At 44.3% G+C, this 57,671-nt stretch carries 47 protein-coding genes, 1 tRNA gene and 2 rRNA genes (1 of these 50 running past the window's edge); 25 read left to right on the plus strand and 25 right to left on the minus strand.

Annotated features, from left to right (window positions below):
• Positions 1 to 54: 54 nt before the first annotated feature.
• The 7 genes from THMIRH_RS01265 (at position 55) to fabB (ending at position 6,761) form a co-directional block, all read left to right on the plus strand.
• Positions 55 to 2,915: ribosomal RNA gene (locus tag THMIRH_RS01265) — 23S ribosomal RNA — on the plus strand.
• Positions 2,916 to 3,118: 203 nt separating this feature from the next.
• Positions 3,119 to 3,233: ribosomal RNA gene (rrf, locus tag THMIRH_RS01270) — 5S ribosomal RNA — on the plus strand.
• A 61-nt stretch (positions 3,234 to 3,294) separates the two neighbouring features.
• The gene (locus tag THMIRH_RS01275) at positions 3,295 to 4,005 is read left to right on the plus strand and encodes a biotin--[acetyl-CoA-carboxylase] ligase (RefSeq protein ID WP_173289991.1); all 711 of its coding nucleotides are present in this window, start codon (positions 3,295 to 3,297) and stop codon (positions 4,003 to 4,005) included.
• Between the two features lie 9 nt (positions 4,006 to 4,014).
• Positions 4,015 to 4,764: a type III pantothenate kinase gene (locus THMIRH_RS01280; RefSeq protein WP_173289993.1), complete on the plus strand. Its 750-nt coding sequence runs from the start codon at positions 4,015 to 4,017 to the stop codon at positions 4,762 to 4,764.
• 48 nt (positions 4,765 to 4,812) lie between these two features.
• Positions 4,813 to 4,888: transfer RNA gene (locus tag THMIRH_RS01285), tRNA-Thr, on the plus strand.
• A 134-nt stretch (positions 4,889 to 5,022) separates the two neighbouring features.
• Positions 5,023 to 5,538, plus strand: a complete 516-nt coding sequence (gene fabA, locus THMIRH_RS01290) for a 3-hydroxyacyl-[acyl-carrier-protein] dehydratase FabA (RefSeq protein WP_173289995.1) — start codon at positions 5,023 to 5,025, stop codon at positions 5,536 to 5,538.
• A gap of 2 nt (positions 5,539 to 5,540) precedes the next feature.
• Positions 5,541 to 6,761 carry a beta-ketoacyl-ACP synthase I gene (gene fabB, locus THMIRH_RS01295; protein WP_173289997.1) on the plus strand — a complete coding sequence of 407 codons (1,221 nt, stop codon included), beginning with the start codon at positions 5,541 to 5,543 and terminating at the stop codon, positions 6,759 to 6,761.
• Between the two features lie 130 nt (positions 6,762 to 6,891).
• Here fabB and THMIRH_RS01300 read toward each other — a convergent pair whose 3' ends face one another.
• From THMIRH_RS01300 to ftsY, 3 genes are read right to left on the minus strand one after another with little or no spacing between them, the layout of a single operon-like run.
• The gene (locus THMIRH_RS01300; RefSeq protein ID WP_173289999.1) at positions 6,892 to 7,518 is read right to left on the minus strand and encodes a transglycosylase SLT domain-containing protein; all 627 of its coding nucleotides are present in this window, start codon (positions 7,516 to 7,518) and stop codon (positions 6,892 to 6,894) included.
• Positions 7,515 to 8,390, minus strand: a complete 876-nt coding sequence (locus tag THMIRH_RS01305; RefSeq protein ID WP_173290001.1) for a DUF2914 domain-containing protein — start codon at positions 8,388 to 8,390, stop codon at positions 7,515 to 7,517. Before THMIRH_RS01305 ends, THMIRH_RS01300 begins: the two co-directional genes overlap by 4 nt.
• Positions 8,391 to 8,402: 12 nt before the next feature.
• The gene (gene ftsY / locus THMIRH_RS01310) at positions 8,403 to 9,542 is read right to left on the minus strand and encodes a signal recognition particle-docking protein FtsY (protein ID WP_173290002.1); all 1,140 of its coding nucleotides are present in this window, start codon (positions 9,540 to 9,542) and stop codon (positions 8,403 to 8,405) included.
• A gap of 132 nt (positions 9,543 to 9,674) precedes the next feature.
• Here ftsY and THMIRH_RS01315 point away from each other — a divergent pair, with 132 nt between their 5' ends.
• A complete protein-coding gene (locus THMIRH_RS01315; protein WP_173290004.1) occupies positions 9,675 to 11,036 on the plus strand; it encodes a M16 family metallopeptidase in 1,362 nt (453 codons plus the stop codon).
• Positions 11,036 to 12,367, plus strand: coding sequence for a M16 family metallopeptidase (locus THMIRH_RS01320; protein WP_173290006.1), 1,332 nt, complete (start codon positions 11,036 to 11,038; stop codon positions 12,365 to 12,367). The genes THMIRH_RS01315 and THMIRH_RS01320 overlap by 1 nt, the downstream gene beginning before the upstream one ends.
• A gap of 125 nt (positions 12,368 to 12,492) precedes the next feature.
• Here the strand turns inward: THMIRH_RS01320 and THMIRH_RS01325 are convergent, their stop codons facing one another.
• The 3 genes from THMIRH_RS01325 to THMIRH_RS01335 form a co-directional block, all read right to left on the minus strand.
• Positions 12,493 to 14,496, minus strand: coding sequence for a methyl-accepting chemotaxis protein (locus THMIRH_RS01325; RefSeq protein WP_173290008.1), 2,004 nt, complete (start codon positions 14,494 to 14,496; stop codon positions 12,493 to 12,495).
• On the minus strand, positions 14,493 to 15,131 hold the full coding sequence (locus THMIRH_RS01330) for an SCO family protein (RefSeq protein ID WP_173290010.1): 639 nt from the start codon (positions 15,129 to 15,131) through the stop codon (positions 14,493 to 14,495). The genes THMIRH_RS01325 and THMIRH_RS01330 overlap by 4 nt, the downstream gene beginning before the upstream one ends.
• A 111-nt stretch (positions 15,132 to 15,242) precedes the next feature.
• Positions 15,243 to 15,569: a carboxymuconolactone decarboxylase family protein gene (locus THMIRH_RS01335; protein WP_243831464.1), complete on the minus strand. Its 327-nt coding sequence runs from the start codon at positions 15,567 to 15,569 to the stop codon at positions 15,243 to 15,245.
• Between the two features lie 202 nt (positions 15,570 to 15,771).
• On the opposite strand from THMIRH_RS01335, the gene THMIRH_RS01340 reads away from it, so the two are divergent.
• Both THMIRH_RS01340 and rsmD read left to right on the plus strand, forming a co-directional pair.
• Positions 15,772 to 16,296: a chemotaxis protein CheW gene (locus tag THMIRH_RS01340; RefSeq protein WP_173290012.1), complete on the plus strand. Its 525-nt coding sequence runs from the start codon at positions 15,772 to 15,774 to the stop codon at positions 16,294 to 16,296.
• 12 nt (positions 16,297 to 16,308) lie between these two features.
• Positions 16,309 to 16,938: a 16S rRNA (guanine(966)-N(2))-methyltransferase RsmD gene (rsmD, locus tag THMIRH_RS01345; protein WP_173290014.1), complete on the plus strand. Its 630-nt coding sequence runs from the start codon at positions 16,309 to 16,311 to the stop codon at positions 16,936 to 16,938.
• A 6-nt stretch (positions 16,939 to 16,944) separates the two neighbouring features.
• Here the strand turns inward: rsmD and THMIRH_RS01350 are convergent, their stop codons facing one another.
• Both THMIRH_RS01350 and THMIRH_RS01355 read right to left on the minus strand, forming a co-directional pair.
• A complete protein-coding gene (locus THMIRH_RS01350) occupies positions 16,945 to 19,194 on the minus strand; it encodes an EAL domain-containing protein (protein WP_173290016.1) in 2,250 nt (749 codons plus the stop codon).
• Positions 19,191 to 22,214 (minus strand): CheR family methyltransferase, encoded by a 3,024-nt coding sequence (locus tag THMIRH_RS01355; protein WP_173290018.1) that lies wholly within the window; start codon positions 22,212 to 22,214, stop codon positions 19,191 to 19,193. The genes THMIRH_RS01350 and THMIRH_RS01355 overlap by 4 nt, the downstream gene beginning before the upstream one ends.
• A 345-nt stretch (positions 22,215 to 22,559) precedes the next feature.
• Between THMIRH_RS01355 and coaD the strand changes: the two genes are divergently transcribed.
• A complete protein-coding gene (coaD, locus tag THMIRH_RS01360; protein WP_173290020.1) occupies positions 22,560 to 23,045 on the plus strand; it encodes a pantetheine-phosphate adenylyltransferase in 486 nt (161 codons plus the stop codon).
• 20 nt (positions 23,046 to 23,065) lie between these two features.
• Here coaD and THMIRH_RS01365 read toward each other — a convergent pair whose 3' ends face one another.
• Together THMIRH_RS01365 and THMIRH_RS01370 are read right to left on the minus strand one after the other, a co-directional pair.
• Positions 23,066 to 23,512 (minus strand): hypothetical protein, encoded by a 447-nt coding sequence (locus tag THMIRH_RS01365; protein ID WP_173290022.1) that lies wholly within the window; start codon positions 23,510 to 23,512, stop codon positions 23,066 to 23,068.
• Positions 23,513 to 23,561: 49 nt separating this feature from the next.
• Positions 23,562 to 24,521: an HPP family protein gene (locus THMIRH_RS01370; protein WP_173290024.1), complete on the minus strand. Its 960-nt coding sequence runs from the start codon at positions 24,519 to 24,521 to the stop codon at positions 23,562 to 23,564.
• Positions 24,522 to 24,633: 112 nt separating this feature from the next.
• On the opposite strand from THMIRH_RS01370, the gene THMIRH_RS01375 reads away from it, so the two are divergent.
• The 4 genes from THMIRH_RS01375 (at position 24,634) to modC (ending at position 28,131) form a co-directional block, all read left to right on the plus strand.
• A complete protein-coding gene (locus THMIRH_RS01375; RefSeq protein WP_173290026.1) occupies positions 24,634 to 25,446 on the plus strand; it encodes a TOBE domain-containing protein in 813 nt (270 codons plus the stop codon).
• A 129-nt stretch (positions 25,447 to 25,575) separates the two neighbouring features.
• On the plus strand, positions 25,576 to 26,352 hold the full coding sequence (gene modA / locus THMIRH_RS01380; protein WP_173290028.1) for a molybdate ABC transporter substrate-binding protein: 777 nt from the start codon (positions 25,576 to 25,578) through the stop codon (positions 26,350 to 26,352).
• 28 nt (positions 26,353 to 26,380) lie between these two features.
• Positions 26,381 to 27,061, plus strand: a complete 681-nt coding sequence (gene modB, locus THMIRH_RS01385; RefSeq protein WP_173290030.1) for a molybdate ABC transporter permease subunit — start codon at positions 26,381 to 26,383, stop codon at positions 27,059 to 27,061.
• A complete protein-coding gene (modC, locus tag THMIRH_RS01390) occupies positions 27,058 to 28,131 on the plus strand; it encodes a molybdenum ABC transporter ATP-binding protein (RefSeq protein ID WP_173290032.1) in 1,074 nt (357 codons plus the stop codon). Before modB ends, modC begins: the two co-directional genes overlap by 4 nt.
• An 88-nt stretch (positions 28,132 to 28,219) precedes the next feature.
• Here the strand turns inward: modC and THMIRH_RS01395 are convergent, their stop codons facing one another.
• Entirely contained in the window at positions 28,220 to 28,753 is a 534-nt protein-coding gene (locus tag THMIRH_RS01395; protein ID WP_173290034.1) for a hypothetical protein, read from the minus strand.
• 133 nt (positions 28,754 to 28,886) lie between these two features.
• On the opposite strand from THMIRH_RS01395, the gene THMIRH_RS01400 reads away from it, so the two are divergent.
• Positions 28,887 to 29,627, plus strand: coding sequence for a carbonic anhydrase (locus THMIRH_RS01400; RefSeq protein WP_173290036.1), 741 nt, complete (start codon positions 28,887 to 28,889; stop codon positions 29,625 to 29,627).
• A 65-nt stretch (positions 29,628 to 29,692) separates the two neighbouring features.
• Here the strand turns inward: THMIRH_RS01400 and THMIRH_RS01405 are convergent, their stop codons facing one another.
• Positions 29,693 to 32,395, minus strand: a complete 2,703-nt coding sequence (locus THMIRH_RS01405; protein WP_173290038.1) for a cation-translocating P-type ATPase — start codon at positions 32,393 to 32,395, stop codon at positions 29,693 to 29,695.
• Between the two features lie 67 nt (positions 32,396 to 32,462).
• Positions 32,463 to 33,314: a bifunctional DNA-formamidopyrimidine glycosylase/DNA-(apurinic or apyrimidinic site) lyase gene (gene mutM, locus THMIRH_RS01410; protein WP_173290040.1), complete on the minus strand. Its 852-nt coding sequence runs from the start codon at positions 33,312 to 33,314 to the stop codon at positions 32,463 to 32,465.
• Between the two features lie 208 nt (positions 33,315 to 33,522).
• On the opposite strand from mutM, the gene THMIRH_RS01415 reads away from it, so the two are divergent.
• Together THMIRH_RS01415 and THMIRH_RS01420 are read left to right on the plus strand one after the other, a co-directional pair.
• Complete coding sequence (locus tag THMIRH_RS01415; RefSeq protein WP_173290041.1) at positions 33,523 to 33,729, plus strand: hypothetical protein; 207 nt, start codon at positions 33,523 to 33,525, stop codon at positions 33,727 to 33,729.
• 152 nt (positions 33,730 to 33,881) lie between these two features.
• A complete protein-coding gene (locus THMIRH_RS01420) occupies positions 33,882 to 36,614 on the plus strand; it encodes a diguanylate cyclase (RefSeq protein ID WP_243831465.1) in 2,733 nt (910 codons plus the stop codon).
• 168 nt (positions 36,615 to 36,782) lie between these two features.
• On the opposite strand, the gene rpmG is transcribed toward THMIRH_RS01420, so the two are convergent.
• From rpmG to radC, 4 genes are all read right to left on the minus strand, one after another.
• Positions 36,783 to 36,938 (minus strand): 50S ribosomal protein L33, encoded by a 156-nt coding sequence (gene rpmG / locus THMIRH_RS01425; protein WP_173290043.1) that lies wholly within the window; start codon positions 36,936 to 36,938, stop codon positions 36,783 to 36,785.
• A gap of 10 nt (positions 36,939 to 36,948) precedes the next feature.
• Entirely contained in the window at positions 36,949 to 37,185 is a 237-nt protein-coding gene (gene rpmB, locus THMIRH_RS01430) for a 50S ribosomal protein L28 (protein WP_173290045.1), read from the minus strand.
• Between the two features lie 158 nt (positions 37,186 to 37,343).
• Positions 37,344 to 38,066 (minus strand): lipoprotein intramolecular transacylase Lit, encoded by a 723-nt coding sequence (locus tag THMIRH_RS01435; protein ID WP_173290047.1) that lies wholly within the window; start codon positions 38,064 to 38,066, stop codon positions 37,344 to 37,346.
• Complete coding sequence (gene radC, locus THMIRH_RS01440) at positions 38,063 to 38,743, minus strand: RadC family protein (RefSeq protein ID WP_173290049.1); 681 nt, start codon at positions 38,741 to 38,743, stop codon at positions 38,063 to 38,065. Before radC ends, THMIRH_RS01435 begins: the two co-directional genes overlap by 4 nt.
• Positions 38,744 to 38,875: 132 nt before the next feature.
• On the opposite strand from radC, the gene THMIRH_RS01445 reads away from it, so the two are divergent.
• From THMIRH_RS01445 to THMIRH_RS01460, 4 genes are all read left to right on the plus strand, one after another.
• Positions 38,876 to 41,707 carry a hypothetical protein gene (locus THMIRH_RS01445; protein WP_173290051.1) on the plus strand — a complete coding sequence of 944 codons (2,832 nt, stop codon included), beginning with the start codon at positions 38,876 to 38,878 and terminating at the stop codon, positions 41,705 to 41,707.
• A 67-nt stretch (positions 41,708 to 41,774) separates the two neighbouring features.
• Positions 41,775 to 42,176, plus strand: a complete 402-nt coding sequence (locus THMIRH_RS01450; protein WP_173290053.1) for an acyl-CoA thioesterase — start codon at positions 41,775 to 41,777, stop codon at positions 42,174 to 42,176.
• Positions 42,173 to 43,414: a bifunctional phosphopantothenoylcysteine decarboxylase/phosphopantothenate--cysteine ligase CoaBC gene (coaBC, locus tag THMIRH_RS01455; protein ID WP_173290055.1), complete on the plus strand. Its 1,242-nt coding sequence runs from the start codon at positions 42,173 to 42,175 to the stop codon at positions 43,412 to 43,414. Before THMIRH_RS01450 ends, coaBC begins: the two co-directional genes overlap by 4 nt.
• A gap of 177 nt (positions 43,415 to 43,591) precedes the next feature.
• Positions 43,592 to 44,803 (plus strand): EAL and HDOD domain-containing protein, encoded by a 1,212-nt coding sequence (locus THMIRH_RS01460; RefSeq protein ID WP_173290057.1) that lies wholly within the window; start codon positions 43,592 to 43,594, stop codon positions 44,801 to 44,803.
• Between the two features lie 35 nt (positions 44,804 to 44,838).
• Here the strand turns inward: THMIRH_RS01460 and THMIRH_RS01465 are convergent, their stop codons facing one another.
• Positions 44,839 to 46,305 (minus strand): RimK family protein, encoded by a 1,467-nt coding sequence (locus THMIRH_RS01465; RefSeq protein WP_173290059.1) that lies wholly within the window; start codon positions 46,303 to 46,305, stop codon positions 44,839 to 44,841.
• Positions 46,306 to 46,477: 172 nt separating this feature from the next.
• Between THMIRH_RS01465 and THMIRH_RS01470 the strand changes: the two genes are divergently transcribed.
• Positions 46,478 to 47,590, plus strand: coding sequence for a DUF2817 domain-containing protein (locus tag THMIRH_RS01470; RefSeq protein WP_173290061.1), 1,113 nt, complete (start codon positions 46,478 to 46,480; stop codon positions 47,588 to 47,590).
• On the plus strand, positions 47,583 to 48,683 hold the full coding sequence (gene rimI, locus THMIRH_RS01475; RefSeq protein WP_173290063.1) for a ribosomal protein S18-alanine N-acetyltransferase: 1,101 nt from the start codon (positions 47,583 to 47,585) through the stop codon (positions 48,681 to 48,683). The genes THMIRH_RS01470 and rimI overlap by 8 nt, the downstream gene beginning before the upstream one ends.
• Before the next feature lie 739 nt (positions 48,684 to 49,422).
• Here the strand turns inward: rimI and mnmH are convergent.
• The 7 genes from mnmH to THMIRH_RS01510 all read right to left on the minus strand — a co-directional run.
• Positions 49,423 to 50,547: a tRNA 2-selenouridine(34) synthase MnmH gene (gene mnmH / locus THMIRH_RS01480; protein ID WP_173290066.1), complete on the minus strand. Its 1,125-nt coding sequence runs from the start codon at positions 50,545 to 50,547 to the stop codon at positions 49,423 to 49,425.
• Complete coding sequence (gene selD, locus THMIRH_RS01485) at positions 50,544 to 51,593, minus strand: selenide, water dikinase SelD (RefSeq protein WP_173290068.1); 1,050 nt, start codon at positions 51,591 to 51,593, stop codon at positions 50,544 to 50,546. The genes mnmH and selD overlap by 4 nt, the downstream gene beginning before the upstream one ends.
• Positions 51,590 to 51,787 carry a DUF2986 domain-containing protein gene (locus THMIRH_RS01490; protein ID WP_173290070.1) on the minus strand — a complete coding sequence of 66 codons (198 nt, stop codon included), beginning with the start codon at positions 51,785 to 51,787 and terminating at the stop codon, positions 51,590 to 51,592. The genes selD and THMIRH_RS01490 overlap by 4 nt, the downstream gene beginning before the upstream one ends.
• Positions 51,788 to 51,953: 166 nt before the next feature.
• Positions 51,954 to 54,596, minus strand: a complete 2,643-nt coding sequence (locus THMIRH_RS01495) for a methyl-accepting chemotaxis protein (RefSeq protein WP_173290072.1) — start codon at positions 54,594 to 54,596, stop codon at positions 51,954 to 51,956.
• A complete protein-coding gene (locus THMIRH_RS01500; RefSeq protein WP_173290074.1) occupies positions 54,559 to 54,849 on the minus strand; it encodes a hypothetical protein in 291 nt (96 codons plus the stop codon). Before THMIRH_RS01500 ends, THMIRH_RS01495 begins: the two co-directional genes overlap by 38 nt.
• 177 nt (positions 54,850 to 55,026) lie before the next feature.
• Complete coding sequence (locus THMIRH_RS01505) at positions 55,027 to 57,309, minus strand: EAL domain-containing protein (protein ID WP_173290076.1); 2,283 nt, start codon at positions 57,307 to 57,309, stop codon at positions 55,027 to 55,029.
• 251 nt (positions 57,310 to 57,560) lie between these two features.
• A protein-coding gene (locus THMIRH_RS01510) for a GGDEF domain-containing protein (RefSeq protein ID WP_173290078.1) crosses the window boundary here: on the minus strand, positions 57,561 to 57,671 show its final stretch. Its footprint extends 2,016 nt past the window's final position; 111 of the gene's 2,127 nt are visible here — the last part of the coding sequence; the start codon falls outside the window, past its right edge; the stop codon is at positions 57,561 to 57,563.

The raw sequence follows: 57,671 nt of genomic DNA on the forward strand, positions 1-57,671 counted from the left end.
TTATAGATTGGGTAACCAATCAACAAAAGGCATAAAGTTATTTTTGAGTTGTATAGTTAAGTGACTAAGCGTACACGGTGGATGCCTAGGCGGTAGAAGGCGACGAAGGACGTAGTAACTTGCGATAAGCCACGGGGAGCTAGTAAACGAGCTTTGATCCGTGGATTTCCGAATGGGAAAACCCATCCTTAATGGATATCCTGCTTGCAGGAAGCTAACCCGGAGAACTGAAACATCTAAGTACCCGGAGGAAAAGAAATCAACCGAGATTCCCCAAGTAGCGGCGAGCGAACGGGGACCAGCCCTAAAGCGGTTATTAAGGTAGCAGAATAGTCTGGAAAGACTAACGGTACAAGGTGATAGTCCTGTATGCGAAACCTTATTAGCTGTTATACGAGTAGGACGGGACACGTGAAATCCTGTTCGAAGATGGGGGGACCACCCTCCAAGGCTAAATACTCTCTACCGACCGATAGTGAACCAGTACCGTGAGGGAAAGGCGAAAAGAACCCCTGAAGGGGAGTGAAATAGAACCTGAAACCGTGTACGTACAAGCAGTGGGAGCCCACTTGTTGGGTGACCGCGTACCTTTTGTATAATGGGTCAGCGACTTACGTTATGTAGCAAGGTTAACCGAATAGGGGAGCCGTAGGGAAACCGAGTCTTAAATGGGCGACTAGTTGCATGGCGTAGACCCGAAACCGGGCGATCTATCCATGGCCAGGTTGAAGGTGCCGTAACAGGTACTGGAGGACCGAACCCACAAATGTTGAAAAATTTGGGGATGAGTTGTGGATCGGAGTGAAAGGCTAATCAAGCTCGGAGATAGCTGGTTCTCCTCGAAAACTATTTAGGTAGTGCCTCATGTATCACTCTTGGGGGTAGAGCACTGTTATGGTCTAGCGGGCCGTCAAGGCTTAGCAGCCCATTGCAAACTCCGAATACCAAGAAGTGCAATCATGGGAGACAGACTGCGGGTGCTAACGTCCGTAGTCAAGAGGGCAACAACCCAGACCACCAATTAAGGTCCCTAAACTATACTAAGTGGGAAAGGATGTGGGAAGGCTTAGACAGTCAGGAGGTTGGCTTAGAAGCAGCCACCCTTTAAAGAAAGCGTAATAGCTCACTGATCGAGTCGGCCTGCGCCGAAGATTTAACGGGGCTAAGTATAGTACCGAAATTGTGGATGCCGTAAGGCATGGTAGAGGAGCGTCGTGTAAGTCTGTGAAGGTGTGTTGGAAAGCATGCTGGAGATATCACGAGTGCGAATGCTGACATAAGTAGCGATAAAGGGTGTGAAAAGCACCCTCGCCGAAAGACCAAGGTTTCCTACGCAACGTTAATCGACGTAGGGTTAGTCGACCCCTAAGACGAGGCTGAGAAGCGTAGTCGATGGGAAGCAGGTTAATATTCCTGCACTTTTTATTACTGCGATGGAGGGACGGAGAAGGCTAGGTCATCTTACAGTTGGTTTTGTAAGTTTAAGGTCGTAGGCAGAACCCTTAGGCAAATCCGGGGGTTTAATGCTGAGAACTGATGACGAGTCCGTATGGACGAAGTGATTGATGCCATGCTTCCAAGAAAAGCTTCTAAGCTTCAGGTAATAAAGAATCGTACCCCAAACCAACACAGGTGGTCAGGATGAGAATTCCAAGGCGCTTGAGAGAACTCGGGTGAAGGAACTAGGCAAAATAACACCGTAACTTCGGGAGAAGGTGTGCCCCTGCCGGTGATGAGACTTGCTCTCTAAGCTAGTGGGGGTTGCAGAGACCAGGTGGCTGCAACTGTTTACTAAAAACACAGCACTCTGCAAAATCGAAAGATGACGTATAGGGTGTGACGCCTGCCCGGTGCCGGAAGGTTAATTGATGGGGTTAGCTAACGCGAAGCTCTTGATCGAAGCCCCGGTAAACGGCGGCCGTAACTATAACGGTCCTAAGGTAGCGAAATTCCTTGTCGGGTAAGTTCCGACCTGCACGAATGGCGTAATGATGGCCACACTGTCTCCACCCGAGACTCAGCGAAATTGAACTCGCAGTTAAGATGCTGCGTACCCGCGGCTAGACGGAAAGACCCCGTGAACCTTTACTACAGCTTTGCACTGGACTTTGATACTATCTGTGTAGGATAGGTGGGAGGCTTTGAAGCAGGGACGCCAGTCCTTGTGGAGCCAATCTTGAAATACCACCCTGATATTATTGAGGTTCTAACCTAGGCCAGTGAATCCTGGTCAGGGACAGTGTATGGTGGGTAGTTTGACTGGGGCGGTCTCCTCCTAAAGAGTAACGGAGGAGCGCGAAGGTACCCTCAGCACGGTCGGACATCGTGCAATGAGCGCAAGAGTAAAAGGGTGCTTGACTGCGAGACTGACACGTCGAGCAGGTGCGAAAGCAGGTTCTAGTGATCCGGTGGTTCTGTGTGGAAGGGCCATCGCTCAACGGATAAAAGGTACTCCGGGGATAACAGGCTGATACCGCCCAAGAGTTCATATCGACGGCGGTGTTTGGCACCTCGATGTCGGCTCATCACATCCTGGGGCTGAAGTCGGTCCCAAGGGTATGGCTGTTCGCCATTTAAAGTGGTACGCGAGCTGGGTTTAGAACGTCGTGAGACAGTTCGGTCCCTATCTGCCGTGGGCGTTGGAAAATTGAGAGGGGCTGCTCCTAGTACGAGAGGACCGGAGTGGACGAACCGCTGGTGTTCGGGTTGTCATGCCAATGGCATTGCCCGGTAGCTACGTTCGGAAAGGATAACCGCTGAAAGCATCTAAGCGGGAAACCTGCCTCAAGATAAGTTTTCCCTAGACTTTAAGTCTTCTAAAGGGCCGTTTGAGACTAAGACGTTGATAGGCAAGGTGTGGAAGCGCAGTAATGTGTGAAGCTAACTTGTACTAATTACCCGTGAGGCTTAACTATACAACTCAAAAGTGACTTTGAATGTTGAATTAAAACATTTGAGATGACATGTTGAGCTTGAGAAAATGCTTAGACATTTGAAATTGTTACTAATAAATTTAAACTCTTTACGAGATTTATTCTAAATTCAGTTGTTACTGAGTCAGGGTGTTGATTAAGAATAAAATCATATACAACACTTCAGTAAGAACATAACCCTATTGCTTGGGGACCATAGCAAGTTGGAACCACCTGATCCCATCCCGAACTCAGAAGTGAAACGACTTAGCGCCGATGGTAGTGTGGCAGGTGCCATGTGAGAGTAGGTCATCTCCAAGCTTCATTCCTAAAACCCGCTTATCTTTGATGGCGGGTTTTTTTTTGCCTAGATATTTTTCATATGATTACCTTTAAACTTCAGTCTGTTGATTCTACCAGTCTATTTCTTAAATCTTATTTGTCTTTGAATGCCGCATCAGAGGCTGTGTTATGTGCTTCTGAGTCTCAAACTGCGGGTTATGGACAAAATGGTCGTAACTGGCATTCCAATCATCGCTCATTAACATTTACCTTAGCCTTGCCTATAGATTCAAATTTTGTAACGCCTATGATTAGCGTTGTGACAGCCTGTTTAATCAGGGAAGTTTTCTTGTCTTTTACCAATCAACAACTTTTTGTAAAATGGCCAAATGATATTTATGATGAGAAGGGAAAGATATCAGGTTGTTTGATCGAATTAGTGAAATCTCTAAACAAACAGTATTTCTTAAATATAGGCATTGGTATAAATTTATCGCAACCCGAAAGTTCTTCAGATAGCAGTTATTCAGCTTCATATCTAGATGTGGAATCCAAGGATAATTTGTTAGATGCATTAGTTGCAAAATTGTCCTTATTGCCGAGTATAACGCTTGATGAATACCGATTAAAACTGTTAGAGCTGCCAACATTTGATTATTTTTCAATCGGACAAAGCGTTATTGTGTATGATTGCGATTCCCAGTGGCCGGGAGAATATTTAGGCTTGAACCCTGATGGTTTTCCAATCGTTTTAATCAACGGCGCACAGCAGATATTTAACAGTGGTCGAACATCGATTCGTCCAACTTAGAGAGTTTATATGTCTTTATTAATTGAGTTAGGCAATACCCGTGTAAAGGCGAGTATCTTGTCTAAGAAATCCTATGAATATTTAGGATCATTCCCGATTGAATGGCTTGAAGAAGAGTCTTTGACCGAGCTATTTTCTTTGCAGGGTCATAAGTTTACTCGGGTGTTTATTTCTTCGGTAGGGCATTCAAGAATTGAATTTTTGTTAAACAGCAAAGTAAAGTCCGAATTTGAAATTTTTCCGCATATGATTACCACTCAGCCAGAGTGTTGTGGTGTGTTAAATGGTTACCAAGATTTCAAAAAATTGGGTGTTGATCGTTGGTTGGCTATTTTGGGTGCCTGTGCATCGAGTACTATGCCCACATTTATTGTTGATGCAGGGACTGCTCTTACCATCGATGTTGTGATTGATAAAAAACATTTAGGTGGATTAATAACACCGGGCCTAAGGTTACAACATGAAAGTTTAGCCGCGGGTGGCGAAAATCTTTCTATGACGCTTTTGGGTGTTAATGATTCGAATGAAGGCTTATTAGGAAATAGCACGGCTGCTGCAATACACGGTGGTTGCTTGTATATGACCAGTGCTTATATCAACAATTTGTTAGCGGATCTAGAAGCTGAAACCGGTCGACTTTTTGAGTGTGTAGGTACTGGTGGGGACTTTTTAACGCTTGCACCGCTATTGGATAAGCCCTTTAATTACATAGAAGACTTAACCTTAATTGGGATGTCAGAAATAATTAATAAAGTTTAAAAAAAAGTTTGACTATAAAAAAATTCACTCTATAATACGCACCAATTCGCCGAAATAGCACAACTGGTAGTGCAACTGATTTGTAATCAGTAGGTTGGGGGTTCGAGTCCCTCTTTCGGCACCATATTTTAAGAACCCGCTCATGCGGGTTTTTTTTTATTTAATTTTTTTATAAGCGTTCGAAAAGACCAGACTCAAGTACCAACTTTAATTTAGGGATGCTATAATTCAAAATGTTATTTTTTATATGGAATCATAATGGAACAACAATCTAGTTATACCAAAGAAGAGCTATTATCGAGTGGTCGTGGAGAACTTTTTGGCCCAGGTAATGCCCAGCTACCTTTACCGCCAATGCTCATGATGGATCGTATTACCCACATTTCTGAAGAAGGCGGCGAATATGGTAAAGGCCAAATTCGAGCGGAATTTGATATAACCCCGGATTTATGGTTCTTTGAATGTCATTTTAATGAAGATCCCGTGATGCCAGGATGTTTAGGCGTTGACGCTATGTGGCAACTGATTGGTTTCTTCTTAGGCTGGACGGGTGGTCCAGGTCGTGGACGTGCCTTGGGCTGCGGTGAAGTTAAGTTTTATGGTCAAGTGTTACCTACGGCTAAGAAAGTTGAATATGTCATTGATATGAAGCGTGTCATCAAGCGCAAACTTTACATGGGTTTAGGTGATGCGAAGATGTTTGTTGATGGTCGTGAAATTTACAGTGCAACCGATTTAAAGGTTGGTTTATTTACTAATACGGATAGCTTTTAATTATGAAAAGAGTCGTTATTACCGGTGTGGGTATTGTTTCAAGTATCGGCAACAATAAACAAGAAGTGACAGATTCACTGCGTCAGGGTAAATCAGGTATTGTATTTGCACCTGAATATGCTGAAAACGGATTGCGTTCACAGGTACACGGTGCCGTTAAAAATTTAGATTTTGCAGAACTGATAGACCGCAAACAATTGCGTTTTATGGGCGATGCCGCAGCTTATAGTTATATTGCGATGCAACAAGCGGTTGCAGATTCTGGTTTAACTGAAGATCAGGTTTCTAACCCAAGAACAGGTTTGATTGCAGGTTCAGGCGGTGGTTCAAACTCTAACTCAACTTCAGCCGTTGATATTGCCAAAGAAAAGGGTGTTAAGCGTGTTGGGCCTTACATGGTGACTCGCACCATGGGTTCAACCGTTTCTGCTTGTTTAGCTACCCCTTTTAAGATTAAAGGTATTAACTATTCCATCAGCTCAGCCTGTTCAACTTCGGCACATTGTATTGGTACTGCAGTAGAGCAAATCCAACTGGGTAAACAAGATGTGGTTTTTGCAGGTGGTGGTGAAGAACTACATTGGACAATGTCTGTATTATTTGACGCAATGGGTGCTTTATCCACTAAATACAATGACACTCCTGAAAAAGCTTCTAGAGCCTATGATGCTGACCGTGATGGGTTTGTTATCGCTGGTGGTGGCGGTATGGTGGTGGTTGAAGAGCTTGAGCATGCATTAGCGCGTGGCGCAAAGATTTACGCTGAAATCACCGGTTACGGTGCTAACTCTGACGGCTATGATATGGTTGCACCCTCTGGTGAAGGTGCGGTGCGTTGTATGCAAATGGCACTAAGCACTGTCAAAGGTGAAGTCGACTACATTAATCCACACGGTACGTCTACGCCTGTAGGTGATACCAAAGAAGCCGCAGCCATCCGTGAAGTGTTTGGAGATAAAATCCCCAAAATTAGCTCTACGAAATCCATGTCAGGTCACTCTTTGGGTGCCGCAGGTGTTCATGAGTTTATCTACAGTCTTTGTATGTTAGAAAACGATTTCATTGCGCCATCAATCAATATTGATAACCTTGATCCCTTGTGTGAAGGTATGCCAATTGTTACGCAACTCATCGAGAACGCAGGTTTAAACCGTATCATGAGTAATAGTTTTGGATTTGGTGGAACAAACGCTTCTGTTGTGTTTGAACGTTACAAACCCTGATCTGTAAATTTCTATCAAGACATTAAGAAGGCCCGTTAAGGGCCTTATTTATGGCTAAAAATCATCAAAAATGACCAGGCCTGGTTAAATTTGCTTTGTTTTTGGGCTTTTTCAGCTTTAAAAAGGCAGTTTAGCGTCGACAGCTTTTGGCTTGAGATTTATAGTCGTTAGCGAGTTGGGTCACTTTTTTAGCAACTTTTAACAGCCAAGGCTTCTTTTGATAGGTTTTGCGTTCAAATCCACCATTACCTTCATGGTAGGCGAGATATAAGTTTCTGGTGTCTGTTTTTGGGACTTTATTACGTTGATTGGTATTTTGGTTATACCATCCAATAAAATCTAAGCTGTCTTTAATGCTGGTGCGCTTTGCACGAGGATTATTGGTGGCTTCTTGATATTCTTTCCAAGTCAGTTCTTGCGCCTGAGCGTAACCATAAGCTGTTGATGAATCGGCACCGCGATAACTTGGGCGGGCATGTTTCACAAATTTGGATTCTTGGTGCACGATAGCCATTAAGACATAGTCGGGTGTGCCCCATTTCTTTTCCGAAGCTTTTGCCGCGGTTAACCACTGGCGGTCATATTGGTAAATTTTACAAATATTGTTATGGGTGCTAGGCGGCGGGTTTTTGGCAGAAATTTCACCCGTGTTGCGCCCATAATCTGGCTGATAAATGGTTCTGCTATTATTAATGCTACAGTTACTTAATAAAACTGCAGCCACTAAAATGGCAGCCAGTCTAACCTTTTGAATCATTGAACATACCTAAAAGTTTGTCTATGAATGGGTTGCTGTTGCGCATTTAAAACTTCTAAAGTCCATTCTCCCTGCCAAGCACTGCTCATGCGTTTGCTTGACCAGGTTCTATACACATCGGCTTTTATAGTCAGTGGAATCGTTGCCATAATTTGATTTTGATAGCGCCAACGGTGATAAATTGTTTCACCTTTGGCACCCTCTATTTGCGTAAAGTAATAGAGTTTACGAACACTTTTGGGGATGATTTCATCGTTAAAGTTATCGATGGCTTTTTTGTCTTTAATGTTGGATGTCAGCTGAGCCACACGCAAATGTATATTAGATTGAACCAAAACCTCCTCAAGAGGTTTGGGTTCTGCCGCTTGTTTTTGCTCGGCTTTGTTAAGAATCAAATCTTGGCGAGCGTTGTCGTTTAGCAGAGAAAGCTCAGTGGTTGCCAAGTCTTGAGCATTTGTTTGCAAAGCAGGATTTGTCGATTCTGTTGTTGCAGTGGCTTCATTTATAGACCTTTTGGGTGCGGAAATCTCAGGCGTGGCCATCTCAGTTTTGGTCACTTGCAAAGTATCAGGTTGTTTGGCTTGCTTGGCTTGTTCGATTTCATCAATCATTAAACTGGCTGTGCCAATGCCTGCCAAAATCATCATTAAATACCAAGCCGCTCTGCGGCGCCATGGAGATTCTTGTTCTTCTTCTGCCAAAGCAATGTCTTCTTGAAACTGATTCCAACCTTGTTGAAAATACTCGCGCATTTCACTGTCATATCGAATAGCACTGGGCATCGCGCTCAGTGATTTACCTTCTTGGGCTAAACGATAGCCTTTTTTAAAGGCATATTGATGATTGGCGTTTTGAGTTTCTGGCAGTTTCATAACATCTCGGGTTTATGCAGATTGATCAAACAAAGCTTCGGCAAAATCGTTGGCATTAAAAGGTCTGAGGTCATCAATCGCTTCTCCCACCCCAATAAACCTAACAGGAATGCCCAACTGTTGAGCTAAAGCAAAAATGACACCACCTTTTGCAGTTCCATCAAGTTTGGTCAAGGTAAGTCCGGTTAGGTGCATGGCTTCGTGGAATTGTTTAGCTTGATTGATGGCGTTTTGTCCCGTGCCAGCATCCAACACCAACATCACTTCATGCGGTGCGCTGGCGTCAACTTTTTGAATCACGCGTTTTACCTTGCGTAACTCTTCCATTAAATTACTTTGGGTATGCAAGCGTCCTGCGGTATCTGCAATCAGCACATCAATTTTCTTAGCTTTGGCGGACTGTATGGCATCAAAAATAACTGCGGCAGAATCTGCCCCTGTTTTTTGAGCAATCACGGGTACTTTATTGCGTTCGCCCCAAGTTTGAAGCTGTTCAACGGCAGCGGCACGAAAGGTATCTCCCGCCGCCAGCATGACCGACTTGCCTTCGTTTTGAAACTTTTTGGCCAGCTTGCCAATGGTGGTGGTTTTGCCCACGCCATTAACACCAACCATGAGAATCACAAATGGCCCATCAGTCGGTGGCTCAATTTTTAACGGCGATTGCACAGGCTCTAACAATTGTTTAAGTTGATTTTTGAGTGAGTGAATCAGGGCTTCTGGGTCTTTGAGTTCTTTACGAGAAAGCTGTTGGGTTAGGTTGCCAATGATTTTATCTGTCGCATCTAAGCCAACATCGGCGGTGAGCAAAATCATTTCTAATTCGTCTAAAAAATCACGATCAATCTCTTTGCGCCCTAACAGCAATGCCGAAATGCTTTCAGTAAACCCTTGGCGGGTTTTCCAAAGGCTATTTTTTAAACGCGTAAACAGGCTTATTTTGACCGGTTCTGGTTCGCTAGTGACTTTTTGGGGCACTTCTGGTGTTGCGGGTGTTGGGTCTGCCGCAGCTGCGACTTGGGGCGCTGGCTCGGGGGCTTGAGGTGTTTCAATGACTTCAGCCATCGCTTCTGCGGGCAAAAGTTCTTCTGATTTTTCAGAAGCTTCTGGGGTATTGGGTGTTTTTTTATTACGACGAAACAGGTTAAACATTCGTAGACCTTGTGGTTTGGGTAATGCAGTACTCAGAGTTTCAAGTTTTCGTTCATACTTGAAAATGCTATGGATTTATGTAATCAGTTATTATAAAACAAAATCAATCAATTGTCGTATAAGGGAGTCCTAATGATGCATAAGCTGGGTGTAATTATCATCAGTTGGTGTTTATGGTTGCCGGCTCAGGCCAAGGTTGCAGAATATCAACTTGAAAATGGAATGCAGATCGTCGTGCTCGAAAATCATCGTGCGCCGGTTGTGGCGCATCAGGTGTGGTATCGAGTGGGTTCAAATTACGAACCAGGTGGCTTAACGGGAATTTCACATATGCTAGAACACATGATGTTCAAAGACACCACTACCCTTAAAACAGGCGAGTTTTCCAAACGCGTTTCTCAAATGGGCGGCGAGCAAAATGCCTTTACCTCGTCAGATGTGACCGCTTATTATCAAATTATAGGCAAACAACATTTAGAAGCGGTCATGGCATTGGAAGCCGATCGTATGCGCAATATGATTGTCAAAGACGATGAGTTTTTCAAAGAGCGCGATGTGGTCGCTGAAGAACGCCGCTGGCGCACCGACGATAAACCTGGATCTATTTTGTATGAACAATTTATGGCAGCCGCGTTTGTCAACAGTCCGCAGCATTCGCCAACCGTGGGTTGGATGACCGATATTCAGCATTATCAACCACAAGATGTGCGTGATTGGTATCAAAAATGGTATGCGCCAAACAATGCCATCTTAGTGGTGGTTGGCGATGTTGAGCCTAAACAAGTTTTGGCACTGGCTCAAAAATATTATGGGCCGCTTAAACCTGAAACCATTCAACCCCCCAAGCCACAAATTGAAATTCCCCAGGTCGGCGAGCGCCGCATTACGATTAAAGGCGCTACCAAAGAGCCCAGTATGATTATGGGGTTTCATGTACCGTCTCTGCTCACGGCAGAGCAACCTGAAGAAGTCTATGCCTTGTCAGTATTATCGAGTGTTTTGGACGGCGATGACAGCGCGCGCTTAACTCAGTTGATTCGTGGTTCGCAAGTCGCTACCAGTGTGGGTGCAGGATATGATGAAACCAGTCGTTTAAGCACGTTGTTTTTATTTAATGGTTCACCGGCCACTGGCCACACCTTAAAGGATTTAGAGGCCTCCATTTGGCAAGCCATTCAAAAGCTGCAAGATGAACCCATTAGTGCCTCCGAGTTAGAAAGGGTATTAGCGCAGTCAGAAGCTCAATATGTGTTTCATCAAGACTCGCTCGAGTCGCAAGCCATGGTGCTAGGATCTTTGGTGACAAAAGGGTTGCCCGCAGATACCTTTGAACATTGGATTGAGAATTTACGCAAAGTTACGCCTACACAGGTGCAAGCCGTTGCTAAAAAATATTTCTCGCCCGATGTGGTGACCGTAGGAGAGTTATTGCCAAATGGTCAAGAAGCCAAAGCCGGCGCCAATCAAATTACCATGGGTGGGAGCGTACACTGATGAATTCTTTTAAAATATTATTTTCAGCGATTGTTAAACAGTCTGTCTTGGGCGTTGGATTGATGGCGCTCAGTGTGTCAGTTTGGGCGGATGTCAATATTCAAAGTTGGCAGACCTCAAATGGGGCGAAAGTTATGTTTGTGGCTTCGCCAGAATTACCTATGCTCGATATTCAAGTGTCGTTTGACGCAGGTTCAGCGCGAGATGGCGCTCAATTTGGCTTGGCCAATATGACCATGGGTTTGCTAGGAACCGCCACCACTAAGCACACCGAAGATGAAATATCCGCGGCATTTAATGATTTGGGGGCACAGATTGGCGGCTCGGCAAATCGTGATATGGCACAACTCTCGCTCAAAACTCTCACGCGTCCAAGCATTATGCAGCCTGCCTTAGCGATGTTTCAGGAAGTGTTACATCAGCCGGTGTTTAGTGAAGAGATTTTAACGCGCGAAAAAAGTCGCCTCACGCAAGCGCTTAAACAAAAAACCACCAAACCGCAGACCATAGCGTCTGAGGCCATGATGGAAAATCTCTACGGCAACCATCCTTATGCGCACCCAACGGAAGGCACTTTAGAAACCATTGCGCCGATAACGACACAGGATTTACAGGCGTTTTATCAGCGCTATTTTGTGGCTAAAAATACCGTGATTGCAATGGTGGGAAATGTCACGCCACAACAAGCCAAAGACATTGCCGAAAGTTTATCAAAAGGACTCAAAGCGGGCGAAAAACCAGCGCCTTTGCCTAAACCAAGTTCGTTTAAAGCGATGGATATCAATATCAAGTTTGATTCTAGTCAAACCTATTATTCGTTATCGCATCTCGGTGTTGAGCGTGGCAATCCTGATTATTATGCCTTGTTTTTAGGCAATCATCTGTTGGGCGGCAGTGGCTTTGGTTCGTTGTTGATGGAAAATGTCCGTGAGAAAAGGGGCTTGGTTTACAGCGTTTACAGCTATCTAGCGCCAATGAAAGTGGCAGGGCCTTTTTTGATTGGTTTATCTACCAAAAATGCCAGTGCTTATGAAGCGGATGCGGTGGTTAAAGAAACGCTAAAAGGCTTTTTAAAAGACTTTGATGAAAGTCATTTGCAAGCCATTAAAGATAACTTAATCGGTGGCTTCCCCTTGCGTGTGGACAGTAATGGAAAGTTGATTGGTTATTTATCGATGATTGGTTTTTACAATCTGCCATTAGACTATTTAGAAGACTTCCCTAAACAAATGGCGGCGCTAACCAAAGCACAGGTCTTGACGGCATGGCAAAAACTATTAGAGGATCAGCAAATGCTTAGGGTAATGGTTGGTAACCCAACCCCTAAATAAAGCGTTTTACAGCGTTTATAAACGCTAAAAACAACCAGGCCTGGTTGTTTTTGGCTTAAAAAATCCAAAAATAAAGCCCGCAATTGCGGGCTTTGTTTTGAGTTCAGTCAACTGAAAAACTGAAATTACTTTTTGTGACCTAAGGCTAACTTGGGTGAGCTCATGCGACGATTGCTACCGCCTTGAGTTTCAAAGTTGCTTAAGCTTTGTGCAAGCTGGTTAATCTGGGCGAGCATACGTTCGGCTGAACCAGAGGCTTGTTCTGAAATGCCGGCATTGTTTTGCGTTGATTGATCCATTTTGCTGATTTGTTGGTTGATATTGTCAATATCACGCGCTTGGGTCAAACTCATATTGGCAATTTCAGAAATCAGGCTGCTGACATTGTTAATGCCCGCATTGATATCGTTCAATGCGCTGCCTGATTTTTCGACCAACTGAGTTCCCGTACCTATCGCATTGACCGTGGTTTCAATTAATAAACGAATCTCTTTGGCCGCATCGGCAGATTTTTGTGCCAAACTTCTCACTTCACCAGCAACCACCGCAAATCCACGACCCTGTTCACCGGCTCTGGCGGCTTCTACCGCTGCGTTCAATGCCAATAAGTTGGTTTGGAATGCAATGCTGTCAATTAAACCAACAATCTCAGCAATTTTTTGACTGGAGTTTTGGATGCTACGCATAGACTGGATGGTATCGTCCATCACTTTTGCGCCATCTTGCGCTTGATGTTTGGCGCGGTCAGACAGTTGGTTCGCTTTGGTGGCACTTTCAACAGACTGTTTAATGTCATGCGTCATGGTTTCCATGGCGCTTGAGGTGCCTTGCAATTGTTGTGCTTGATGTGCCAAGCTGCTCGACAATTCATGGCTGTCATGAGAAATGCCTTCACTGGCGTTCACAATATTGTGGCTAATGTCAGACACTTCGTTAATTAAGTTACTGAGATTGCTGAATGCCGTGTTGATACCGATTTTAATGGTGTTCAACTCGCCTTGATAAGTGTTGGTAATCGGTTGGCTAAGTTTCCCCGCGGCTAAGCGAGCAGAGGCCGCATTGATGTCATCGAACCCTGTTTGCGTATTGGCAAGGGCATTGTTGATGTCTTTTTTAAGGGTTGCCAATTGACCGTTGGCTTCTGCATGCACGCGCTCATTAAAGTTAGCTTGCGATAAGGCCGCCATCACTTTAGAAACATCCGCAATGAATGCACCCGTTTGTTGCATAGCAGCGTCTACTTTTTGTTTCACTTCGCCTTGAATATCGTTGCTCATGCGCACTGAAAAGTCGCCTTTGCTTAAACCCCCCATCACCACTTCTAAGCTGGACATGGTTTTGGTGACGCTGTCGGCTGAATTATTAACCGCAATTTTCAATTTACCCAAGTCGCCTTGGAAGTTATCGGTGACGCGTTTTTCAAATTGACCTTTTGAAATGGCAGACATAACAGTGTTGATTTGTTTAATGGCATTATCGATTGAATTCAATAACGCATTTAAAGCGATTACCGAAGGATGGTCAGTTTGTTCTGTAATACGCGTGCCAAATTGTGATTCTGCAGAAACCAAATTAACCGCAGACATAATGGCTTCTGACGCATTTTGTTCTTTTTTCATCATAATGGCGTAGTAAATCAAAACAGCTGATTCAATCACCACAAATAAAGCGTGAAGGAAAGTAATACCCCAATCGCAGCCATAGTTAAAAAGCATAATCGGCATGCCGCCAATTTCTAATCCATTAAGCTGGATAAACGTTAACACCACGTGATGCACTGCGCCCACTGCCGCCGCAACGACCACGACTAACCAATCTTTATAAATCAATAAGAATGCTAAGGCCACAAAGATGTGGAAGTGCATTTCAATGCGCCCCAACTGAGTTTGAATCAGCGTAGCAGAGAAAAGCATAAATAAAACGCCGGATAAAATCCCGAAGCTACGAGTGCCTTTTAAAGTAAAAAATCCCGCTAAGGCGATGAGCGTTATAACGGCTGTTGCGCCCATGGCAAACCCGTAGGTGTCATAGCCCATGGGGGCTAAAAAAGCTACAAAAGGAATGTGTGCCAGTAGGATATACAGCACCTTTTTATCGGCGTCTAATAAAGTCGCATTGGTTTGACTCATGGTTGGCTCCTAGAGTTCAGTTGAGGATTGAAAGATTGGTTTAAAAATTTTAAGTCTGTGAGCATATTATCGTACCTTAAAAACTGATTTGGATAAATCACTTTGAGGCGTCCATCGGGGTCAATTAAGAAAATATTGCCCGGATGACTGATTTCGTAGTCCTTTTTGGGGTCGGCTTTGCCTTCCGCAAAAAAATACGCTTGATATTGATTAGCAATCACTTGGATTTGCGCCATGCTTTCGGCGGTGAGTGCATAAAAATTATCACCAAATTGATTGAAATATTGATTGAGCATTTTATTACTATCGCGTTTTGGGTCCATCGTGATAAAAATAAAATCAACATTGTCCATATGTGATTGATGATGCAGATTAAACATCACGCCCACTTGGTTATGGCAAACTTCGTTACAATTAAGATACCCAAAATACAAATACACAAATCGCCCTCGATGTTGTGAAAGGGTATGGGGATTGCCTTGGGTGTCTTTTAGGATAAAGTCGGGCGCAATTCTATCCACGGAAAGCCCGTAAAGTTGTGCGCTGTTCATATAAAAAAAGACAACGGGCATTGCCATAAAGGCCAGAGCCGTTAGGATGTAAAATATCCAAGCTTTAGAGGGGAAAAGTTTCATACCCTTATTGTAGCTTGAATATAAAAAAGGGCATAGCAACCTTTAAATTAAAAGCCAATATACCCATCGCGAAACTGCGTTGTTTCGCGCAAACTTGAAATGTGAAATGACTTATTTGAAGTATTTATCGAGTTCTTCGTAAACCACTTCAATGTACATCAATTTAGGTCCGCCACCCATGACAACTGCCATCATAGCGGCTTCTAAAATCTCTTCTTTGGTTGAGCCCGCGTCCACGCAGCCTTTAGTATGCACTGCAATACACCAAGAACATTGAAAGGCTACGCCCAAAGACAATAACATTAAATGTTTGGTTTTTTCGTCCAAAGCGCCTGCGGCTTCAGCCCCTTTTACAAACGCGCCAAAACTTTTTAATTGTGCAGGCATGTCTTTCATTAAGCGGCCCATCATTGTGCCAGTTTCTTGTAATCGTTCCATGATTTTTCTCCTTCAGTAATGATTAACAGATAAGTATATTTAACACTAATTTGGCACGAATATTATGGTTTTTAATGTGAATTTTTCAGGTCAGGGTGAAAACTGTTGCTTATTCGTAAAAATAACCCTATTTTGTGGTAAAGTCTTACGGTGAAATGCGTGAAAAACGCAAGGTGTCTCAATCGAACAGGGGAGGTCATACATGGCCGATATGAGTGAAAACGGAGAGTTAGCCCAAACAGGCGCTCATCATGATGAACAATGTTTAACTTTTTTACTGGGTGCAGAAACCTACGGCATGGATATTTTACGCGTGCAAGAAATCCGCGGATGGGAGCCAACCACCAAGCTTCCAGGAGTGCCTGACTATGTAAAAGGGGTCATCAATATTCGTGGTGCGGTTGTACCGGTGGTTGATTTACGCCAACGCTTTAAAATTGGTGAACCCACCTATGACGACAGCACCGTGGTGATTATTACGCGTATTGTCGATAAAAACGACAGTCACAAAGAAAAGATGGTTGGTTTGGTCGTTGATGGCGTTAGCGATGTTGAATCGATTAATCTGGGTGATTTACAAAATGCACCTGCCTTTAACAATGGCGAAATGATTGATGACACCTACCTGCACGGCATTGCCAGTGTTGGAGCTTCCATGGTCATCGTTGTTAATGTGGATGCGTTGATTTATCAGGGCGTATTCCAAAATATCAAAGTGGCTGCTTAATTTGAGGTTTTAATGGCGCGATCACATCGTTCCACTAAGCCCCCCAAATCCGCATCCCATGCGCCAACGCCCTTAGGGCAAGTGCGTATTATTGGGGGCGAGTTTAGAGGTCGTAAACTTCCGGTGCGACAAGCCGAAGGTTTGCGGCCCACCTCTGATAGGGTTAAAGAAACCGTCTTTAACTGGTTGCAATACGAAGTGCCCCGTGCAACTTGCTTGGACGCATTTGCTGGTTCGGGTGCTTTAGGCTTTGAAGCCTTATCTCGTGGTGCTGATCAGGTGTTTTTTTTAGAACTCGATGCTGCCAATGCGCAACAACTCAAACAAAATCTACACACCTTAAAAACCGACAAAGCCCAAATTGTGCAAACCAACAGTTTAACTTGGTTAAACGCACAGCCTGCCACCGCATTTGACATTATTTTTCTAGACCCACCATTCCATCAAGACTTAATGCAACCTGCAATTGACCTAATTTTTGCCCAAAACTGGCTTAAAAATAACCACGCCTGGTTATATTTAGAGCAAGAAAAAGCCTTAGATTGGCCAAAATTGCCAGAAGGTTGGGTGTGTCATCGAGAAAAAACCACTTCGCAAGTGAGATTTGGACTGTTTAAGCGAGAACAAGCCCCATCTCTTTGAGCGAATCTAATCCTTTAGGAAAGGTTTGCAGTATTTAACAACTTCACTTTTATGAATGGCTTGGCTGTAATAAAAACCTTGTGCAATGGGGCAGTCTTTGTCAGTGAGGTAGTTCACTTGTTGCAGCGTTTCAACACCTTCACAAACAATGTTGATTTTTAAGGCTTGAATTAAATCAATAATACCATCCAGCAATAACAAACCTTCAGCGTCATTTTCTTCAATACTGTCTACAAACGACTTATCAATTTTGATGGTTTCAAACTTAAATTTCTTAAGGCTATAGATAGAGGCAAAGCCCGTTCCAAAGTCATCTAAAACCAATTTGAACCCTAAGGCTTGCAGCTGTTGAATATGCTGTTCAATCACAGAATCTCTTTCAAAAAGAGAGGTTTCGGTCATTTCGATATGCAATTGTGCAGGCACGGTGGGGTAAATTTCTGTCAAACGGGCTAAGTGATGCATCGCCTGGGTGGATTGGAGTTGATAGCTGCAAAAGTTGATGGAAATTGGCCAATGGATGCCTTTAGTTTGCCACATTACGATATGGTGAAAAACTTGTGAGAGTAATTGGTTTCCTAAGGTCACGATCAGTGGCGTATTTTCAATTAAAGGTATAAACGCACCGGGCATTACAATGCCTTCATCGGTTGACCAGCGCACCAAAGATTCAAATCCGGTCAATTGTCCCGTTCGCATATCGTGTTGTGGTTGATAATATAATTCAAATTGTTGCGTATCAATTGCTCTGGCCAACTCGGTGAGTGTTTTTTCTTGTTGGCTATGGGTTTCATACTCTAGCGCATCATAAAATTTAAACTGGTTTCTGCCGGCTTGTTTGGCTTGATACATCGCCGCATCCGCGGTGGTTAAAAGCTTGTCGAGTTGAATGGCATCATCAGGGTAGCGGGCAATACCGATACTGACGGTAACACTATAACTAATGTCTAGTAACTGATAGGGTTCAGAGAGTTTTAAAATGAGTTTTTGAGCCAAGTGTTCTAAGCTATTGGTGGTCATTTCATTGTTGATAATAACCATAAATTCATCGCCCCCCAAGCGGGCAATATAATCGCTGCTTTTGAGTTGATTGGTAATGCGTTTGGCAAATGCTTTGAGCATTTCGTCACCATAATGATGACCATAATTGTCATTAAGACTTTTAAACTTATCTAAGTCAATCATGAGCAAACTGAGTTCTTCACCATTGCGTTGTGCTTCATCAAACGCACCTTTCAGGTATCGATTAAATCCGGCACGATTTGCCAGTTTGGTCAAGCTATCGGTTTCTGCCAGCTCAGATAATTTTTGGGTTGCTTTTAAGCGATCTTCTGCATTTTCATAAATGGCTAAAAAGTAATCCGGTTTAGGTGGGCCTTCCTCTTCTGGCGAAGTAAAAATGGCGGTAATTTTAAGTTCTTCAGGGATTATTCGGCCATCTTTGTTTTTGTTATAAATAATGCCTTGCCAAACGCCTTTATCTTCTAGGATGTCGTTCATTTCTTCATAAAAATCGGGGGTGTGTTTTCCAGATTTTAAAAAGTTTGGTTTTTTACCTAAAGCTTCATGTCGACTGTAACCTGTCATTTCCGTAAAAGCAGGATTCACATCAATAATTTTACGCTCGCCATCGGTAATCAAGATGCCTTCATGGGTTTTATCAAATGCCAGCTGGTAGAGTTTGGCAGATTCAGAGATGCGCTTTTGTTTGTGAATAGAAACCAGGCTGATTAGGAAATATTTTTGTTGGTGTATTTCAAGCGGAGCGTTAAGTAATTGAACTTCGCCGGTATTTTTAGGGTGGAATAGGGTAATTTCTAATGGAATGTGTCGATTAGAAGCATGAATCCACCCTAAAAAAGATTTCACACCTTTCACAATACAACTGGTGAATGAACGGTTGCTCTTAGTGAGTGAATTGGGGGTGAAGTCGCAACTGGTTAATTGCCGTGCCTCAGGATTTGCAAGGATGACCTTGAGATGTTTATCGAGCAGGCATAATCCGATAGGCGATTTTTCAAATAGATCAAAATAAAATTTTGCGTTATCGGGGAGTTGTGTTGTTTTTTGGGGGCTATTGCTTTCATCTAACGATGTGTTGCAAGCAGCTGAATCCTTTAATATCTGAGTGAGTGTTTCCAGTGCTAGGCGTGTTTCAGCCGATAAATCGCATCCCGCGACTTCTTGGGTGATTAAAGCCGCTAAATCGTGAGCTGACAGGTCTTTCGAATCGGGGATGCTCATACTACCGCTCATTCTTCCACTTCAAAAAAAGTCCCCAGCATACTGTTGGGTTGATGAGTGATTGGATTGGTTTCAAAGACGGTGTCATTGGAATAAAGCGTGACATATTCCTGAGTTAAACGATGTTTAAAACGATATTTGAGCGCAAAGGCTTCCCCTAAACGCCCGTTTTTAACTTGGTTCATATGTTCTAACACGGCGTCTAAGTCGTCTGGGTGAAAGAGTGCTAAAAAGGCTTCATCCGTCAGGTTGTTCAACTGTTCCATGGTGTAGCCGGTAATTTTGGTGTAGTTGTTGTTGACATATACATTTTGAGTGGTATTGAAATCAAAAATATAAATGCCGTTTAAACTGTGTTGCATTAAATATTCAATTTTAATGGTTTTTGCGTCCAGCTCATTTTGCGTTTGTATTTTTTGGGTAATGTTTTTAAAGGTACCGATCACCGTTTCAGCTTGTTTGAGATGGCTGAACGAAACCAAGGCCTCTAGTGCAACCCACATAATCTGTTTATTGGCGTCGTAAGCTCTAAACTTAAAGCTATTGTGCGTTTGGTTGGTCAACAACAATGACAAATGGTTTTCTAAGGCTTGGCGATCTTCCGGATAGACTAAGCCAATAAATGCCTCATAAGACGGGGTAAAGCGCTCATCAGATACGCCAAACAGACGATAGCTCCCTTGAGACCAGGTTAAGCTGTGTTCTTTTAAGTCCCAGCGCCAAGAACCGGTTTTACCCAGCTGCTCGGCTTCTTCTAGCAGTTGGTTGGCTAATTCGAGTTCTTCTTGCAATTTAGAAAGTTCTTTTTGCTGCGCTTCTTTGTCTTCATAGGCGAGTCGCAATTCTGCATAAGCCGTTTGCAGTTCTTCGTTGGTGGATTGCAGTTCTTCGTTGGTGGTTTCGAGTTCTTCATTGGAGCTTTGCAATTCTTCGTTAGAGCTTTGCAACTCCTCGTTCATAGACTGCATTTCTTCGTTTGAGGTTTCGAGCTCTTCAATCACCGTTTGTAACTGTTCTTTGGTTTTCATGAGTTGGCGTTCTTGCTCTTGTGCTAAAACACTATTAACTTCAGAGTTGTCACTCATAATCAAAGGCATATCCAACTCGCGTTCAACTTGGCAATAAATTAAAGTGAGTTTGCCAATGCCCGCTTGGTGAGAGATTTCGGTTAATATTAATTTTGCCCAAACATTTTCATTGTGCAGTTTAACTTTTTGAAAACTGGTGCTGACTAACGCTTGGCCGTTTTGCAGTTGATGCAGAGCAGCACGCAAGTCCACACTTAAAGAAGGGTGTAGATTTTTAAAAATATTATTGGTGGGTACGCCTTCAGGTCGCACCAGTAAGGGGTTGATACCTTGGCTAAACACAATTTCAGCGCTCTCATTCACCAAAACCGCATTGTTGATAAAAATGCTGTTCAAACGCTCGGTAATCAATTCTGTTAAGCGGGTATTGTGTTTGCTCAACTCTGGCTTAGTCGGGATTTTTTTGACCACCTCAATATAGTCTTCGATGGTGCGAGAGCTAAGGTTGCGGTCTGGTGGAATCTTTTTACCCGTAAAAGCAGCTGCGTAAATTTTGGCGCTTTTAGATAGGGCTCTAAATTGCTCTTGAAATACGCCAATGGACTCTGACTGCCCTAAAAACAGCAGCCCACTTGGGTTAAGCGCATAATGAAAAATGGGTAAAATTTGGCGTTGTAATTCAAGATTGAAGTAAATCATGACATTGCGACAAGAGATCAAGTCTAGGCGCAAAAATGGCGGTGAACTGATTAAGTCATGCTCAGAGAAAATAACATTGGCTTTTACCGGCTTAATAATTTCATATTGTTCTTGTGAAATGGTGAAATATTTTTGCTTAAAGGTCTTAGGTAAGTCTTGCAAAGCACTTTCGCTGTAACGCCCTAAGCGCGCAAACTCTATGGCGCGCTTGTCGATGTCGGAGGCAAAAATTTGAACTTTATATTCTTCAACCTTAGTGCCTAAGATTTCATGAATAATCATGGCAATCGTATAGGCTTCTTCACCCGTTGAGCAACCAGCAACCCATACGCGCACCGTTTTAGAATCTTTGTGTTCTAAGTATTGCTTTAACTCGCTATGTAAGGCTTCAAAGGCTTTGGCATCTCTAAAAAACGAAGTGACGCCAATTAGCATATCGTTAAACAAGAAAGTGATTTCTGCTTCGTTTTGCCCTAAGTAAGAAAGGTAGTCTTCAACCTTAGTAATTTTTAAAACAATCATACGTCGCTCAATACGACGCACTATGGTGGTTTCTTTGTAGAGCGTAAAGTCAACCTTGTAAGCGCGTTTTAGGCGGCGCAACACAGCATTGTAAACTTCGCGGGGAATGGTGCTTTCGACTTCAGAAGGTTTTCTTTTGGGGAATTTAATGAGGTTTTGCAGTTCAACGCCAATTTCTTCAGGCGCGACAATCAGGTCAATATTGCCAGAGTTGATGGCTGAATTGGGCATGCCATCATATTTGGCAGACGCAGGTGATTGCGCAATGGCAAAACCCCCTTCACCTTTGATGGCTCTGACGCCGCGTGAGCCATCAGAACCTGTGCCAGACAAAATAATCCCAATGGCATCTTCGCCCTTGGCAATGGCAATAGATTCAAACAACATATCGACCGAGGGGCGGGGTGAATGGCGGCTTTCACCAAAGTTGGTTAGGATAATGCGGTCGGCTGAATCAATTTCAATATTGTAATTGGGTGGACAAATGTAAATGCAGTTGGCTTTGAGGGGCTCGTGATTCTTAGCGGCAACCACCTCTAGAGTGGCGCCTTTTTCAAGTAAATCCACCATCATGCTTTTATAGGAAGGCGACAGATGTTGTGCCACGATAAAACACATATCTGAATCCATGGGCAAATTGGCCACCATCAGTTGCAAGGCTTCTAAGCCGCCGGCACTTGCACCCACACCAACCACTCTAAGTTTAGATTGTTTGTCTAACGAATTAGGCTCAATGATTTGGTTGGGTACTTCTAAAGTGGGATCGGTGGTCGGGTTTGTCATGAATCTCTCGAGTGAAACCGCTATAACAAATTTGAAATATCCATGCTTTTTGCAGGATTGAAATCTGTATAACTTCTGTAATTGTTTTGATAATGGTATTAATTTACTCGATAGGTCAAACATAAATCAAGGCGAATCTGCCAATAATGCGATTAATTGGTCAGCAGGTTCTTTTATGTTTAAGGCGTTTCAACACCTTTAAAATGGCTTTTTCTTGCCGAAATTTAACCAGGCCTGGTTATTTTTGGTAAGCTTCTGTTTGATTTAGGCGAGGCGATTCAAAGCGGAATTTGCTGCGCTTAAACGGTGCTTTTTATGACGACCCTAATTTGAGGTTTTACACGGATGTCTATTACGGCTGTTTATCCTGGGACTTTTGATCCGATTACCGCAGGTCATTTTGATTTGATTGAGCGCGCGGCGCGTTTTTATGACCGTTTGGTGATAGCTGTGGCGCAAAATCGTAACAAACATTCTTTGTTTAGTTTGCAAGAGCGTATAGCGTTGGCTCAGGTGGTCACCGCAGGCTTGCCCAATGTTGAAGTGGTGGGTTTTGAAGGCTTGTTAGTCGACTTTGTACACGACATCGGTGGACATGTTTTATTGCGCGGCTTACGAGCGGTGTCGGATTTTGAATATGAGTTTCAGTTGGCGTCGATGAACCGCAAACTCGCCCCCGAAATCGAAACCATGTTTATGACACCCGCCGAGCAATACAGTTATATCTCATCGAGTTTGGTGCGCGAAATTTCGGTCTTGGGCGGCAATGTCACCGAGTTTGTGCATCCGGTGGTGGCAGATGCGTTGAAAGCCAAATACGCAAAACCATAGTGATGGCTCTAGTGATGGATCTAGTTATTTTGCGTTTCTAACAAAAAGGGCACTTGCACCTGTTCACCATTGGGCTGTTGAATCATCACGGTTACCTGCCATTCCATTTTGTCGGTGGTGCAAAACGCCAGCATAGAAGTGCCCACAAAACGCCCCGGTTTTGTTGAAGTCAAGGGAATACGGTTGTAACCCATATACATATTTACCCCAGAAATATCCAACTCTACCTGTTGTGCCGCCAAACCATCAATCATGACCGTAATGCCCAAAGGTCGGGCGATGGGAATGGGTTGTGGGTTAATGGTTAAGGAAACCTTGGCATCTTTAACTTCGGCTAAACAGGTGTTATGGTGCAGGTCGCAGGTTTTTTGCAGGGGCCATTGTGTCACCTTCTCTGGCGTTTTTTCTTGGCAGCCACTCAATGCCAGTAAACAACCGAGCAGTCCGAGTTTAATCAAATGGTTCATAATTTAAAAATACCCTGTATTTAGGTTGAGTGAATGAGTTTATTGTCGCTTATTTTGAGTCGGCAGTTTTGCGAACCCAGTGGTTATTTTCAAAAGCCACTTCAAATTTGGCCCAGTGTGCAAAGGCTTGGCGGCTTAGGTGTTGGCTTTGGGTTTGGCGTTTTCCGGCAACCTGTTTAAAAATAACCTGATCTTTTTCAGGCAAAGCATTGGGCGATTCATCAATGATTTGTCGAACTTCCCAGTCGTCATTAATCGCCCCATTGCTGTAACAACGCCCCAATTGAATGTCTTCGGCACTGAGCTGGGATTGCTGTGCGCTCTGGCTGGCCAGTTCAAACAGTTTCTTTAAATCGTGCTCATTCACATCAATAAAAGAATCCATTTGCTTTAGGGCATCTAAAAAATCCCCGTGGGTTAAAGAGGTTTGCTGGGTTGGCAAACTGGGTTTTGCCGCACCTTCAACTTGGCGTTGAAAATACGCAGGATAACGCCGCCAATTAAAGAGACTGTTAAACGCCATGGCAACCGTTAATAAAATTAACAAATCAAGCAACACTGGGGTGAGCAAATAACTATAACCGAGTTGCTGAATTTGCTCACCGCCCAACACGGCGGTTAAGCCCGTTGCCCCTCCAGGAGGATGAATACAGCGAAAATACTGCATACCGGCTATGCTTAGGCCAATGGTTAAGGCGCCTGCCACAAAGGGTTCGCTAATCCATTGCGCACAGGTTACGCCAATGGCCGCCGCCAATAGGTGTCCGCCAAACAAAGACCAGGGTTGTGAAATTTGACCATGCGGATTGGCAAACAGCAATATCGACGAAGCGCCCATCGACACCACCAAAGCCAAGCTGGCGGGAAAACCCAATAAACTTTCGGTGACCCACAAAATACCCAAAATCGCCACAAAGCCACCCAGTGCGGAAACGGTTTTTTCCGTGTGACTGTAAGAAATATCACTATAGCCAACAAATTGTTTTAGATGATGCCAAAACCGCTGCATGGTTTTCCTGGTGAAATCGTAAAACCCTATTTTATAGACATTTTGCGAGTTAAGTCTTGCAAAAACATTTCATTTGAAATTATAATTTGAAACATTATGTACTCAGGGTAATATGGCGTTGAATTCACATCCAGAACAACTTGTGCAATCTTTTTTAATGGGTAGTCAGCAAACCCGCTCTGGGCAACGTCGTTTATTGCTGTTGAGCAAAATCGGCAGTCTGGGCAGTTTGTCGGCAGCCGCTAAGGCTTGTGGCTTAAGTTATAAAGGCGCTTGGCAAGCCATAGAGGCGATGAATCAAGCCGCTGGGCAAGATTTGGTGATTGCTCAAAAGGGCGGCGCTGGCGGCGGCGGCATGGTGTTGACGCCTGCGGGTGATGCTTTGGTGAATGCCTATGTGTTGTTTAATGAGCAAATGCAACATTGGATGCGAGAGTTAGAATCCTTGTCGCCTGGCGTATTGAGTCAGTTAGAAATTATGAGGAAAGTGTCGATGAAAACCAGTGCTAGAAACCTATTTCACGGCTCGGTCACCGATATCAAACAAGGGCCAGTGAACTGCGAAGTGATTTTGGCGGTCGGCCACGATACCCAAGTGGTGGCGCAAATCACCCCCGAAAGTTTAGAGCGCTTGGGTTTAGAAGTGGGTTCGGATGCTTACGCACTGATTAAAGCCAGCTGGGTGTTATTGACCGAAGATTTAAACGGCGCACTTAAAACCAGTGCGCGTAACCAGTTTTGTGGCGAAATCATTGCCATCGAAGCGGGGGCGGTCAATAGCGACATCACTTTGCAAATGGGCAGCGGCCAAAAAATTTCGGCGATTATCACCAATCAAAGTGTCGAGAATTTAGAGTTGTTTGTTGGTGGGCGTTGTTGTGCATTGGTAAAAGCCAGTCATGTCTTGTTGGCGGTGTCAGACTAACCGCAGGTCGATGAATTAATTGAAAGTGAGGCAACTCACTTTTTTTAGGTGGTTCGTTATGTACTTAGCGTTACATAGCGTTTGACCAAACAATAGCTTTAAGCGTTATCAAGTAAAATTGGAGTCAGTATGAGATTAAAAAAATGGGTTTTGGGGTGTGCTGCCGTGGGTGTCATGGCCATGAGTTCGGTGAGCAGTGCTCAAGAATCGGTGCGCATTGCGGTGGCGTCTAACTTTTTGGCCACTTTAAAGTCTTTGTCGCAAGACTTTACCGCGCAAAGCGGTATTAAGGTTGAGATTTCAAATGGCGCATCAGGTATGTTGTATGCTCAAATTAAAAAGGGTGCGCCTTATGATTTGTTTTTCTCGGCGGATGCCAAACGCCCAACCTTGTTAGAACAAGAAGGCTTTGCCGAACCACAATCGCGCTTTACCTATGTGACGGGCAAGTTGGTGGCTTGGTCACCCAATGCGGATAAGGTGAACCCCGATTTAAAACAACTCAAAGCCAGCAATCCTAATTTACATTTTGTGGCGATTGCCAATCCCAAAACCGCGCCTTATGGCGAAGCGGCGGTTAAAGTGTTGCAACATTATGGGTTATATGACGAATTAAGCGCAGCAGGCAAAATTTCGCTGGGCGAAAACATTGGAAAAACCTATCATTATGTGGTGTCTGGCAATGCGCAGTTAGGGTTGGTGGCCAAGTCTTATGTGTCGAACCCCGACAAACCCGTGGGCGGACAATTTTTTGAAGTACCAGCCAATTTATACGATCCGCTGGTACAACAAGCCATCGTTGTTAAGGGTAAAGATACCCCAGCGGTGCAGGCCTTTTTAAAATACTTTAAATCCGCCAAAGCACGTGAGCGCATTGAAGCTTTTGGCTATGGTTTAGGCGATTGAATTTAAAGTTGATAAGCGGGAGTTTGGCATGTTAGATGGCGTGAGCTTACAGCCTTTATGGGTCACCTTGCAGGTGGCTTTTTACACCACAGTGTTGCTGATTATTTTGGGTACGCCTTTGGCCTTGTGGTTGGCGCGTATTCAAGGCATGAAAAAAGCGGTGTTCGAAGCCATAGTTGCTTTGCCCTTGGTGTTGCCACCGACCGTGTTAGGCTTTTATTTATTGGTCACCCTTGGCCCCGGCGGGCCGATTGGTGAAATTTGGGCATCGTTTGGCTTTGCGCCCTTAACCTTTTCAATGACCGGTTTGGTGATCGGCTCGTTTTTATATTCCTTGCCCTTTGCCATTCAGCCCTTGATGCATGGTTTTGAACAGTTGGGGCGTCGTCCGTCAGAGGTGGCCGCCACCTTAGGTGCTGGCCCGATTGACCGCTTTTTCTCGGTCACCTTACCGCTCACGCGCCGCCATTATTTGGTGGGCGCAACCTTGGCGTTTGCCCATACCGTGGGTGAATTTGGGGTGGTGCTGATGATTGGTGGCAATATTCCCGGGGTCACACAAGTGGCGTCCATTGCCATTTATGACCATGTGGATGCCTTGGAGTACACGGAAGCCCATGTGTTATCGGCGATTATGTTGGTGATGAGTTTGGCGGTATTGACCGTGGTTTATGGGTTGAATCGTCGTATGGAGGTCAAAGTCGGATGAGTTTACGCGGACAAGTCAGCCTAAAACTGGGCGAGTTTCAATTAGAAACCGGCGAATTTCAATTGCCCGATACTGGGTTAACCGCAGTGTTTGGACATTCTGGTAGCGGCAAAACCACATTTTTAAGATGTTTGGCGGGTTTTGAACCCAATGCTAAAGGTGAAGTGTATTTTTTTGACCAGGCCTGGTTAAAATTAGGTCAGTTTTTGCCGATTCACAAGCGCCAATTAGGTTATGTTTTTCAAGAAGCCAGTTTGTTTGCGCATCTCACGGTGGAAGGCAATTTGCGCTATGGCTTAAAGCGCGCCAAAGGGCCACGCAGCATTGAGTTTAATCAAGTGGTCGATTGGCTGGGGTTAAGCGCCTTGTTGAGTCGTGATGTCTTGAGTTTATCGGGCGGCGAAAAACAACGCGTTGCCATAGGGCGCACGCTTTTATCGCAACCCAAAGTATTGATGATGGACGAACCCATGGCATCTTTGGATGTGTTTTCTAAGCGTGCCATCATGCCTTATATTGAGCGCTTGCGTGATGAGTTAGAAATTCCCATTGTCTATATCACCCATTCCCCTGAAGAAGTAGAACGCTTAGCTGATACGGTGGTGTTTATGTCCAAAGGGCGCATTACCCAAATTGAACCGATTGCCCAAGCGTTAAATCGCGCCGGCACGCCACTCTATCAAAATGCCGAGCCACGCTCGGTGATTGCCGCTGAAGTGGTGGAGCAGGTATTGGAAGATGGTTTAACCCGTTTGTCAGCAGATGGCGCAGAATTATTTGTGCCCGCCTTAGATGAACCTTTGGGGGCGAAAGTGCGGGTGGTGATTGCTGCCAATCAAGTCAGTTTGATGGCCAGTCAGCCAGACATGACCTCAGTGCTGAATCATCTGCCAGTGACCATTGAAAGTATTGAGCCGGTTAATGAATACAGTTTGTTATTAAGACTGCGCTCATGGGATGCACCTTGGCCGTTATTGGCTCAGGTCACCAAACGCTCGGCGCGCCGCTTGGATTTGCAAGTGGGGCAACATTGGGTGGCAGCGATTAAATCGGCCTCTATTCTGAATTAGTTTGTTGTGCTTTTGTGGGGCGCAGCCTTTAGCCTGCTGAGATAGGCGAGGGTTGTAATAAGGCTAAAGCCTTCGCCCCAATGATCATTTATTTGGGTAGTTTGATTTCTATTTCCACGCCTTCCAGTTCTACTTGTTTGGCGGCTTGGTCGGTTTTAAGCTTGGTCTGCAAAGATACGCCGCCGTCAGTCACGCCTAAATTCAATTTATATTTATCCTGTTCTTTGCCTTCATAGCCATAGTTAAGTTGTTGGGTTTCTTCGGAAGGCGAATTGGGCAAGTGCAGCAGTTTCTTTTCAATGGGTCGCGGATTCGGTGTTGAGCCAGGCATGGTGGGCCCAAGTTCCTTTTGCGCATCTGGCGATTTAAGCGTGAAGGTTTGGGGGATGATCAAAGGCGGTTCTTCTGGTGTGGTCTTTTCTAATTTAGGCACTGCAAGCGGTGCTTTTTCTGGAACGGGTAAAGGTTTGATTGGGGTTGGACTGGCTTGGTGAGGCTTGGCAAGGGTTTCTGGTGTTTGAGATGGCAGAGATTGATCAGCACTTTCCAGCAGCCAATAACCGAGGGTTATTAGTACAAGTACTGAGAAAAATAGTGCAATTTTTAGCAAGTGCAGATTCACGGTGTTATCCAAACGTTTGAGGGTTTAAGGCTTGTAGAGATGTTTATATCGGTATTAATAAAATTGAGTGTTATCTTCAAATCTTATTCGTAAACTATGCAGGCATTTTCGCACATTAAAGAGGTTAGAAAAAATGAAATTAAAGTCTATTGCGTTGGTATTGGGACTAACGGCATCGGCCAGCGTTTTTGCCAGCGGGCATGGCGCGCATTGGGGTTATAGCGGACACGAAGGTCCAGAGCATTGGGGTGACTTAAGCCATGAGTACGCGACTTGTAAAACTGGCCATACGCAGTCTCCGATAGACATCAAGCCTTCTGCGGATGTGGATTTAGAAGCCATTGCTTTTGATTATAAAGTTTCGCCGATGAGCATTTTAAATAATGGTCACACGGTACAGGTGAATTTTGCCAAGGGTTCAACCATGAAAGTGGAAGGCAAAACCTATAATCTATTACAAGTGCATTTTCACACACCCAGCGAAAACCATTTGATGGGCAAAAGCTCGCCGATGGAAGCCCATTTTGTGCACAGCACCGATGATGGTCAGTTGGCTGTTGTAGCGGTATTGATTGAAGAGGGCAAAACGGATTCTTTCATTGAAAAGATTGTGAAAGCCATGCCCAAAACCCCTATGCCAGCCGCCACTGTCGAAGGCGTGAGTTTGAGCGCGATGGATTATTTACCTGCGGATAAAAGTTACTATCGTTTTGCGGGTTCTTTAACCACGCCACCTTGTTCTGAGGGGGTTTCTTGGTTCATGATGAAAAACCCAGCGCACGCTTCTAAAGCGCAAATTGCGGCCATTCACGCGATTATTGGCAATAACAATCGCCCAGTGATGGAAGTTAACGGTCGCGAAATTAAAGAATAATTCTCTTTAACCGCCATCGTTAAAAGCCGCTGCGTTTTATAAGCCAGCGGCTTTTTTTGCTTAAATTACAACCAGTCCATTTTGAGAAAGTCATTTAACGCCGAAACTAATAATACGGGCAAAGCGCCCACCATCAAAGCCAGTCCTAAATGTTCCAACGCCAGTGGCGTTGTGCTTAAAAACAGATTGCCAAAGGGCAAATACACCATCAATAACGACAAAATAGCAGAGCTGCCAACGGCGAGTAATAGTGCTTTGTTGCCAAACGGATTGCGGCGATAAATATTGGTGAGGGTGCGGCTATCGAACACCTGCACCAGCTGTCCGAAAATTAAGGTCATAAAGGCAAGGGTTTGCGCGTAGCTGACATTTTGGGTGAGGTGTAAACCATATTCAAACATACCATAGGTGACCGCACCCATAATAAGACCACGGATTAAAATGGTGTAGCCGAGTTTGTTGGCAAAAAAGCTTTCGTCTTTGGGACGAGGGCGGCGCGCCATTACATTGGATTCTGCACCATCCACGCCCAACGCCAAAGATGGCAAACCGTCGCTGACCAAATTGACCCACAAAATCATTAAAGGCGCGAGGGTTAATAAAGGTTCGCCGCTGACCATAAATATAAAGGCAAATAATAAAGCCGACACTTCGCCGACATTGGTGGTGAGGTCTTGGCGAATGAATTTGCGAATATTGTCGTAAATGCGCCGCCCTTCTTTAACCGCTTGCACGATGGACGCAAAGTTATCATCCAACAAAATCAAATCAGCCGACTCTTTAGACACGCCAGTGCCAGTAATGCCCATTGCCACACCAATATCGGCTTTGCGCAAAGCGGGTGCATCATTCACGCCATCGCCGGTCATGGCGACCACCCAACGATGCGCTTGCAAGGCTTGCACAATGCGCAATTTGTGTTCGGGGGTGACACGTGCATAAACTGAGACTTTGCTGACCTGTTTAAACAAGTCTTCGTCAGACAGTTGGCTCAATTGACTGCCTTCTAAGAGTGGTGCTTGTGGGTTTTGGATAATGCCCATACTGTGGGCAATGGCGCGCGCCGTGCTGGCATGGTCGCCAGTAATCATCACCACACGAATACCCGCAGAATGACAGTCTTGAATGGCTTGCACCGCTTCTGGACGAGGCGGGTCGATAATGCCATAAATGCCGCTTAAAATGAGATTGTCTTCGAGTTGTTCAATCGGCAGTTCCAACTCTTGTTTTGAGAGTTTGCGATAGCCCACCGCCAAGGTGCGCAAGGCTTGATTGGCAAAATGTTCAATCACACTGTTGATATTGGCCTGTTCTGTGAGGCGGTCGCCCAAAGTGTTTTGCAGCTGCACCGCTTCACAGTGTTGTACAAAAATATCGGGCGCGCCCTTGGCAAATAGCCAGTATTGGCCATCTTTGTCTTGGGCAATAACGCTCATCATTTTACGCTTGGCATCAAAGGCGAACATTTGAATCAGCTCAAACTGCTCGTTCACGGCTTTGCGAGTGACACCGGCTTTGGCAGCGGCCACCAAAATAGCCCCTTCGGTGGGCGAACCTAAAATATGATGGGTTTTGTGTTCTGGGTGACATTTCAGTTCGGCATCGCTACACACCACGGAAATTTTGGCGAGGTGTTGCAGATGTTCGATGTCTTGATAAGCAATCGGTGCTTTTTGGTGGTCAAAAAAATCCCCCTCGGGTTCGTAGCCATGACCTGTGACATGATAAAAATGCCCGCCTGTCCAAAATTGCGTGACCTGCATTTTGTTTTGAGTGAGGGTGCCCGTTTTATCGGAGCAAATCACCGAGGTAGACCCTAAGGTTTCAACCGATGCCAGTTGGCGCACTAACGCATGGTTTTGCATCATACGGCTGGCCCCTAAAGTCAGCACGATCGTGAGTAGGGTAATTAACCCTTCAGGCGTGGCGGCAACGGTGAGCGAAATACCGGTGGTCATGAGGGTTTGCCAGTCCATGCCATGAAATAAACCCACGCTCATCACCATCAAGACCAACAGTACAGCGGCAATAATGAGCACTTTTGAGAGCTTGTGAATGCGTTGTTGCAAGGGCGTCAGTTGGGTTTCGGCACTTTGCAGCAGTCCTGCAATTTTGCCGACTTCGGTTTGCATGCCAATATTAACCACTAGGGCGCTACCTTGGCCTTCGGTCACTAGGCTGCTCATAAAGGCCATATTGTGTTGATCGGCAATCGGCAGTTCGTGGTCATCAATTGGGGTTTCGGCATCTTTGAGTACCGGTTCGGATTCGCCGGTTAAAGCCGCCTCGTCAATGCGCAACGCTTGGCTATGAAACAATCGGCAATCGGCAGGTACTATGCTGCCGGCATCGAGCTTAATAATGTCGCCAACCACCAGTTGTTTGGCAGGGATCATTTGCCATTCGCCCTCTCTAAGCACCTTGGCTTGCGGGGCGGCCATTTGTTTGAGCGCATCCATGGACTTTTGCGCTTTGTATTCTTGGGTAAAGCTGATTAGGGCGTTTAACGCCACAATCACGCTGATGGCAATGGCATCCGTGGTGTGTTGGGTGACGAAGGACAGCAAAGCGCCAAAAATGAGGATGATGAGCAGTGGGTTTTTAAACTGGTAAAGCAGCATCCAAATCCACGGAGTTTGCGCCACGCTGGCGAGCTCATTGAGCCCTTGCGCTTGGCGATCCGTTACTTGTTGACGATTTAGGCCTGTTTGAGTGTCGGTTTGTAAAGCGCTGGCTATTTTGGAAATTGAGTCTTGAAACCAAGTCATGTTTGAATCCTTGCATACACCCCTTAAATTTCTATTCTAAAGACTTATAAGTTTGGCAAGTGTTTATTTAGGCTGACACTTTTGGCTGGCAGCTGGGGCAGTAAAAGCTGGCGCGTTGATTAATGATGACTTTTTCAATGGCCGTGCCACAAGCCGTGCAAGGCTCACCGGTTTTTCCATACACATGCAGTTGCTGCACGAAGTAGCCGGGCGTGCCATCGGGCGATAAAAAATCACGCAGTGTGGTGCCGCCTTGTTCAATCGATCTGGCCAAGACGAACTTAATATTGTCCACCAAGCGTTCGGCTTGTTTTAAGGTGAGTTGGCTGGCCAACATTTGCGGATGAATGCAGCTTAAAAATAGCGATTCGTTGGCGTAAATATTACCGCATCCCACCACGGTTTGACTGGTCATAATGAAGTTTTTAATTGCCACTTGGCGTTTGCGAGATTTGGCGAACAAATAGGGCGCATTAAAATCCTCCGCTAAAGGTTCAGGGCCTAAGTGTTTGAGTAAAGGGTGTTCGTTCAAGGCGCCTTCCCACCAAAGCCATGCGCCAAAGCGCCGTGGGTCGTGATATCGCAGGCACAGCCCATTGCCCATGACCAAATCAATATGGTCGTGTTTTTTAACGGGGCTCTGCGGTGGTACCACGCGCAAGCTGCCCGACATGCCCAAATGAATCAATAAATGACCCATCGCGGTTCCTTTTTCCGCTCTTTTAGCCATGTGTAAAATCAGGTATTTTCCGCGTCTTTGAATGTCAAAAATAACCAGGCCTGGTAGTTTTTGCGGCAAATTGTCGTCCACAGGCCAGCGCAAACTGGCGTTGCGAATCACCATGTGAGTGATGGTTTGGTGTTGGGTTTGTGGCGTAATGCCGCGGCGGGTGGTTTCGACTTCGGGTAACTCTGGCATGGTTATTTCTTGTGTTATCTGAAAGAGCTCTATTGTAAGCAAAAATTGTCATCAAAGGGTCATTGACTCTTACAAAATTAAGCCTATGATAGCCGCTCCCAAATTCAAATGAACACTACAGTTTTTCGACAATGGCCGTTAACTAGAGTGAAAGAACCAAGTTCTTAAACCTAACAAACAAAAGACTCTCTCTAAGGAGGGCATAAAAATGAAAACACAAGAATATTACGTAGAATGTGATGAAATTGGCTACTGTGTAGTCGGTTCCAAAGGCACAGTCGCCACTTTTGAAATGATTGATGATGCTTACAATGCCATGCGAGAATTTCAAACCAAAAGCTTTCCTGAAAATTGGCAAAAAGTGCCACCAGCCATTCGCCACGCCAAACAACAATATTACGGCTCTGCCGCTTAATGCCTTAACAAGTTCAGCCTTGTTCATCTGTTAGGATGAGTTGCTCACACGAGTCGCTCAACCTAACGGGCTGGGATAAACTCCTTGCCTTTTGAGTAAAAATCCCCATAATGCTTAAGTATTAAAATCTATTTAATTCTTAAGACGGTGTCATGAATCTATTCTTAAAGCGATTCCATAACCTTCAACTGTTTCAACGGTTCGCCAGACGCTTTGTTTGGATGATGGGCCTGTTATTTATTTCCAGCTTTGCTTACGCCGACCAAATGCTCGTACCTGAGTCATCTTCGTCTGCTGAACCCCAGGAATTACAAAAAATAACTTTGCAAATTAACTGGAATCATCAATTCCAGTTTGCGGGCTTTTACGCCGCCATTAAACAGGGTTATTACAAGGAACTCGGTTTAGATTTAAGCGTGCGGGCTTGGCAACCCGGTATGGTCGTTACCGATGAAGTGGTTTCTGGTAGGGCCGATTTTGGGGTGGGTTATTCCACTCAGGTTGCAGATTATATTAAGGGTAAATCCTTAAAGTTAATCATGTCGTCTTTTCAGTATTCTCCTATGATTCTCTTATCGCACGAGCCAGTGACTGACCTGGGTCAGTTGGGTGGTAAGCGCGTCATGCACTCTGATAATTTACAAATTTTAGGGGTGCTCAATAAAGCACGCTCTTTGGCGACTGAGCCTATTGTGAGTGTGAGCCCTAGCGCAAATCTTCAAGATTTTGTCACTCACAAGGTGGATTTTTACGCTGCCTATTCAACCAATGAACCTTTTCGACTCAAACAAATGGGCGTTACCTTTTATACAGTTGACCCGAAAATGTATGGTATTCAAAGTTATGCAGACTTAGTGGTTACCTCTGAAAAGCTAGCCCAGTTGCAACCTGCGATGGTGCAAAAGTTTCGACAAGCCAGTATCAAAGGTTGGTCTTATGCACTGGGTCATAAAGAAGAGATGGTGGACTACATCATCGCCAACTATCCGGTTGTAAAAACTCGGGATGCCTTGTTGTTTGAAGCGCAACAAACTGAAAGATTTGTAAAAACTGGCGCAACCCCAATTGGCAATGTTGAGATTGCAAAGTTACTGGCAACGGCATCAGAGGCTTATGAAGTTGGCATGATTTCGCGCAGTGAATTGCTGTCGTTTAAGCCTGAGAATTTTATTTTTAACGACTCAAATTATCTGTTTACCCCAGAAGAACTGAATTATCTAAAAGACAATCCGGTTATTAGAGTGGGTAGTGATCCTGATTGGGAGCCGTTTGAGTTTGTGAATGACCAACAGCAACCTTCAGGCGTGTCGGTGGAATACTTTAAATTGTTTGAAAAACAACTGGGCGTTAAATTTGAGTTTAACACCACCAAAACTTGGTCTGAAGTGGTTGAAGGTGCTAAAAAAGGCGAGTATGACATTTACAGTTGTGCCGTTGCGACCCCAGAACGCAAAAAATACATGAACTTTACCGCGCCTTATTTGTCTTTTCCGATGGTGTTAATAGGGGGAGCGAATGCGCCCTATATTGAAGACTATAGCCATTTGAATGGACAGGTAGTTTCGGTTGTTAAAGGTTATTGGTCGCATGAATTTTTAACTAAGTATTTCCCTGATATTAAGTTGTTGCTGGTAAACAATGTTCAGGAAGGCTTAGAGGCGGTTGTGCAAGGCAAAGCGTTTGTTTACTCGGGTAATTTGGGCGTGGTGAATTACAGCATTCAACGCCATGGTCTAAGTGGGTTACATGTGGTGGGGCAGGCCTCTGATCGATTTGAGTTGGCGATAGGTGTGCAGGCAAATAATCCTGTTTTACTGAGCATTATGCAAAAAGTGTTGGCCAATGTGACTCAAGAAGACCGTCAGAAAATTTTTGACAAATGGTTTCATCTTGAACTGGTGCAGCGGTTAGATACTGCACAGATTTATAAAATTATATTTGTGGTCGGTTTGGTGGTGTTGTTGATGTTGGTTTGGGGTTTGTTTTTCCGCTACCAGAAAAACAAAAAACAGGACTATATCAACCAGATTCATGAGTTGACCTATGCCTCGCTGATTGAGGTTGAGAAATTCCATACTGTTTGGGCCAGCCAGGCTTATCAAGCTTTGACAGGTTATTCTATGGATGAATTGCTGCAAACCAATTACTTTACGATGGCTGACAAGGAAATGACGGAATCTCAAAAGCATGCCATTGCCCGCCAAGTGTTGGGTGGCAATGCTTGGACGGGTGAAGTGGTTGGTTTGAAAAAAAATGGTGAAAGCTATTCTGTTGAACTCACTTTGACGCCACAGAAAAACATTTGGGGCAAGGTGACTCAGGTATGGGCAACCCGTGTGGACATCACCGATAAAAAACGCATAGAACAGCTTGCCATCTTAGATGATTTGACAGGGACTTATAATCGCCGTTATTTTAATGAAAAGATTGTTGAAGAAGTCAATCGCAGCAAGCGCGACCAAAAAACCCTTGCAGTGGCCATGTTTGACATAGACCATTTTAAAATGATTAACGATCATTACGGACACCAAAGAGGCGATGAAGTCTTGAAGGCGGTGTCTGATGTGATTAAAGAATCATTCCACCGTTCTAATGAGTTTTGCTTCCGTATGGGGGGCGAAGAGTTTTTAGTGCTGAGCTCTTTTAAAACCGAAGTCGAATTTATGGATTATTTGATTCAACTAAAAAATAAAGTGGAATCGTTAAAAATTGAAAACCCTCTAGCTCGCGAGCCTTATCTCACGATTTCAGTGGGCGCAGGATTTTGGACGACTGAAGAAATTCCTTTCCCTGACCAAATTTATCATTCGGTGGATGCCGCCTTGTATGAGGCCAAAGCCAATGGCCGAAATCAAGTGGTCATGACGGCTTTAAAAAGCGAGTAATCCAGTCTAACTGACCTTAGCTTTACCTTTTGTCGCTTAAGGGCTGAGTGTGCTGACTGGAAAGTTCTCATCCTAAGTGACCGATTCAAAGGCACTGATTTAATAAACATTGGGCATAAAAAAACCCAGCCTTTTGGGCTGGGTCTAATCAATCAGTTTGGGTAAAACTTATTTGATTTTTGCTTCTTTGAAAATCACGTGCTTACGAACCACTGGATCGTATTTTTTGATTTCAAACTTGCCAGGCATGTTTTTCTTATTTTTATCCGTAGTATAAAAATAACCTGTGCCAGCTGAAGATAGTAATTTAATCTTATCGCGCATGGTTGTCTCCTTAGACCTTCTCACCGCGTGCACGCATTTCTGCTAGCACTGACTCAATACCATTCTTATCAACAATACGCATAGCTGCAGCAGTTAAGCGTAGTTTTACAAAACGGCTTTCGTTTTCAACCCAGAAACGGTGTGTTTGTAGGTTTGGTAAAAAACGACGACGAGTTTTTCTTTGTGAGTGGGAAACATTGTTACCGACTGCAGGACCTTTTCCTGTAACTTGGCAAACTCTTGACATTTCTGATTCCTCTCAATCCTGGTTGGGTTCTCCCGAACGCAACCCCATTTAAAAAATATTCGAATATTTCTTTCTTAATTGCCATTTTTGTAAAAGGCAGAAAATAAGAAGCGGAATTATCCACAATTTACCCGCCGATTGCAAATTTTTTCTCAGAGTTATTCAAACTTTGTTGGCTTTACTGCTTGAAAAACTTGAATAATCGCCATGAATAGCGCAATATTCAGGCCTAACAGACTGGCGCCAATATAGGCAAATAAGTGGGGTGCTTTCATCATGGTGCTCATTAAAGAGTCTTCGTAATAAAAAAACCACTGATGTCCAGCGGGGAAAATCCAAATATGCAGTTGATAAAAAACGCGCTCCGCTCCAAAGCTGATAAGGGTTAAAGTTAAGGCAAAAACCAACCCAAAAATAACCAGGCCTGCTTGTTTTTGGGAAGGAAAATGGGCGTTTTTGGCCATTAACCCCACACTTAAGCTGATCCAAAGAATTAAACCGCCCCAGCCTAAGGTGTTCAAAAAACTCACCAAGTTAGCGACATCTTGCAAATGCACTATTTCAGGTTGGCGTAACAGGGGAATTTTGCCTGTGTCATTTTCATAAGCAAGTTGATTAAGACCTTGCCCTTGGTTTTGAATGGCATTGACGATGCCGGCAAATAATTGCAAACGCACCTCGTCACTGGTTTGCGCAAAGTCTGGGCGATATTTATTTAACGGGGCGTAATGTTCAATATTCTGTTGAATGCCGCCCGCTTGATACCAAAGCGCATAACCAAAATTAACCTGTGCCAAAACTTGCCAGCTTAGCCATAGGGCAACCCACAAACTTAAAATAATCCAAAGCCCGGTTTGTAGTTTGATAAAGGTGTTTTTCAAGGCATTTTTCCTAATTGTGCCAGAGATGCCCAGCGTCCAAAGTCACCCAAAATCATGTGGTCTAAACAACGAATATCCACTAGGCTTAAGGCTTGGCTAAGTTGATGGGTCAAGTCAATGTCTGCTTGGCTGGGCTTGGGATCGCCCGATGGATGATTGTGTGCCAAAATGACAGCGGCGGCATGATGGTCAAGCGCCGTTTTAATGACTTCACGCGGATGAACGCTGGCTTGGTTTAGGGTGCCCTCAAATAACACTTTAAAGGCGATGAGGTGATGTTGCTGGTCCAGCAATAAAATGCCAAAGCGTTCGCGTTGTTGATGACCCAGTTCCGACTCTAAAAATCGTGCCACCACTTCTGGGGAATTAAACGCATCGCCTTTTTGCAATCCCGACTCAAAATGACGCCGCGACATTTCTAATACGGCTTTAAGCTGCACAAATTTGGCAGGCCCTAGCCCATTAGCTTCGCAAAACTCCGCTTGATTGGCATTCAGTAGGGCGTGCAAACTGCCAAAATGATTTAATAAATCCTGCGCCAAATCTACCGCACTTTTGCCTTTAACACCCACACGCAAAAAAATCGCCAATAACTCAGCATCTGACAAGCTACGCTCCCCAAACTTCAAAAGCTTCTCACGAGGACGATCATTTTCATGCCAGTCGGTAATGGCCATTCGCTTTTATCCTTATAAAACTCAGCAAATCATGAGTATAAATCAACTAAACGCAAATTAATGAAAATAAATGTTGAAAATCTATAGGATGTAAATAGACTTATTCGAACTTAAACCTATTTGGAAGTTTCCATGCAATTGCCTTTTTCAAAACTCGCTTTAACCTTAGCGGTGACCACCAGCTTAACTTTAGCTGCTTGCAGTGGGGGTGGCGGTTCTGCTGATCCCACTTCGTCAATTTTGAATGGTTATCTTGTCGATTCTGGAATAGAGGGTGTCAATTATGCCTGTGGAAATTTGACCGGTGTGACAGATGTTGAGGGTAAATTTGAGTTTGATTCAACCGAATGCTCTCAAGTTGAATTTAGTATAGGTGGCATTTATTTGGGTGCACGGGGGATAACGAGTCTTGCGCCTGAACAGCGTCTTTATATTCATGATTTATTAGGTGTGTCTTTAGAGCAAAGTTCTTCTGATGACCGAGTAGTCGCTTTGTTGCGCTTAATTCAGACCTTAGATGAGGATGGTGATGCCTCAAATGGTATTGTTATCAGTCAAACCACTTTAGATGCTTTAAGCGGGGTTGATTTGAATCTTAGCCAAACCCTTACGGAAACAGAATTAACAACAGTTGCTCAAGTGGTTGATAAACCGCTCGTTACAGAGGCGACTGCTATAGCTCATTATGAAGAAACCTTACGGACTGACTTAGGTTCTGCAATTTACACGATTGATACAGTCGCACCCATTGCCCCTAAAATTGATAGCGAAATTTATGCAAATGGAGATTTTAAGGTCGTTGAGGTTGTCGGAGAAGTGGGCGCGACCGTTTTATTGAATGGTCAAAGTACCGGCGTCATGATAGGGGATGATAGAGTTGCGGAAATTAGACTCGATGCGGCCGCTGAAAATCAAGCTGTTGATTATGAGGTCAGTCTGCAAGACAGTTTAGGACAAATCAGTGAGCCTGTTCAAGTAGCTGTTATAAAAGATACGGTTGCCCCATCGGCACTTGTATTTGTAAATACGCCGCCGTCCATTATAAATACTGCCAGTCAGATCATTACGGTTCAAGGTGAGCCAGGCGTGAACTTGTTAAATGGTAATGAGGTTTTGGGTATTGTACCCAGCTCTGGAATACTCAGTATTGCATTAAACTTAACTGGAGAGGATGGGCTTAAACAATTCTCTTTAAGCTTGCAAGACTTGGCCGGAAATTCAAGCTCGGTGACACAGCTTTCTATAGCACTTGATACGGTTGCACCTAATCAAGCTCAAATTGAGATATTAACAGGATTGGTTAACGGTAAGTTACCTCTTAATGTGATAGGTGAGCCGGGAAGTCAAGTATGGGTTAATGGATCGCTCGTTGGCACGGTGTCTTCATCTGGCCAGTTGTCTTTGGGTTTAGAGAACCCACGGCAGTCTTACTTTGAAACGTTTGAAGTTTTGTTAAAAGATGCAGCAGGTAACGCCAGTATAGCCAGCGTTTTTACGACTACTTTCCAGCGTGCACAATTAAACAGTCAATATACCTACTACATGCCGCAAAATGTTCAGCAAATTTTAAGTCCTCAGGCATACACCGATACAATTCTTCTTCAAACAGGACCCGCTGCAACACCTAGTTTGATTACAGGTGCTTTTTTACAGGTTGATATGTCAGGGGTTTCAGATGCCAAAGCTTTTGTGCGTAGTTTCGCAGAAAGTTTGCGACAAATATCTGGCGTAACAAGTTTACACAACTTAACTTGGCGCCCAACGATAACGACAGCAGATAATCGTTTAGAAGCCCTTTATGCCATCAGTACCAGTGATTTACAAACTTCAACGAGTTTAGCGTATGCCGTTATTGATCAATTTAAAACGACTCAAGGGGCGCTCACTTCAATCTCGCCATCAAGCCTGAGTACAACGGATTTTTATTTGCGACTGTCTGCGGTTAAGTCAACCAATGGTGACGATTTTTTAAATTGGGCCGTCATTCCTCAAAGCGCTTATGTTGTAAATCAAACTTTGGTTGAAAACTCAGTATCGATTCAAAATTTGGCTTTGAATAGCACTTCCTTGTCAGAGGGGTCGCAAACTCTAAATGTGTCATCAGCCATGACGAGTAATCAGGCTGACTTCGTATTTGTGATTGACGATTCCGGCAGTACTTCACCTTATCAGGAAGCTCTAGCTTCTGCTGTCAGTGTGGTAACAAACCGTCTTCAACAAGCAGATATTACTTTTAGTGCAGCAGTTCTGACGACATCTACCCAGGTAGAGGATAGCCAGTGTGCGACAACAACAGCAGTTGATGCAAACAGAGTCGTTTGTAGCCAGGGTATTCTTGACAATATCAGCAGCTTGCAGCAGCAACTGTTGGTCGGAAATGATGGTTTTGGCATAGAAACGGGTATTTTCAATGCCGAATACGCCCTTAAGTCTATAGCTTTGGGTGATGCAGTGGATGGTGTCTTAACGCTAAAGGGAATGCCAAAAAGTGCTGAAACACCGCTTTCAATTGTTATTTTAAGTGATGAATCAAGTCAGTATTCATATCGTGCAAACCAGGCATTTAATCCGGTACAAAATTTGTTTGTATCACGCGGTTACAAGGTTTTCTCTATTGTTCAGCCGACTGATTTAAATCGTTTAAGTGATCCTAATGGACAATATGATGATCTGGCTTTTGCAACGGGCGGTTTGACTGCCGATGTGAATCAAACTCAAGATTATAAAGTGATGATGAGTGATTTTAGCCATACGCTGATAGCCCGTTTTGGAGTTGCCTTGCCACAGCAAAACATATTGGCTTCAACACTTCGGGTTCAGTTGAATGGTGTTAATGTGCCAAGTCAAGTGGTTGATGGCATAAATGGTTGGCAATACTTTCCTGATACACAGCGATTAGTATTGTCAGGAGAATATGTCCCTAACATAGGTGATGATTTGAAGGTTATCTATTCTCATCAATAAACCCAATTAACTGTTGTAAAATAAACAGCCTCGCTCTGCGGGGCTTTTTTATCGCTAAGGAAAAATGATGTATAGATTGGATATGCGGGTGCGGGATTATGAGTGTGACTTGCAGGGTGTGGTGAATAACTCGGTTTATCAGAATTATTTGGAGCACGCGCGCCATGAGTTTTTGTTAGAAAATCAGGTTGATTTTGCCGGCCTGGCGGCTCAGGGAATTGATTTAATGGTGGCGCGGGTTGAGGTGGATTACAAGTCTTCTTTGCGTCCGCATGATGATTTTTATGTGACAGTGGCGGTTGAGGCCGAAGGTCGTGTTAAGGCTATTTTTGTACAACACATTTATAAATCTGATGGCACTTTGGTGGTGTCGGCGCGTACTACGGGTGTAACCGTTAAAGCCGGTAGACCCGTTAAAATGGTGAGCGAGTTGACGCGTTTAATGGCCAAAACGGAAGGGCTGGCATGAAAATTTTATTGGCGGTCACCGGCGGCATTGCGGCTTATAAAAGCTTGGAGTTGACTCGCCTGTTTATTAAAGGCGGCCATGAGGTTCAAGTGGTGATGACAGCCGGGGCGAAGGAATTTATTCAGCCGCTGTCTTTTCAGGCGTTGTCTGGCAAGCCGGTGCGCGACAGTTTGTTTGACCAAAACCAAGAAGCGGGCATGGGTCATATTGAATTAGCGCGCTGGCCAGATATGATTGTCATTGCACCCTGTTCTGCAGAAACCCTTGCCAAGTTGCGCATGGGGCGCGCTGATGATTTATTGACCACCTTGGTGTTGGCCACCGATAAACCTATTTTGTTAGCCCCCGCTATGAATCGATTGATGTGGTCGAATGCGGCGACGCAAGAGAATGTGGCGGTTTTAACGCAACGCGGGTTTGAGGTTTTAGCGCCGGCCTCAGGCGAGCAAGCCTGTGGCGAGGTGGGCGAAGGCAGAATGCCAGAGCCGCAAGACATCTTTCATAAAACCCTAGAAAACCTCGAAAAACACGCTAAAAACAACCAGGCCTGGTTAAATTTAGCCGCTTTTTGGGCTGGAAAATCGATATTAATCACCGCTGGCCCAACCTTTGAAGCGATTGATCCAGTGCGTTTTATTGGCAATCGTAGTTCTGGCAAAATGGGCTTTGCCATTGCGCAGGTTGCGGCCGAGTTGGGGGCAAAAGTGACTTTAATTGCCGGCCCTGTGCATTTGCCCACACCAAAATCGGTAATGCGATTAGATGTGGAGTCGGCCGAGCAAATGTTCAATGCCGTGCAGGCGCATTATCAAAAACAAGATGTTTTTATTTCGGCTGCCGCGGTTGCGGATTTTAGAGTGGCGTTACCTGTCCAACAAAAACTTAAAAAGCAGCCTGACTCAGACAGCATGACATTGGAGCTGGTGAAAAACCCAGACATTGTGGCTTGGGTAGCCTCGCAAGAGAACAAGCCTTTTGTGGTAGGGTTTGCGGCAGAAACTCAAAATGTACTGGCGTATGCGCAGGATAAGTTGGTGCGCAAAAATTTGGATATGATTTGTGCCAATAAGGTGGGGCAAGCTGATAATGGCCAATTATTGGGTTTTAATCAGGACTCTAATGCTCTAACTTTGATCACCAAAGACCGCCATTTGGCTTTGCCAGAATCGGCTAAGTCTTTGCAAGCCTTAGCATTATTGGAGTTTTTATCTGAGCAGTTGTCGTTTGAGAGTGTTTAGAAATTTTTTATGTAGCTATAAGAATAAAGATAAGCACTAAAGCGTAAAAAGCTTGCGGCTGAAGGGGTCATTCTATAATATAAATCAGGCACTCCAATTTTTCAGTTCATGCGTTAAGCCTCTTTAGCTTCATCATCCAGAGCATGCTGTTTGAATTGCAGGCGATGAGGCTTGATCATGACAAACACTGCTGATGAAAACATTTTTATTGGGCGCCAGCCCATTTTTTTAGCCAATCGGGAATTGTTTGGCTATGAGCTGTTGTTTCGAAATGGCTTTACCCCCAATGCGGCAGTTCCCATGGCCTCTGGCAGTGAAGCAACGGCAACCGTTATCAATAACGCCATGATGCACTTTGGTTTAGAGAATATTGTTGGGGATGGCAAAGCCTTTATCAATTTCCCTGAGTCTTTTTTCACCGATCAAATCACCCCTTGTTTCAGCCCCAAAAATACCATTATTGAAGTTTTAGAAGATGTTTCGCCAACCGAAACGGTCATCACGGCACTCAAAGCCTTAAAGCAACAAGGCTATACGATTGCGTTAGATGATTTTGTATTCCGCAAAAAACTGATTCCGTTTATTCAATTGGCAGACATCATTAAGTTTGATGTGCAGTATGTCAAAATTGAAAATATTGCCGAATTGTTTCGTCGGGTTAAAAAGGTTTCTGAATTTAAAATTGTCGCGGAAAGGGTTGAAACCACAGAAATGTTTGATGCCTGTCGGGATGCCGGAGCAGATTATTTTCAGGGTTATTTTTTTGCCAAGCCCGAGGTCATTCAAGGCACAAAGATGAGTGTTGGTCGCCAAAACTTGATGTTATTGCTGCAAAAAATAACCGATGACGCTATGCACCTTGAAGACTTAGAAAGAATTGTCGAGCGCGATATTGGTTTGGTTCACAAGATTATGAAACTGGCGGAACAGTATCGAAATCGCGATATGCCGATGTTTGAAACCCTTAAAGAAGTCATGATGCTGTTTGGCTTAAAGCGCGTGCAATCTTGGGCAACGCTTTTGTCCATGTCGGCGGTGGATGATGTCATGCCGGAAGTGTTTGGCATTGCGCGAGTTCGAGCCATTTTTATGCGTTCGGTGGCCGAAAAAATGGGCCTTAAACAAGTCGATAGTTTTTACTTAACGGGATTGTTTTCGGTGTTAGATGTGGTGTTGAAAAAAACTTTGCAGGACGCAATCACAGACTTGCCGGTGAATGATTTAATCAAAAACGCCCTCCTTAAAGGGGAGGGCGAGCAGGGTCAACTCTTAAAGCTGGCACAAACATTTGAAGGTAATGCAAAATCCAGCGCTGCACAACAGACGCAATATGCTGGTTTATATTTGGCGGCAGTTGAAGAATCTAATCAAATGGCGCGTGTTTTGTAGTTAACGAGCCATGTGAGCCATTGTTGAGTAACGTACTATTTGCCTTGTAGTTCTAAACGACGCAAGATTTCTTTCATAATTTCCACATACAGTTGTTCGCCCAAGAACATGTCTTCCACCTCTGAATCTATACTGGGGTTATCATTTACTTCAATCACCACCACGCGGTCGCCACTTTGTTTTAGATCCACGCCATAAAAACCATCGCCAATCAGTTTGGTGGCTTTGAGTGCCACATCTATGACCTTTTTCGGGGCTTCGTAGGTGGGAAGGGTATCAAATCCACCAGACACCGCTTCGCCAGTTTCATGGTTATAAATTTGCCAGTGGTCTTTGACCATGTAATAGCGGCTTGCAAACAGCGGTTTGTGGTTAAACACGCCGATGCGCCAATCATAATCGGTGTACATATATTCTTGTGCCAATAACAAAGCTGACTCGCTGAGCAGTTGTTTGGCGCTGGCTTGCAGTTCGGCAAAGTTTTCGGCTTTCACCACGCCTCGGGAAAACGAACCATCCGGAATTTTTAAAACAATCGGATAGGGAATTTCACTTTCTAATTGTCTTAAGCGTGCCTCGGAGGGCTGATTTAAAATGACCGTTTTGGGCGTAGGCACCTTGTGGGTGTTGAGCAGGTCGGCCAAATATATTTTGTTGGTGCAGCGCAAAATGGATGTTGGGTCATCAATCACCACCAAACCTTCGGCTTCGGCTTTTTTGGCAAATTTATAGGTGTGATCATCCACCGAGGTGGTTTCACGAATAAACAGCGCATCATATTCTGCCAAACGCATATAGTCTTTTTTGGTAATAAATTCGGTGCCTATGCCCAAGCTATTGGCAGCTTTAACAAACAAGGCTAAAGCTTCAGGATCGCTGGGTGGCAAGGGGTCGTCTGGGTTGGTTAAAATCGCCATATCATAACGGTATTGTTTGCGAGCTTTGGGCTTGCGCCACATTTGCAAGCTGAAGTTTTCAAAGGCCTTGGCAAAACTTTCTTGTTCTTCGGGTGTGCTCAAGGCTTTTAACGCTAAGGGTTTTACCTGTTTAATCACCCACTGTTGTTTAAATTCAAGGCTGATTTCAAGCAATGGACTGGGAAATTTTTCAAACACCATTTGCGTGAGTTTGGCGTAGGATTTATCTAAGGTTTTGCCAAACCAGCTTTTAATCACTTTGATTTCGCCAGGTAAGCCTGCCGTCAAATTTAATAAGGGTTTACTGGTGTCTTCTAGTTGCACGCTCGAGAGTGATTTGGTTTTTAAATTATTAATGGTCGCCACTGATGGCAATACATGGTGATTACGCGCTTCTGCCAGCAAAGAGCAGTAATAGCCCGTTTTTAAGTAGCGATAGTCGCGACACAGGTTAATGACTCTAACGCGTTTTTTGGCCGATTCAGGTACGCGATGTAAATAGTCATCAAATGTAATCACATCGGGGCTTGGAAAATAGGGTTGCCAGTCTTTGAGTTTTTCAACAACGACATAAAAATGGCTCATGCGGGGAAGCTCCTTTGGAGGCTGAGGGATGTAAAAGTTATTGAACAGTGAGAGCATTATTTTGCAGGTTTAGTCACAAAATTTTACGCTGTTTTTAACGAAAAAAGTGTTATTTTTAACCCTTTTTAATAATAGACAGCGTATGATTTAGCTTTGCAGTTTGAGGTGATTTATGTTGAATTTACAAGCGTCGATGGACTTAACGGCTTTTCAAAATGACTATGCTGGGGCACGCCAAAAATTTCAACAGTCGTTGGCGAAATTTGACCCCAAATTAATGGTCGAGAAGTTTGAGTATGTTCATCCGCTCACCGGTCCTAAGGGCGAAAAGCTGGCCTGTGAAGGCGTTTTTTTGGGGCAAAGTCGTCTGCCAAAAGAAGTGTTGGTGGTCATAGCGGGCACTCATGGGGTTGAGGGGTTTACCGGCTCCGCCATTCAAGTCGATGCCTTGCCGCTCTTGCAAGAAGTTTTAAAAAGCCAACCATCTTTGGGTGTGGTTCTGATTCATGCCATGAACCCTTGGGGTTTCGCATGGGTGCGCCGTGGCGACCATCAAGGGATTGATCTTAATCGCAATTTCATTGATTTTTCTGCGCCTTTGCCACCTAACCAAGATTACGAATCCTTTCAAAATTTATTGCACGACAGTCGTTGGATAAACGCTGAAGATTTCAGCGACCTATGGCGTAATGTGCCCTTTAATAATTTTGTTGAGCAGATTACGCGAGGCCAATATCAAGACCCAGAAGGCTTGTTTTATGGTGGCAAAGCACCCGGTTGGTCGCGCCAAGTGCTCGAAAAAATCACCCGAAACTTCTTTTTTGAAACGGCCGAAAAAATCTGTGTGATTGACTGCCACACTGGCCTAGGGCCTTATGGCTATGGCGAAGCCATTAATGACCATTTGCCCAACACGCCGAGTTTTAAATGGGTTGAAAAACTCTATGGCGCCAACGCCTGTTCGGCCCATTTGGGCGAGTCCTGTTCGCCGCCAAAACTGGGGTTGCTGGATTATCATTGGTATGAGGTTATGGGCGATAGGGGCTGTTTTATTACCCTTGAATATGGCACCTATCCGGTTGATAAACTCATCAGCGAATTATTGCGTGAACAAATCTACCAAAACACCTTACCCAAAGGGCAAATTAGAAATATTGATGCCAAACCCGTGCAGCTCATGAAAGACTTTTTCTATCCTCAAGAAGTCAGCTGGCAGCAACAAGTGTTGTTTCGCAGCCGGCAAATGATCGGCTTAGCCATTAAAGGGATGTTAGCCAATGATTAAGGCTTCTCAATTACGCAAGGCTGAGCCGGATGATTTAAAGGCATTATTGGTGCTTGAAAATAGTTGTTTCAGTGGTGATAAATTATCGCGCCGCAGTTTTCAAAATTTTTTAAAACCCGGTTCGCATGATATTTGGGTGTTGTCTCAAGCTGAAATATTGGTAGGTTATGCTTTGGTGTTGTATCGTTCAGGCACCAACTTAGCCAGGCTCTATTCGATTGCCGTGCATCCCGACTTTCAAGGACAAGGTTTTTCTCGACAATTACTCCGCACAGCAGAGCAAGCAGTGGTTGAGCGTCAGTGTGTGTATTTGCGCTTAGAAGTAAAAGTGTCTAATCAGGCCGCTTTAAGTTTGTATGAAAAGAGTGGATACAAAAAACTCAGTCGCATCGTGGAATATTATGAGGATGGGCAGGATGCTTTCCGCATGGAAAAGCGACTCATGACCCAAGCCTTAAAAACCGCTCAGCCAAAACCCTATTACGAACAAACCACCGAGTTTAGCTGCGGGCCAGCGTCTTTAATGATGGCACTTCAAACCCTCAATCATCGTTATGACATGAATCGTGCTGAAGAATTGCAAATTTGGCGTGAAGCCACCACCATTTTTATGACCAGTGGGCATGGTGGTTGTTCGCCACATGGCTTGGCCTTGAGCGCATGGCGCAGAGGGCTTAAAGTGCATTTGTATATTAATACACCGGATGTGCCTTTTATGGATGGTGTGCGTGATAACGAAAAAAAACAAGTGATAGAGTTGGTGCATGAAGAGTTTATGCGCCAAATTTCAGAAACCGATATTGAAGTCAGTGTCCAATCCTTAGAAGCCGAGCAACTTGAAAGTATTTTGCAACAAGGCTTGCCAATTTTGGCGTTGATTAGCACTTGGCGCCTCAATCGCAATAAAGCACCGCATTGGGTGTATCTTGCGGCATCAGATGAGGGGTTTGTGTATATTAATGACCCAGATCAAGACGATCATCCGCATTTAACCCAAACCGATTTTCAACAAATTCCCATCAGCAAAAAACAATTCACAGAAATGGCTAGGTTTGGACAGAAAAAGCTACGTGCTTTATTAGTGTTGTCTTAGGGGTGAGTTTTTGATTTGAAATGAAAGCAGGCTAAAGCCTGCGCCCCGATTATTCTGTTTTGAAATTTAGGGGCGAAGGCTTTAGCCTTCCTGGATTTTTGCCCCTGTTTGAGATTTTAGTTTTAAGGTCGCTTTTGGGGTTTGTATTTCTAAATTATGTTTTGTGCCTAGCGCCCATGTAACTTTTTTGCTTCGCCAAAAAAGTAACCAAAAAAGGCGATCAGTCAATTCTAGCCCTCTAAGCTTGTCGCCAGACAGCTGCGAACTCGCTACGCTCAAACATGCGCAGCTGTTTATCTGTCGCCTTCACTAAGAGGTCTTACGAATTGTCTTCAAGGGGGATAAAGGTTTTCTTCTGAAAGAACAAACGGCTCTGTCAGAATGCCTAAAGCTCCCCTTTGAATCATTTCGTGATGCCCCTTAACGAAAGGACTGGAGAAAAAGTGGCGCTGTTTGAGCGTAGCGAGTTCGCCACTTTCCAGTCCTGAGTTTTAGGGGCATAGAAATGATGAGAGGGTCGATTTTTTGGTTACTTTTTGGGCGAGCCAAAAAGTAACAAGGGCGCGATTAAACAGTGTCATTTAGAAATACAAATTGCAAAAGCGACCTTAATAAATGAGTTGTAAAATTTTTGATTTAAGTTGAAAGCAGGCTAAAGCCTGCGCCCCAAAGACCCAAAGATGGCAATTTCCATAGGGGCGAAGGCTTTAGCCTTCTTGGAATTTTTGCCCAAGCGTTTTCACTCTGCTTGAGAAGCGAAAAATGCCAAGACTTCTTCGGCGTTGCCTTTGAACGCAATGGGCAATTGATTTTTTTGCAGTTGATAGTCGTACATGGGGTCGTAGTATTCCACCAATAGGATTTTGATCCATTTTTGATGAAATTCGATATTTCCCGTTTGGTGCTGTAAGTATTGGGCTTCGTTAAATTGATGTAAAACGCGATGATAGCGTTCGCCTCCCAGTCGCTTTTGAATGCGTAGCAAAGCATCTCGCATAAAGTTTTCCCAGCGAGTCAAAGTTGGGTATTCCTGCTGTGCTTGTATCACATATTCGTCAAATGTAATCGCAAGGCGCTCGCTTAGGGGCGTGTCTAAAATAACGCGCGCATGAGATTTGAGTTTCTCAAATAAGGGTTTGGGGATGTCAACCGAGCCGATATTTCGGCCTTCGTCTTCAACGACGATATTTTGAATGGGTTTTTCTGGGTTGTCGATTAAACGCATCAGTGCCATAGACAGTTGGTTTTCAAAGTTGATTTGGGTGGGTTGCGGTGACGCATGGCGACCAAAGGCTGAACCACGATGATTGGCAAGGCCTTCAAGGTCTAGGGCATTGTGCAGTTTTTGAATGACCAGCGTTTTGCCAGAACCGGTGCGACCAGCTAAAACCCAAGGTTGAATGTTTTGTTGTGACAACAATTCTGGCGCTTGGTCTAGAAAATCAATCAAAAAACGGCGAAAGGCTTTATAGCCACCTTTTAAACGGATGATGTCTTGTCCGGCATCAGCCATCCATTGTTGCGAAATTTTAGAGCGCATGCCGCCTCTAAAGCAATAGAGTAGGGCATCGGGATGGTGTTGTTTGAAGTCTAGCCAGCTTTGCACTCTGGGTGCGCGTGTCGCTTCATTGACCAGTTGATGGCCCAGTTTGACTGCTGCCGCATTACCTTGCTGTTTATAGCATAGACCTATTTTTTGGCGTTCGTCATCGGTCATTAAAGGCAAATTGATGGCGCTTGGAAACGCGCCTTGCTTGAATTCAATGGGCGCTCGCACATCAATCAGCGGCGTTTGTTCAAAAACAATGCGCCTAAAGTCATCTGTTTGAGGAAGCTCGTGGGTGAATTCAGTGAGTTTTGTCATTCAATAATCTCAACCCAATGGCGTTGCGTTTGTGCTGGAAGCGTTTGGCCAATCGATTCTAAGCTGAGCCCCGCGGCCAGCGCGATGGCTTTAAATTCAGCAATGGCTTCGGGCTTGACGGCTGCCAAAAGTCCGCCGGACGTTTGCGGGTCACACAAAATCATTTTGTGTTCATGGCTCATGGGCGTGGCATTGTGCATACCCACCTTGTGACCATAGCTTTCAAAGTTGCGCCCTGTGCCACCCGGCGTGCAGCCTTGTGCAAGATAGTCTAAAACGTGCGGCAAAACTGGGACTTTATCAAAATGGATTTGTGCTTGTATTTGGCTGCCTTCGCAAATTTCCAGCAGGTGGCCCAATAGACCGAAGCCGGTGACATCGGTTAGGGCTGTTACGCCGTCTAGTTTGGCAAATTCTGCGCCTACTTTATTTAAAGTGGTCATGGCATCAATCGCCATATCCAGATGTTCGGGTTGAATTTTCTTTTGTTTTTGCGCTGTGGTGAGTATGCCAATGCCTAAGGGCTTGGTGAGAAAAAGTTCGCAGCCTGCCTCGGCGGAGGCGTTGCGTTTGAGGTGTTGGTTGTTAACCAGGCCCGTGACCGCCAAGCCGAAAATCGGTTCTGGCGCATCAATTGAGTGGCCGCCCGCCAAAGGAATGCCGGCGGCTTCGCAGGTGGCGCGTCCGCCTTCGATGACTTGTTGACCAATTTCTGGCGGCAGTTTGTCAATCGGCCAGCCAAAGATGGCAATCGCCATGAGCGGGTTGCCGCCCATGGCGTAGATGTCGCTGATGGCATTGGTCGCCGCAATGCGTCCAAAGGTGTAAGGGTCGTCAACAATCGGCATGAAAAAATCGGTGGTGCTGAGCACCGAGGTGCCATTGCCCAAATCATAAGCGGCGGCATCGTCTTTGGTGCTGTTGCCAACCAATAACATGGGATGCGGTGCCACCGTCATTTGAGTTTGCAAAATGCTGTCTAAAATTTTGGGCGATATTTTACAGCCGCAGCCAGCGCCATGACTGTATTCTGTGAGTTTAATCATGGGTTTTCACTCGGTTGTGGCGTGGTTGGCTCTGATGGCTCTGTGGTTTCTATGGCCGCTTGTTCGGCTTGCATTTGAGCACGCTCGGCTTTGGAAATATAGCGTTCTTTATTGGGATTAGGCGCAGCCGTTTTGGCACGATGTTGTTTTAGGCGGCGTTTGATAATTTGGGAAATTTTCTTTTGACGATTCATGATAGTGACTTCATTAAAGTAAAACAAATACTATACAGTAGGTGGTGAAGGTGGTGGCGAATTTAGTCAGGATTTGGCTTGGAAAAAGCCTTAAAAAGCGCTAAATTTAACCAGGCCTGGTTAAATTTAGCGGCTTTTTGCAGTAAAAAAGCAAACTAGGCTCAGGCTATTTTAAGCGTGTGTTTTGCCCTGCGATTTGAAAACGCTGTACGGATTGGCGAAGTTCTTGTGACGATTGCGCCATAGAGTCTGCGGTGGCAGAGGTTTCTTCAACCAAGGCGGCGTTTTGTTGGGTAGTGGCGTCAATATTGCCAATGGCTTTATTGATTTCATCGATACCGGTGGATTGTTCTTGTGATGCTTGAGTCACTTCTTCTACCAGATTACGAACCTTGTCGGTTTCCTGGGTAATGGTGTCTAGCGCCTCGGCCACGGTATCCACTTGAGTAACCCCAATATTAATGGCTTGCGCGGTTTGTTCAACCAGATGACTGATTTCTTTGGCGGCATCGGCAGATTTACCTGCCAGGTTGCGCACCTCAGAGGCCACCACGGCAAAGCCGCGGCCATGTTCGCCCGCTCGGGCGGCTTCAACGGCGGCGTTAAGCGCTAAGAGATTGGTTTGGAAGGCGATTGAATCAATCAGGCTGGTGATGTCACGAATTTTATCGGATGCCGCACGAATATTGCCCATAGAGGTTTTGGTGTGTAGCATTTTGTCATTGGCTTCGAGTAACAGTTGCGCTTGTTTTTGCGAGATTTCGTTAACCAACTGGGTGTTTTGCAAATTGCTACGGGTTTGCGCAGAGGTTTGCTCCATGGCTGAGGCGGTTTGTTCTAAAGAGGCTGCCTGTTGTTGAGTGCGGTCATTGAGATTTTGCGTGCCTTCATTGACCGATGCCACATCGTTTTGCAATTGAATAGCAATGTTAGAAATTTCTTGCAAGGTTTGACTTAGCCCAGTCATCGACTGGTTGATGGCTTGTTTGGCTTCGTCGAGTCGGTATTCATAGGAATTGGTAATTGGGTGGGTTAAATCACCTTCTGCCAAACGATTGGCGGCGCTGATGACATCGGCAAATCCAGCTTCCAGTTGGTTGAGCGTGGCATTGATGGTGCTTTTAAGCGCTTCAACATCGCCATTGGCTTTGCCGGTGATGTGTTGGGTGAATTGACCGCGCGCGGCATGATTCATAATGGTCGAAATTTCGCTGAAAATGGTGTTAAGCGAATGCATAGCGGTGGTGCAGTCGTTAACCACCGTGGCGTAAGCCCCGGGCAGTTGATGAGTGTGTTTGGCGCTGAAATTACCTTGATTAAGGTCATTCATGACTTGGCCGATTAACTCAAAGGTGCTTTGTAATCCTTGAGAGGTTTTATTGAGGCGGGTTTTGAGTAGTTCATTGTCAGACTTAAACTCAAAGTCGATGGTGTGATTTAGACGACCGTGCAAAATTTCTTCGAGCGCGGTATTGGTTTCTGAGATGACCACTTGTGACAACATGGCTTGGTCGTTGTAGGCTTTGGCCATTTGAGCGATTTCATCTCTTCCTAGTGAGGGTAGGCGGACAAACAGGTCTTGTTCTTTGACCGCATTACTCATGGTTTCTTGTGCGTGTTTAAGCGGGCGAATCACCAAGACCACCATAATGCTGATGGCGATGATACTCAGCAGCAGGGCGGTAATAAGAATACCAATAAAAACCGTTTGGGCAATGCTGACTTGGTCGGCTAGGAATTCATTAAATTGTGCCGCAGGTTCGGCAGCGACTAGATAGCCATAGGTATTACCTTGCGAGTCTTTAATGGGCGAGGACACACTGAAAAATTGTTTATCCACCATAATGCCATTTTTTAACAAGGCATCGCTGGATTTGTCTTTTAGGTAGGCAAGTAGCTGCTGGGTTTGTTCGGATTCAAAATGCTTTTTAGAAGACAGCACAAAGCGTTCATCGCTAAATACCGCAGGATTGGTTTTCACTTTTTGTTGGTTTTGATTGAGGACTGAGGTGTCCATGATTGCAAGAAGGGTAATGCCCTCAGCTAATAAATCTTTATGAATAGAAGCCAGGCCTTGCACCAAAGTCACCGAGCCGGTGTATTCTTTATCTAAGTTGTAAACGGGTATGTGATTTTTGAGAGTGAAGCCGAGTCGTCCTAAAGAATAGGCGCGACGTACTTGTGGGTTTTTAGATTGTTCTTGCACATCATCACGCCAAGAAACATCGTCTTCTACTTGGTTTTCAACCCAGTTGCGGTAAAAAGCAACGCCTTTTTCATCAATCAGTTGGATGCGTACATTTTTGTTTTTACTGTGTTTGGCAAAATAGGCGGTTAAGCCTTTCATTTGCCCATCAAGCATGCCTAAATCACGATCGTTAAAGCTCATCCAAAAACTGGGCGAGTTGGTAATCCCTGCCAGTGCGGATTCGCCTATGTCGAGTTTTTTCTCAAAGTAAGTTTGGATGGCGGTGTTGAGTTTTTCAGATTCTTGAGTGACTGAGGTTTGATAAATTTTAGTTTCTTGAGCGCGCTCGTTAATCAGCGCGCCACCGAGTATCAGGATGACAACAGCCAACATGGAGAGGGTTGTTTTGGTGGTGAGCGAAAAATGGGTAATCCCTAAAAAATGCTTAATGCGATAGCTTAGGGCATTGATGTATTGTCCGTGAACCAAAATGGTTTTGCCCGAGTGCAAGTCTTGATAGGTGGCTTCAAGTTGGGCAATTCTTTGTGGGTCGGTGATTAGGCGTTTAACCGAGGTGTAGCCGTTAAATTTGCCGCCAATCATTTTGGGCTGTACGCGCATATCCACCCAATAGGTTTCGCCGTTTTTCTTTTAAGGGGGTGCTGACGGTTTTGCCAATACTGCTTCTAAAACGAATCATTTCCATGAGGGAGGTTGGGCTGTTGGGCGCGCGAATGATATCTGTTTGGTTGCCGAGTAATTCGTTTTCGTGGTATCCGAGCCAGTTGAGGTAGTCTTCGTTGACAAAATCGATTTCCCAGTTGGCATTCACATTGGCAATAAAGCGTAAGGTGGTTTCTGCAGTGTTTGACATGGGTTTTCCTGGTTGTTGGAGGGTAATTAAAATAAGTTGATTATTCTAGGGGGTAAAAAAGTACTTGTATAATCAGAAAATTATTGTGTGTATAAAGGTTTTTAATGAGGTTTCATAAAAAACTACCCTTAAGTTTTTGGGTAGTTTTTTTATGTGGCATTAAGTATCTATGAGTCTCTAACTCAAGGGAAGTTTAAGAATCTCTTCTGCACTTAAAGTGTCTGGATTAGGTTGGCTGATGAAATACCCTTGTGAAAAATCTATGCCCATATCAATGACGCGTTTAAAGGTGGCTTTATCGTGTACAAATTCTGCAATCGTTTTAAGTTGTGTGCTTTCTGCAAAGCTGATAATGCTTTTCACCATTTGTTGGTGGGTTTCATCTTGTTCTAAATAACGAATGATAGAACCATCAATTTTTAGGTAGCTTAAATAGGGGCGCAGTTTAATAATGTTTTGGAAATTGGCGTAACCCGATCCAAAATCATCAATCGCCATTTCACATCCAATATCTTGCAGCAGTTTGGCTAAACTGAGTATTTCTTCAAAATTGGAATAGTCCTCGGTTTCCACCAGTTCTACAATAAGCTGTTGAGCAACCTTGTGGCGAGTGACTTCGCTGATCAGGGTATTAACGACTTCCGTGTGGCTGATGTCGAGCAGGCTAAAATTAATAGAAATTTTGATGTGATTAGGCAAGCTGGCTAATTTTTGCGTGACTTGCTTAATCATCTGCTGTGTCATTTTTGGGTAGTGCTTGGTGGTTTTGGCAATCTCCATAAAATCATTTGGATAGCACAGGCCGTGACCCGGGCAGTCCAGTCGCATCAATGCCTCATATTTTTCAATAGCCCCAGTTTGGTTGTTATAAATGGGCTGATAGTGTGCAATGACTTTTCTTTGGATAACCGATTCCCTAACCAAACTAATCATGGCGATTTTGGTCTGATATTCTCTTTGAATGGCGGCTTTTTCATTCGACAAAATCAAATAGGGATAACGCAGTTTGCGAGCCTGCTCTAATGCCATTTCGGCTTCTAAAAGAGTTTCTGTGGGGCTTCTGACTTCATCCGTTAAGCTGCCAATACCAAGTGTTGCCGATATATTTAACTCGAGTCCATTCGATAAAATCACCGAGCTGTTTTCGATGGTGGTGTGCAATAGCATCATTTTTTCTTCAATCAAATGCGGGTGTTTACACTCAAACGCTAGGGCATAGTAATGTGATTTTAAATGGAAGGGCTTTATCTCATTTTGCATATTGAGGTTTGTGAGTAATTCTGCAAATTTTTTCAATAATTCGTCGCCAACCTTGTAGCCATAGAGGTTGGTCACTTCGTAAAAGCCATCAATCGAGATGATGAGAATGTTTTGTTTGGGATTGGCAACTAAGTGTTCAATCAGCGTATTACGATTAGGTAACTGAGTTAACTCATCGGTGTGGGCTTTTTCGTCTAGTTCAAACAGTAGTCTTTCTGGTTCTTTGGCCAGGCGTAAGGCCAAAGGCAAGGTTAGCATTAGGGTTAACAGCATAATGCCCAGCATGATATTGGTGGTAAAACTGCCTTCTTCTGCCATGGTTTGATATTTTGCATCCAAAATAATCTTGTACTCATAGGGTGAGTTTGGATGTTGGTAGGATGCGCTATAAAAATGCCCGCCAAAATAACGGTCGTTATGCAAAATATTTTGCAACTCGTCTGTGGTGAAGTGTTGCGAAACTGGAATGATAGGGTTCAAGTCACCTTCATTTAAAGAAGTTTGCATGATGGAGTTGTTGTTTTTGTCCAGCAAATACAAGTTGTATAGCGTGGTGTTATTAAATAGGGTAAAAAAGTTTTTAAGGCAAACCGATAAAATCACAACCCCTTTAAATTCGCCTTTTTGATAGACCGGCATACCAAAGTGCAATAAAACGCGATGGGTGGATGCGCTATTGTTTGTATGCAATTCGGTGATTTCAAAATCGGAAATGCTGATTTGTTTGGGCGGCAAGGCTTTAAATTGCTGAAAATAGGGCGTATCAGCGATATTGCTCATTTCTTTGGGGAGTAGTTCTCGAGTGGGTATTTGCGAAATCAGTTCATCGTCATTCGCGGCACCTTCTATGTGAATGACTTCTTGCCCAGACGCATCCACATAACGCGCTTTTAGAACACAGCTAAAGGCGTCTTTAATGGTTTTAAATAGATTGGTCATTTCATCAAGGTTGTCATTTTGACTGACAAAACGCGAAAAATCGTGATTGTTTTCTAAGGCTTTTAAAACAGGCGCAAATGAATTGAGATAGCGATTAAGCATCTCTTGGCGTTCTTGCCATTTAGATTCGTAGTGTTGTTGCGACACATTGTAAACATTCAGGTCTGATTTGAATTCTTTATTGGCATAAAACAGTCCAATAAATATAAGACCGTAGGTCAGTAAAATCAGCGTGATGGTTGTGCGATACGATATTTTCATTTTTTTGGCCGTTAAGTTCTTTTGGTTCTTATTGTACATAAAAAAGTTGATAAGTTCAATTGATTAATAAAGGTGGTATCGTTCGTTTATTTTGTGTAAATGGCTGAAATAAATGAATGTATAGAAATTTAAGGGGTGTATAAAAGGTTTTGAGAAAAGCTTAGACAGGCAATAAAAACCATCAAATGATGGTTTTAGAGGTTGAATTGAAGTTTTAAGACTTTATTGCAATATTCGATTTGTTCGATTGCTTAAGAGGTGGCAGAAAAGGGAGATAGGTGAGATCGGTTTCTGCCCTGTTTTTTGGCTAAATACATCGCTTGATCCGCGTGTTGAATGATTTGTTGTGGGTTAAAGCCTTG

Source organism: Thiosulfativibrio zosterae, assembly GCF_011398155.1.
GTDB lineage: Bacteria > Pseudomonadota > Gammaproteobacteria > Thiomicrospirales > Thiomicrospiraceae > Thiosulfativibrio > Thiosulfativibrio zosterae.

Excerpts from the sequence above, each read along its gene's own strand:
- THMIRH_RS01275 (WP_173289991.1), top strand. The coding sequence starts at position 3,295 with ATGATTACCTTTAAACTTCAGTCTGTTGATTCTACCAGTCTATTTCTT.
- THMIRH_RS01280 (WP_173289993.1), top strand. The coding sequence starts at position 4,015 with ATGTCTTTATTAATTGAGTTAGGCAATACCCGTGTAAAGGCGAGTATC.
- fabA (WP_173289995.1), top strand. The coding sequence starts at position 5,023 with ATGGAACAACAATCTAGTTATACCAAAGAAGAGCTATTATCGAGTGGT.
- fabB (WP_173289997.1), top strand. The coding sequence starts at position 5,541 with ATGAAAAGAGTCGTTATTACCGGTGTGGGTATTGTTTCAAGTATCGGC.
- THMIRH_RS01300 (WP_173289999.1), bottom strand. The coding sequence starts at position 7,518 with ATGATTCAAAAGGTTAGACTGGCTGCCATTTTAGTGGCTGCAGTTTTA.
- THMIRH_RS01305 (WP_173290001.1), bottom strand. The coding sequence starts at position 8,390 with ATGAAACTGCCAGAAACTCAAAACGCCAATCATCAATATGCCTTTAAA.
- ftsY (WP_173290002.1), bottom strand. The coding sequence starts at position 9,542 with ATGTTTAACCTGTTTCGTCGTAATAAAAAAACACCCAATACCCCAGAA.
- THMIRH_RS01315 (WP_173290004.1), top strand. The coding sequence starts at position 9,675 with ATGATGCATAAGCTGGGTGTAATTATCATCAGTTGGTGTTTATGGTTG.
- THMIRH_RS01320 (WP_173290006.1), top strand. The coding sequence starts at position 11,036 with ATGAATTCTTTTAAAATATTATTTTCAGCGATTGTTAAACAGTCTGTC.
- THMIRH_RS01325 (WP_173290008.1), bottom strand. The coding sequence starts at position 14,496 with ATGAGTCAAACCAATGCGACTTTATTAGACGCCGATAAAAAGGTGCTG.
- THMIRH_RS01330 (WP_173290010.1), bottom strand. The coding sequence starts at position 15,131 with ATGAAACTTTTCCCCTCTAAAGCTTGGATATTTTACATCCTAACGGCT.
- THMIRH_RS01335 (WP_243831464.1), bottom strand. The coding sequence starts at position 15,569 with ATGGAACGATTACAAGAAACTGGCACAATGATGGGCCGCTTAATGAAA.
- THMIRH_RS01340 (WP_173290012.1), top strand. The coding sequence starts at position 15,772 with ATGGCCGATATGAGTGAAAACGGAGAGTTAGCCCAAACAGGCGCTCAT.
- rsmD (WP_173290014.1), top strand. The coding sequence starts at position 16,309 with ATGGCGCGATCACATCGTTCCACTAAGCCCCCCAAATCCGCATCCCAT.
- THMIRH_RS01350 (WP_173290016.1), bottom strand. The coding sequence starts at position 19,194 with ATGAGCGGTAGTATGAGCATCCCCGATTCGAAAGACCTGTCAGCTCAC.
- THMIRH_RS01355 (WP_173290018.1), bottom strand. The coding sequence starts at position 22,214 with ATGACAAACCCGACCACCGATCCCACTTTAGAAGTACCCAACCAAATC.
- coaD (WP_173290020.1), top strand. The coding sequence starts at position 22,560 with ATGTCTATTACGGCTGTTTATCCTGGGACTTTTGATCCGATTACCGCA.
- THMIRH_RS01365 (WP_173290022.1), bottom strand. The coding sequence starts at position 23,512 with ATGAACCATTTGATTAAACTCGGACTGCTCGGTTGTTTACTGGCATTG.
- THMIRH_RS01370 (WP_173290024.1), bottom strand. The coding sequence starts at position 24,521 with ATGCAGCGGTTTTGGCATCATCTAAAACAATTTGTTGGCTATAGTGAT.
- THMIRH_RS01375 (WP_173290026.1), top strand. The coding sequence starts at position 24,634 with ATGGCGTTGAATTCACATCCAGAACAACTTGTGCAATCTTTTTTAATG.
- modA (WP_173290028.1), top strand. The coding sequence starts at position 25,576 with ATGAGATTAAAAAAATGGGTTTTGGGGTGTGCTGCCGTGGGTGTCATG.
- modB (WP_173290030.1), top strand. The coding sequence starts at position 26,381 with ATGTTAGATGGCGTGAGCTTACAGCCTTTATGGGTCACCTTGCAGGTG.
- modC (WP_173290032.1), top strand. The coding sequence starts at position 27,058 with ATGAGTTTACGCGGACAAGTCAGCCTAAAACTGGGCGAGTTTCAATTA.
- THMIRH_RS01400 (WP_173290036.1), top strand. The coding sequence starts at position 28,887 with ATGAAATTAAAGTCTATTGCGTTGGTATTGGGACTAACGGCATCGGCC.
- THMIRH_RS01405 (WP_173290038.1), bottom strand. The coding sequence starts at position 32,395 with ATGACTTGGTTTCAAGACTCAATTTCCAAAATAGCCAGCGCTTTACAA.
- mutM (WP_173290040.1), bottom strand. The coding sequence starts at position 33,314 with ATGCCAGAGTTACCCGAAGTCGAAACCACCCGCCGCGGCATTACGCCA.
- THMIRH_RS01415 (WP_173290041.1), top strand. The coding sequence starts at position 33,523 with ATGAAAACACAAGAATATTACGTAGAATGTGATGAAATTGGCTACTGT.
- THMIRH_RS01420 (WP_243831465.1), top strand. The coding sequence starts at position 33,882 with ATGAATCTATTCTTAAAGCGATTCCATAACCTTCAACTGTTTCAACGG.
- rpmG (WP_173290043.1), bottom strand. The coding sequence starts at position 36,938 with ATGCGCGATAAGATTAAATTACTATCTTCAGCTGGCACAGGTTATTTT.
- rpmB (WP_173290045.1), bottom strand. The coding sequence starts at position 37,185 with ATGTCAAGAGTTTGCCAAGTTACAGGAAAAGGTCCTGCAGTCGGTAAC.
- radC (WP_173290049.1), bottom strand. The coding sequence starts at position 38,743 with ATGGCCATTACCGACTGGCATGAAAATGATCGTCCTCGTGAGAAGCTT.
- THMIRH_RS01445 (WP_173290051.1), top strand. The coding sequence starts at position 38,876 with ATGCAATTGCCTTTTTCAAAACTCGCTTTAACCTTAGCGGTGACCACC.
- THMIRH_RS01450 (WP_173290053.1), top strand. The coding sequence starts at position 41,775 with ATGTATAGATTGGATATGCGGGTGCGGGATTATGAGTGTGACTTGCAG.
- coaBC (WP_173290055.1), top strand. The coding sequence starts at position 42,173 with ATGAAAATTTTATTGGCGGTCACCGGCGGCATTGCGGCTTATAAAAGC.
- THMIRH_RS01460 (WP_173290057.1), top strand. The coding sequence starts at position 43,592 with ATGACAAACACTGCTGATGAAAACATTTTTATTGGGCGCCAGCCCATT.
- THMIRH_RS01465 (WP_173290059.1), bottom strand. The coding sequence starts at position 46,305 with ATGAGCCATTTTTATGTCGTTGTTGAAAAACTCAAAGACTGGCAACCC.
- THMIRH_RS01470 (WP_173290061.1), top strand. The coding sequence starts at position 46,478 with ATGTTGAATTTACAAGCGTCGATGGACTTAACGGCTTTTCAAAATGAC.
- rimI (WP_173290063.1), top strand. The coding sequence starts at position 47,583 with ATGATTAAGGCTTCTCAATTACGCAAGGCTGAGCCGGATGATTTAAAG.
- mnmH (WP_173290066.1), bottom strand. The coding sequence starts at position 50,547 with ATGACAAAACTCACTGAATTCACCCACGAGCTTCCTCAAACAGATGAC.
- selD (WP_173290068.1), bottom strand. The coding sequence starts at position 51,593 with ATGATTAAACTCACAGAATACAGTCATGGCGCTGGCTGCGGCTGTAAA.
- THMIRH_RS01490 (WP_173290070.1), bottom strand. The coding sequence starts at position 51,787 with ATGAATCGTCAAAAGAAAATTTCCCAAATTATCAAACGCCGCCTAAAA.
- THMIRH_RS01495 (WP_173290072.1), bottom strand. The coding sequence starts at position 54,596 with ATGCGCGTACAGCCCAAAATGATTGGCGGCAAATTTAACGGCTACACC.
- THMIRH_RS01500 (WP_173290074.1), bottom strand. The coding sequence starts at position 54,849 with ATGTCAAACACTGCAGAAACCACCTTACGCTTTATTGCCAATGTGAAT.
- THMIRH_RS01505 (WP_173290076.1), bottom strand. The coding sequence starts at position 57,309 with ATGAAAATATCGTATCGCACAACCATCACGCTGATTTTACTGACCTAC.